The 57671-nt window shown below is 70.6% G+C and carries 48 protein-coding genes and 1 pseudogene (1 of these 49 cut by a window edge); 45 read left to right on the top strand and 4 right to left on the bottom strand.

Going from position 1 to position 57671, the window contains the following annotated elements:
• Window positions 1–284 precede the first annotated feature (284 nt).
• The 13 genes and pseudogenes from rplJ (at window position 285) to LCD35_RS02865 (ending at window position 13362) form a co-directional block, all read left to right on the top strand.
• Window positions 285–812, top strand: a complete 528-nt coding sequence (rplJ, locus tag LCD35_RS02805) for a 50S ribosomal protein L10 (RefSeq protein WP_224956899.1) — start codon at window positions 285–287, stop codon at window positions 810–812.
• A gap of 96 nt (window positions 813–908) precedes the next feature.
• Complete coding sequence (rplL, locus tag LCD35_RS02810; RefSeq protein WP_224956898.1) at window positions 909–1295, top strand: 50S ribosomal protein L7/L12; 387 nt, start codon at window positions 909–911, stop codon at window positions 1293–1295.
• Between the two features lie 488 nt (window positions 1296–1783).
• Window positions 1784–2962 (top strand): annotated as a pseudogene (locus tag LCD35_RS02815) (ABC transporter ATP-binding protein); the annotation flags it as partial.
• A gap of 176 nt (window positions 2963–3138) precedes the next feature.
• Window positions 3139–3951 carry an ABC transporter permease gene (locus LCD35_RS02820; protein WP_225043659.1) on the top strand — a complete coding sequence of 271 codons (813 nt, stop codon included), beginning with the start codon at window positions 3139–3141 and terminating at the stop codon, window positions 3949–3951.
• A 15-nt stretch (window positions 3952–3966) separates the two neighbouring features.
• A complete protein-coding gene (locus tag LCD35_RS02825) occupies window positions 3967–4797 on the top strand; it encodes an MlaE family ABC transporter permease (RefSeq protein WP_374108025.1) in 831 nt (276 codons plus the stop codon).
• Window positions 4794–6149, top strand: coding sequence for an MCE family protein (locus tag LCD35_RS02830; protein ID WP_224967149.1), 1356 nt, complete (start codon window positions 4794–4796; stop codon window positions 6147–6149). Before LCD35_RS02825 ends, LCD35_RS02830 begins: the two co-directional genes overlap by 4 nt.
• Window positions 6146–7171 carry an MCE family protein gene (locus tag LCD35_RS02835; protein WP_224956697.1) on the top strand — a complete coding sequence of 342 codons (1026 nt, stop codon included), beginning with the start codon at window positions 6146–6148 and terminating at the stop codon, window positions 7169–7171. The genes LCD35_RS02830 and LCD35_RS02835 overlap by 4 nt, the downstream gene beginning before the upstream one ends.
• The gene (locus LCD35_RS02840) at window positions 7168–8148 is read left to right on the top strand and encodes an MCE family protein (RefSeq protein ID WP_225043661.1); all 981 of its coding nucleotides are present in this window, start codon (window positions 7168–7170) and stop codon (window positions 8146–8148) included. Before LCD35_RS02835 ends, LCD35_RS02840 begins: the two co-directional genes overlap by 4 nt.
• Entirely contained in the window at window positions 8145–9368 is a 1224-nt protein-coding gene (locus tag LCD35_RS02845; RefSeq protein WP_224956693.1) for an MCE family protein, read from the top strand. Before LCD35_RS02840 ends, LCD35_RS02845 begins: the two co-directional genes overlap by 4 nt.
• Window positions 9368–10564, top strand: coding sequence for an MCE family protein (locus LCD35_RS02850; protein ID WP_374108026.1), 1197 nt, complete (start codon window positions 9368–9370; stop codon window positions 10562–10564). The genes LCD35_RS02845 and LCD35_RS02850 overlap by 1 nt, the downstream gene beginning before the upstream one ends.
• Window positions 10564–11670 (top strand): MlaD family protein, encoded by a 1107-nt coding sequence (locus LCD35_RS02855; protein WP_224956691.1) that lies wholly within the window; start codon window positions 10564–10566, stop codon window positions 11668–11670. The genes LCD35_RS02850 and LCD35_RS02855 overlap by 1 nt, the downstream gene beginning before the upstream one ends.
• A 35-nt stretch (window positions 11671–11705) precedes the next feature.
• Window positions 11706–12260, top strand: coding sequence for a hypothetical protein (locus tag LCD35_RS02860; RefSeq protein WP_224956690.1), 555 nt, complete (start codon window positions 11706–11708; stop codon window positions 12258–12260).
• A gap of 46 nt (window positions 12261–12306) precedes the next feature.
• Window positions 12307–13362 (top strand): hypothetical protein, encoded by a 1056-nt coding sequence (locus LCD35_RS02865; RefSeq protein WP_225043663.1) that lies wholly within the window; start codon window positions 12307–12309, stop codon window positions 13360–13362.
• 71 nt (window positions 13363–13433) lie between these two features.
• Here LCD35_RS02865 and LCD35_RS02870 read toward each other — a convergent pair whose 3' ends face one another.
• The gene (locus LCD35_RS02870) at window positions 13434–16601 is read right to left on the bottom strand and encodes a CHAT domain-containing protein (RefSeq protein WP_225043664.1); all 3168 of its coding nucleotides are present in this window, start codon (window positions 16599–16601) and stop codon (window positions 13434–13436) included.
• 748 nt (window positions 16602–17349) lie between these two features.
• Between LCD35_RS02870 and rpoB the strand changes: the two genes are divergently transcribed.
• Together rpoB and LCD35_RS02880 are read left to right on the top strand one after the other, a co-directional pair.
• A complete protein-coding gene (gene rpoB, locus LCD35_RS02875) occupies window positions 17350–20832 on the top strand; it encodes a DNA-directed RNA polymerase subunit beta (RefSeq protein ID WP_224956687.1) in 3483 nt (1160 codons plus the stop codon).
• 111 nt (window positions 20833–20943) lie between these two features.
• The gene (locus LCD35_RS02880) at window positions 20944–24855 is read left to right on the top strand and encodes a DNA-directed RNA polymerase subunit beta' (RefSeq protein ID WP_224956686.1); all 3912 of its coding nucleotides are present in this window, start codon (window positions 20944–20946) and stop codon (window positions 24853–24855) included.
• A gap of 179 nt (window positions 24856–25034) precedes the next feature.
• Here the strand turns inward: LCD35_RS02880 and LCD35_RS02885 are convergent, their stop codons facing one another.
• Window positions 25035–25370, bottom strand: coding sequence for a hypothetical protein (locus tag LCD35_RS02885; protein WP_224956685.1), 336 nt, complete (start codon window positions 25368–25370; stop codon window positions 25035–25037).
• 97 nt (window positions 25371–25467) lie between these two features.
• On the opposite strand from LCD35_RS02885, the gene LCD35_RS02890 reads away from it, so the two are divergent.
• Window positions 25468–26046 carry a zinc-binding dehydrogenase gene (locus tag LCD35_RS02890; RefSeq protein WP_224956683.1) on the top strand — a complete coding sequence of 193 codons (579 nt, stop codon included), beginning with the start codon at window positions 25468–25470 and terminating at the stop codon, window positions 26044–26046.
• 91 nt (window positions 26047–26137) lie between these two features.
• Here the strand turns inward: LCD35_RS02890 and LCD35_RS02895 are convergent, their stop codons facing one another.
• Window positions 26138–26641 (bottom strand): DUF6319 family protein, encoded by a 504-nt coding sequence (locus LCD35_RS02895; protein WP_224956681.1) that lies wholly within the window; start codon window positions 26639–26641, stop codon window positions 26138–26140.
• A 123-nt stretch (window positions 26642–26764) separates the two neighbouring features.
• Entirely contained in the window at window positions 26765–28168 is a 1404-nt protein-coding gene (locus LCD35_RS02900; protein WP_225043665.1) for a PLP-dependent aminotransferase family protein, read from the bottom strand.
• Window positions 28169–28262: 94 nt separating this feature from the next.
• Between LCD35_RS02900 and LCD35_RS02905 the strand changes: the two genes are divergently transcribed.
• The 29 genes from LCD35_RS02905 to rplR all read left to right on the top strand — a co-directional run.
• Window positions 28263–29363: an ADP-ribosylglycohydrolase family protein gene (locus tag LCD35_RS02905; protein ID WP_224956678.1), complete on the top strand. Its 1101-nt coding sequence runs from the start codon at window positions 28263–28265 to the stop codon at window positions 29361–29363.
• A 272-nt stretch (window positions 29364–29635) separates the two neighbouring features.
• A complete protein-coding gene (locus tag LCD35_RS02910) occupies window positions 29636–33463 on the top strand; it encodes an ADP-ribosylglycohydrolase family protein (protein ID WP_225043666.1) in 3828 nt (1275 codons plus the stop codon).
• A 148-nt stretch (window positions 33464–33611) separates the two neighbouring features.
• Window positions 33612–34145, top strand: coding sequence for a YbaB/EbfC family nucleoid-associated protein (locus LCD35_RS02915; RefSeq protein WP_224956676.1), 534 nt, complete (start codon window positions 33612–33614; stop codon window positions 34143–34145).
• Between the two features lie 15 nt (window positions 34146–34160).
• A complete protein-coding gene (locus LCD35_RS02920; RefSeq protein ID WP_224956675.1) occupies window positions 34161–34469 on the top strand; it encodes a type VII secretion target in 309 nt (102 codons plus the stop codon).
• Entirely contained in the window at window positions 34466–39286 is a 4821-nt protein-coding gene (locus LCD35_RS02925; RefSeq protein WP_225043667.1) for a hypothetical protein, read from the top strand. Before LCD35_RS02920 ends, LCD35_RS02925 begins: the two co-directional genes overlap by 4 nt.
• Window positions 39286–41868: a type VII secretion system-associated protein gene (locus LCD35_RS02930; RefSeq protein ID WP_225043668.1), complete on the top strand. Its 2583-nt coding sequence runs from the start codon at window positions 39286–39288 to the stop codon at window positions 41866–41868. The genes LCD35_RS02925 and LCD35_RS02930 overlap by 1 nt, the downstream gene beginning before the upstream one ends.
• Window positions 41869–41929: 61 nt before the next feature.
• A complete protein-coding gene (locus LCD35_RS30375) occupies window positions 41930–43558 on the top strand; it encodes a TNT domain-containing protein (protein ID WP_224967138.1) in 1629 nt (542 codons plus the stop codon).
• Between the two features lie 525 nt (window positions 43559–44083).
• Window positions 44084–44458: a 30S ribosomal protein S12 gene (rpsL, locus tag LCD35_RS02940; protein ID WP_009948619.1), complete on the top strand. Its 375-nt coding sequence runs from the start codon at window positions 44084–44086 to the stop codon at window positions 44456–44458.
• Window positions 44458–44928: a 30S ribosomal protein S7 gene (gene rpsG / locus LCD35_RS02945; RefSeq protein WP_224956671.1), complete on the top strand. Its 471-nt coding sequence runs from the start codon at window positions 44458–44460 to the stop codon at window positions 44926–44928. Before rpsL ends, rpsG begins: the two co-directional genes overlap by 1 nt.
• A gap of 76 nt (window positions 44929–45004) precedes the next feature.
• On the top strand, window positions 45005–47107 hold the full coding sequence (gene fusA, locus LCD35_RS02950; protein WP_224956670.1) for an elongation factor G: 2103 nt from the start codon (window positions 45005–45007) through the stop codon (window positions 47105–47107).
• Between the two features lie 161 nt (window positions 47108–47268).
• Window positions 47269–48462, top strand: coding sequence for an elongation factor Tu (gene tuf, locus LCD35_RS02955; RefSeq protein ID WP_224956669.1), 1194 nt, complete (start codon window positions 47269–47271; stop codon window positions 48460–48462).
• A 615-nt stretch (window positions 48463–49077) separates the two neighbouring features.
• Window positions 49078–49383: a 30S ribosomal protein S10 gene (gene rpsJ, locus LCD35_RS02960; RefSeq protein WP_009948626.1), complete on the top strand. Its 306-nt coding sequence runs from the start codon at window positions 49078–49080 to the stop codon at window positions 49381–49383.
• Window positions 49384–49446: 63 nt separating this feature from the next.
• The gene (gene rplC, locus LCD35_RS02965; protein ID WP_224956667.1) at window positions 49447–50097 is read left to right on the top strand and encodes a 50S ribosomal protein L3; all 651 of its coding nucleotides are present in this window, start codon (window positions 49447–49449) and stop codon (window positions 50095–50097) included.
• Window positions 50097–50768 carry a 50S ribosomal protein L4 gene (gene rplD, locus LCD35_RS02970; protein ID WP_224956665.1) on the top strand — a complete coding sequence of 224 codons (672 nt, stop codon included), beginning with the start codon at window positions 50097–50099 and terminating at the stop codon, window positions 50766–50768. The genes rplC and rplD overlap by 1 nt, the downstream gene beginning before the upstream one ends.
• On the top strand, window positions 50765–51064 hold the full coding sequence (gene rplW / locus LCD35_RS02975) for a 50S ribosomal protein L23 (RefSeq protein ID WP_224956664.1): 300 nt from the start codon (window positions 50765–50767) through the stop codon (window positions 51062–51064). The genes rplD and rplW overlap by 4 nt, the downstream gene beginning before the upstream one ends.
• Before the next feature lie 32 nt (window positions 51065–51096).
• Entirely contained in the window at window positions 51097–51930 is an 834-nt protein-coding gene (gene rplB, locus LCD35_RS02980) for a 50S ribosomal protein L2 (RefSeq protein WP_224956663.1), read from the top strand.
• An 18-nt stretch (window positions 51931–51948) separates the two neighbouring features.
• Window positions 51949–52230 carry a 30S ribosomal protein S19 gene (gene rpsS / locus LCD35_RS02985; protein ID WP_224956662.1) on the top strand — a complete coding sequence of 94 codons (282 nt, stop codon included), beginning with the start codon at window positions 51949–51951 and terminating at the stop codon, window positions 52228–52230.
• 32 nt (window positions 52231–52262) lie between these two features.
• Window positions 52263–52676 (top strand): 50S ribosomal protein L22, encoded by a 414-nt coding sequence (rplV, locus tag LCD35_RS02990; RefSeq protein WP_224956661.1) that lies wholly within the window; start codon window positions 52263–52265, stop codon window positions 52674–52676.
• The gene (rpsC, locus tag LCD35_RS02995) at window positions 52676–53575 is read left to right on the top strand and encodes a 30S ribosomal protein S3 (protein ID WP_224956660.1); all 900 of its coding nucleotides are present in this window, start codon (window positions 52676–52678) and stop codon (window positions 53573–53575) included. The genes rplV and rpsC overlap by 1 nt, the downstream gene beginning before the upstream one ends.
• A 3-nt stretch (window positions 53576–53578) precedes the next feature.
• Window positions 53579–53998, top strand: coding sequence for a 50S ribosomal protein L16 (gene rplP, locus LCD35_RS03000; protein ID WP_224956659.1), 420 nt, complete (start codon window positions 53579–53581; stop codon window positions 53996–53998).
• Window positions 53998–54240, top strand: coding sequence for a 50S ribosomal protein L29 (gene rpmC / locus LCD35_RS03005; protein WP_224956657.1), 243 nt, complete (start codon window positions 53998–54000; stop codon window positions 54238–54240). Before rplP ends, rpmC begins: the two co-directional genes overlap by 1 nt.
• Entirely contained in the window at window positions 54237–54518 is a 282-nt protein-coding gene (rpsQ, locus tag LCD35_RS03010; RefSeq protein WP_224956655.1) for a 30S ribosomal protein S17, read from the top strand. Before rpmC ends, rpsQ begins: the two co-directional genes overlap by 4 nt.
• A 140-nt stretch (window positions 54519–54658) precedes the next feature.
• Window positions 54659–55027 carry a 50S ribosomal protein L14 gene (gene rplN, locus LCD35_RS03015; RefSeq protein ID WP_224956653.1) on the top strand — a complete coding sequence of 123 codons (369 nt, stop codon included), beginning with the start codon at window positions 54659–54661 and terminating at the stop codon, window positions 55025–55027.
• Window positions 55027–55341: a 50S ribosomal protein L24 gene (rplX, locus tag LCD35_RS03020; RefSeq protein WP_224956651.1), complete on the top strand. Its 315-nt coding sequence runs from the start codon at window positions 55027–55029 to the stop codon at window positions 55339–55341. The genes rplN and rplX overlap by 1 nt, the downstream gene beginning before the upstream one ends.
• A 2-nt stretch (window positions 55342–55343) precedes the next feature.
• The gene (rplE, locus tag LCD35_RS03025) at window positions 55344–55907 is read left to right on the top strand and encodes a 50S ribosomal protein L5 (protein WP_224956649.1); all 564 of its coding nucleotides are present in this window, start codon (window positions 55344–55346) and stop codon (window positions 55905–55907) included.
• Between the two features lie 42 nt (window positions 55908–55949).
• The gene (locus LCD35_RS03030; protein WP_184476381.1) at window positions 55950–56135 is read left to right on the top strand and encodes a type Z 30S ribosomal protein S14; all 186 of its coding nucleotides are present in this window, start codon (window positions 55950–55952) and stop codon (window positions 56133–56135) included.
• Between the two features lie 221 nt (window positions 56136–56356).
• On the top strand, window positions 56357–56755 hold the full coding sequence (rpsH, locus tag LCD35_RS03035; protein WP_184476384.1) for a 30S ribosomal protein S8: 399 nt from the start codon (window positions 56357–56359) through the stop codon (window positions 56753–56755).
• A 12-nt stretch (window positions 56756–56767) separates the two neighbouring features.
• The gene (rplF, locus tag LCD35_RS03040; RefSeq protein WP_224956647.1) at window positions 56768–57307 is read left to right on the top strand and encodes a 50S ribosomal protein L6; all 540 of its coding nucleotides are present in this window, start codon (window positions 56768–56770) and stop codon (window positions 57305–57307) included.
• A 2-nt stretch (window positions 57308–57309) separates the two neighbouring features.
• Window positions 57310–57671, top strand: partial view of a 50S ribosomal protein L18 gene (gene rplR, locus LCD35_RS03045; RefSeq protein ID WP_255614166.1) — the 5' portion only. It continues 43 nt past the right edge of the window; the window shows 362 of its 405 coding nt (coding positions 1–362); its start codon is at window positions 57310–57312; the stop codon falls past the right edge of the window.

Raw genomic sequence — 57671 nt, forward strand, 5'->3', positions numbered from 1 at the left:
GGTGCCGTCCGAGCTGCCGCGGGGGTGCAGTACTCTGGTCGCAGTTCCACCCAAGACCGCTGGTCTTTCCACGCGTCGCTCGCGATGCGCGGAAACGAAGGTCCCGTTGCGATGCGGGCGGCCCGCGCAGGAGGACGTGGCCGCACCTGAGCGCGCATGCGCGCCGGTGCTGAGTTTCCGCCCCGTGCCTGCTGCGCCGGGGCGTTTTTCGTCTCCTCGGGATCGTCAACCGGCTACGAATCCGCTTTCGCGGGATTCCGAGTCGATCGAAGAGAGGAGGCGACATGGCAAAGCCGGAGAAGGTCGACGCGGTCGAAGAGATCGCTTCGCGGTTCAACACCGCGACCACCACCGTGGTGACCGAGTACCGCGGGCTGTCCATGGCGCAGCTGGGGCAGCTGCGCACCGCCCTGGGCGAGGGCACGACCTACCGGGTCGCGAAGAACACGCTCGTCAAGCGGGCCGCCGAGCAGTCCGGGGTCGAAGGCCTCGACGACCTGTTCGTCGGCCCCACCGCGATCGCCTTCATCGAGGGCGAGCCGGTGGACGCGGCGAAGGCGCTCCGCGATTTCGCCAAGGACAACCAGGCCCTGGTGATCAAGGGCGGCTACATGGACGGCCGCGCGATCTCGGTTTCCGAGGTCGAGCGGATCGCCGACCTGGACTCGCGCGAGGTCACGCTGTCCAAGCTGGCCGGCGCGCTGAAGGGCAAGCTGAACCAGACCGCAGGCCTGTTCGCCGCTCCGGCGTCCCAGGTCGCGCGCCTGGCCGCCGCGCTGCAGGAGAAGAAGGGCGCCGAGTCGGACTCCTGATCCGTCCCGGCCCGGAACGCTGCGCGCGCGCCGGGATTCCGCCCGCACATCGCACCCGTTCGCCGAGGCGGACGCAGATCTGAAAGGAACGCCGTCATGGCCAAGCTGAGCAACGACGAGCTGCTGGACGTCTTCAAGGAAATGACGCTGCTGGAGCTCTCCGAGTTCGTGAAGCAGTTCGAGGAGACCTTCGACGTCACCGCCGCCGCCCCGGTCGCGGCCGTGGCCGCCCCGGCCGCCGGTGGCGCTGCCGCCGAGGTCGAGGAGCAGGACGAGTTCGACGTCGTCCTCGAGGACGCCGGCGACAAGAAGATCCAGGTCATCAAGGTCGTCCGCGAGGTCGTCTCCGGCCTGGGCCTGAAGGAGGCCAAGGAGCTCGTCGAGGGCGCCCCGAAGGCCCTCCTGGAGAAGGTCGACAAGGACAAGGCCAACGAGGCCAAGGCCAAGCTGGAGGAGTCCGGCGCCAAGATCACCCTGAAGTGATCTCCCGCCGGCCGGGCACCGCTCACGCGGTGTCACGGTCGGCATGCACTTCCGCCGCGAACCGGAATGCTCAGCGGAGGGCGCCGGGCGGTCCGCGAATCGATCGGATAACGATCGTCGCGGGAGATCCGTGCACTGGATCTCCCCGTCCGCCCGGCCCGCGTTGAAAAGATCATTCCGCGAGTGGCATGAGAAGGGGGGGACCCACCCCGGGTGCCCGCCTTTTTGCGGTCCGTGCACATTTCATTGATTTTTTCGGTCTGCGAAACCACAGATCCGGACAGTTCGGAACGATTTGCGCCGCGCTCTGGGAATCTAACTGAACTCGTGAGTAACCTGTGCGCGTCTCGCTCGTTGCATAGGTGTGACGCTCCTGACGTCGGTTAGTCGAGTCACATATGCGAGGCTCCCCGTTCGGGTGCGCTACTGCACTTGGCGGAGTGATGCCAGCGAGTAACGCGGCCAACGAAGGAACGCGGAGGTGCCGGATGGGTGTCGAGGTCAGGGTCGAGGGCTTGTCCAAGTCCTTCGGCGCGCAGACCATCTGGCGGGACGTGACGCTGACCCTGCCGACCGGCGAGATCAGCGTGCTGCTGGGTCCGTCGGGCACCGGCAAGTCGGTCTTCCTGAAGTCCTTGGTGGGGCTGCTGAAGCCGGAGCAGGGCAAGGTTCTGATCGACGGCGTCGACGTCTGCGACTGCGCGGAGAAGGACCTCTACGAGATCCGGAAGCTTTTCGGCGTGCTGTTCCAGGACGGCGCCTTGTTCGGCTCGATGAACCTCTACGACAACATCGCCTTCCCGCTGCGCGAGCACACCCGGAAGAACGAGTCCGAGGTGCGCCAGGTCGTGATGGAGAAGATGGAGATGGTCGGCCTGCTCGGTGCCGAGACCAAGCTGCCGGGCGAGATCTCCGGCGGCATGCGCAAGCGCGCCGGGCTCGCCAGGGCGCTGGTGCTCGATCCCGAGATCCTGCTGTTCGACGAGCCGGACTCCGGCCTGGATCCGGTGCGCACGGCCTACCTGAACCAGCTGATCGTGGACCTGAACGCGCAGATCGACGCGACCTGCCTGATCGTCACGCACGACATCAACACGGCCCGCACGGTGCCGGACAACATCGGGATGCTGTTCCGCCGCAACCTGGTGATGTACGGGCCGCGGGAGGTGCTGCTGACCTCGACGGAACCGGTGGTGGAGCAGTTCCTCAACGGCCGCAGGCAGGGCCCGATCGGGATGAGCGAGGAGAAGGACGCCGGCCAGGCGGCCGCCGAGCTCGCCGAGCTGCGCGGGGAGCAGGGCGTCCCGCACATCATGCCCCAGCTGGAGGCGACGCCGGGCCTGCCGGAGCGCACCGCGGTGCGGCGCAGGCAGGACCGGGTGATGGCGAACCTGGGTTCGCTGACCCCGTCGGCGCAGCAGGAGATCTTCAAGAGCCTCACCCCGCAGGAGCGGGAGCGCTACGGGATCCGCGAAGGAGCCCCGGCGACCGCGGGCGTGCGCAGCGGCACCCTGTCGCAGGGCGAGGTCGCGCAGGTACCGCAGCAGCCCGCCGCGGCCGCGCAGCAGGCTCCGCAGGGACCGGCCGAGCAGACGACGCCGAACCCGACGACGCCGAACCCCGCGACCCGGCACCCCGCCCCGCAGCAACCGGCGGCCGCCCCGCAGGGCAGGCCCGCTCAGACCCCGGGTTCGCACGGACCCGCCCAACCCGGACACGGGGCGCGCCCCTCGCCGCGGCCCCGCCCGCGCGGGGAACCGCCGCTGCAGTCCGGTTTCCAGCCCGATGACGAACCGGTGAGCGCGCGCCGCCGCTGGTTCGGACGCCGCAAAGGTGGTGAGCAGTGAGCGCACCGCCCACGCGATCGCGGGCGAGCAGCGCACGATCCTTCCCGGGATCGGGAGCATTGCGCGAGACGGGCCGGTTGTTCGCACTGGGACTGGACGTGGTCCGGTCCATCCCGAGCCGGCCGTTCCAGTTCCGTGAGTTCATCCAGCAGTGCTGGTTCATCGCCAGCGTGACCATCCTGCCCACCGCGCTGGTGGCGATCCCGTTCGGCGCGGTCATCGCGCTGCAGCTGGGTTCGCTGACCCGCCAGATCGGCGCCCAGTCGTTCACCGGTGGCGCGAGCGTGCTGGCGATCATCCAGCAGGCCAGCCCGATCGTGACGGCGCTGCTGATCGCCGGTGCCGGTGGTTCGGCGATCTGCGCCGACCTCGGCTCGCGGAAGATCCGCGACGAGATCGACGCGATGGAGGTGCTCGGCGTCTCCGTGGTGCAGCGGCTGGTGGTGCCGCGGGTGCTGGCGGCGATCCTGGTGGCGGTGCTGCTCAACGGCATGGTCAGCGTCGTCGGCGTGCTCGGCGGCTACTTCTTCAACGTGATCATGCAGGGCGGTACGCCCGGCGCCTACATGGCGAGCTTCAACGCGCTGGCGCAGCTGCCGGACGTGTGGATCAGCGAGCTCAAGGCCTTGATCTTCGGTTTCCTGGCGGGCGTGGTCGCGGCCTACCGCGGGTTGAACCCGCCGCCCGGGCCGAAGGGCGTGGGCGACGCGGTGAACCAGGCCGTGGTGATCACCTTCCTGCTGCTGTTCGCGGTGAACTTCATTCTGACCACGATCTACCTGCAGGTCGTGCCGCCCAAGGGGATGTGAGCGGGCATGACGACGATGACGCAGCGCTTGAAGAGCGTGGCTCGACGGCCACTTCAGATGCTCGACGATCTGGGCGACCAGATGTCGTTCTACCTGCGGACGCTGGGCTGGATCCCGAAGTCCGTCACCCGCTACGCCAAGGAGACGCTGCGGCTGCTGACCGAGGTCAGCTTCGGTAGCGGGGCGCTCGCGGTGATCGGCGGCACGGTCGGCGTGATGATCGGCATGACGCTGTTCACCGGCACCGTGGTGGGCCTGCAGGGCTACGCGGCGCTGAACCAGCTGGGCACCTCGGCGTTCGCCGGGTTCGTCTCGGCCTACTTCAACACCCGCGAGATCGCGCCGCTGGTCGCCGGGCTGGCGCTGTCGGCGACGGTCGGGTCCGGGTTCACCGCGCAGCTCGGCGCGATGCGGATCTCCGACGAGATCGACGCGCTGGAGGTCATGGGCGTGCCGAGCCTGCCGTACCTGGTGACGACCCGGGTGATGGCCGGGTTCGTGGCGGTGGTGCCGCTGTACGTGCTGGGGCTGCTCACCTCGTACCTGGCGGCGCGGACGGTGACGGTGCAGCTGTACGGGCAGTCGGCGGGCACCTACGACCACTACTTCAACCTGTTCCTCCCACCGGAGGACGTGCTGTGGTCCTTCGGGAAGGTGCTGGTCTTCAGCGTCGTGGTGATCATGACGCACTGCTACTACGGCTACCGGGCCAGCGGCGGTCCGGCGGGCGTCGGCGTCGCGGTGGGGCGCGCGGTGCGCACCGCGATCGTGACGACGGCCCTGCTCGACTTCTTCCTCAGCCTCGCGATCTGGGGCACCACGACGACGGTTCGGATCACGGGATGAGTACTCGCACGGCACTGCTCACGGTGCGGCGCAGGCTGCTCGGCCTGGCGCTGCTGATGGTCATCGTGCTGTTCCTGGCGTTCTCGATCGCCACCTACCAGCGGGCCTTCGAGTCCACTGTGAACGTGGTGCTGAAGGCGGCGTCCACCGGGAACCAGCTGATGCCGGACTCGGACGTCAAAGCCCGCGGCATGATCATCGGCCGGGTCTCCGAGGTGCGGCCTGTCGACGGCGGTGCGGAGTTGCACTTGGCGTTGGAGCCGGAGAAGGCGCGGTTGTTGCCGTCGAACGTGTCGGCGCGGTTGTTGCCGCGGACGTTGTTCGGGGAGCGGTACGTGTCGTTGGACGTGCCGGAGCGGGCGTCGTCGGTGCGGTTGGCTTCGGGTGATGTGATCTCGCAGGATCGGACGCGGGCGTCGGTGGAGTTGGAGACGGTGCTGGCGGACACGATGCCGGTGCTGGAGGCGATCCACCCGGACGATCTGGCGGTGACGTTGAATTCGTTGAGCCAGGCGTTGGACGGTCGTGGTGAGTCGATCGGGGACACGATCTCGCGGTTGAACGAGTACGTGGCGGGGTTGAACCCGTCGGTGCCGCAGTTGCAGGAGAACCTGCGGCAGCTGGTCGGGGTGGCGGAGACCTACGAGCAGGCGGCGCCGGACGTGCTGGCGGCGCTGGGTGATCTGTCGCAGACCTCGCGGACGTTGGTGGACCAGCAGGAGAACCTGCGCAGACTCACCTCCCAGCTGACGACCACGTCGAACGACGCCACCGGGTTCCTCGAAGCCAACGGCGACGACCTGATCCGGCTCGGCGAGTCGGCGCGGCCCACCGCGGACGTGTTCGCGAAGTACTCCCCGGCGTTCCCCTGCTTCCTCAAGGGCATGGCCGACTACGTGCCGCTGATCGACCAGGCGTTCGGCGTGGGCACGGAGGAACCGGGCCTGCACATCACGCTGGAGATCGTGCCGAACCGCGGCAAGTACGTCCCGAACCAGGACGAGCCGGTGTACGGCGACAAGCGCGGCCCGCGCTGCTACGACTTCGTGAACGGCCCCAAGCCCTTCCCGCAGTACCCGCCGGACGGCCCGCTCAACGACGGTTCGGTGCCGCCGCCGGCGTCCCGCACCGGCAACGACGGCCTGCTGCCCAGCGGCGGTGCTCCCGCGAGCACCACGCCGCAGGCGGCGCCCGCCTCCGACGACCTCGGAGTGCAGAACTCGCCGGCCGAACGGGACATGGTCTCGACGGTGCTGGCACCCACGATCGGTGAGCCCGCCCAGAACGTGCCCGGCTGGGGTTCGCTGCTGGTGGGCCCGGTCCTGCGCGGAGCGGAGGTGAGCTACCGGTGAACGCGCGCGGCGTCTTCGGCCCCCTGGTCAAATTCGGCATCTTCGTGCTCGTCACGTTGCTGGCGACCGGGGTCCTGGTGATCACCATCGCGAACAACGACCTGCGGTCCGCGGAGAACTACAAGGCCCGGTTTACCGACGCGACCGCCCTCAACGTGGGCGACGAGGTCCGCATCTCCGGCGTCAAGGTCGGCCAGGTCGAGGACGTGCAGGTGGTGGACCGGCGGACCGCCGAGGTCGAGTTCAGCGTCTCGGAGCGCAAGCTGCCCAAGTCGGTCCGGGCGACGATCAAGTACCGGAACCTGGTGGGGCAGCGCTACGTGGCGCTGGAGCAGGGCGCGGGCGCGCCGAACGACTACCTGCCCGCGGGCGGCACCATCCCGCTCGCCCAGACCAAACCGGCGCTGGACCTCACGGTGCTGCTCGGCGGGTTCAAACCGCTGTTCCAGGCGCTGTCGCCGGACGACGTGAACAAGTTGTCCTACGAGATCATCCAGGTCCTGCAGGGCGAGGGCGGCACGGTGCAGAGCCTGCTGTCGCACACCGCGTCGCTGACCTCCACGCTCGCCGCGAAGGACCAGGTGATCGGCGAGGTCGTCACCAACCTGAACAACGTGCTCGGCACCGTCAACGCCCGCGACGACCAGCTGTCCGGCCTGATCGTGCAGCTCCAGCAGGTCGTGTCCGGGCTGTCCGAGGACCGCGAGTCCATCGGGGACGCGGTGGGCGCGCTGGACGGGCTCACCAACACCACCGCCGGCCTGCTGACCGAGGCGCGACCGCCGCTGCAGCAGGACATCGCCGGGCTCGGCGAGCTGTCCAAGAACCTCAACGACAACGAGGACATCACCGAGCGGACCCTCCAGAACATGCCCGACAAGCTGGAGACGATCACGCGCACCGGTACGCACGGCGCCTGGTTCAACTTCTTCCTGTGCGGGCTGTCCGGGAAGGTCGGCATCGGCGACGTCAACATCCCGCTGCCGCTGATGCCCGTGACCCAGCCGAGGTGCCAAGGATGACGTCTTTCCAGAAACGCGATCCGCTGAAGATCGGCATCGCCGGCCTGCTGGTGCTGCTGATCGGGTTCGTCATCGCGATGAACTTCGAGCGGCTGCCGCTGATCAGCGGCAGCCGCTACCAGGCGAACTTCAGCGAGGCCGCCGGGCTGATGCCGGACAACGAGGTCCGGGTGGCCGGGGTGAAGGTCGGCACCGTCAGCTCCGTCGAGCTCGAAGGCGACCACGTGGCCGTCTCGTTCCGGGTCAAGGACACCTGGATCGGGAACAACACCACCGCCGCCATCAAGATCAAGACCTTGCTGGGGCAGAAGTACCTGGCGCTGGATCCGCGCGGTGACCGCGAGCAGTCCGGTTCGGACCCGATCCCGCTGAACCGGACCATGGCTCCCTACGACGTGATCGAGGCGTTCAGCGGCCTGCAGCGCACCGTCGGCAGCATCGACACCGAGCAGCTCGCCGAGAGCTTCCAGACGCTGTCCGACACGTTCTCCGACACCCCCGACGACGTGCGCGGCGCGCTCAACGGGCTGTCCGCGCTGTCGCAGACCATCTCCTCCCGCGACCAGCAGCTCAAGGAGCTGCTGGCGAACACCGCGAACGTCTCCCGCACCGTCGCCGACCGCAACGCCGAGTTCGAGAAGCTGCTCGCCGACGGGAACCTGCTGCTGCAGGAGGTCCGCGAGCGGCGCGACCAGATCAGCTCGCTGCTCGACGGCACCCGGGCCCTCTCCGCCCAGCTGAGCGGACTCGTCGACGACAACCAGGCGCAGCTCGGACCGACCCTGGCCCAGCTGGACAAGGTCACCAAGATGCTGCAGCGCAACCAGGACAACCTCGACCGCAGCATCGAGGCGTTCGGCCCGTTCACCCGGGTGTTCTCGAACGTGCTCGGCACCGGCCGCTGGTTCGACACCTACATCTGCGGTCTGCTGCCGCCCAGCGTCGGCCCGATCAACCCGGAGGGCTGCAAGCCATGAGCACCCGGAAACCACCCCTCACCAGCATGATCGCGATCGCCTGCGCGGTGGCGCTGCTGGCCACCGGTGCCGTGTGGTGGCTGTTCTACGGGGCGAACGAGAAGCGCGTCACCGCCTACTTCTCCGCCGCGGTCGGCGTCTACCCCGGTGGGGACGTGCGGATGCTCGGCGTCCCGATGGGCACCGTCGACCAGGTCGAACCGCACGGGCAGACCGTGAAGGTCACCATGTCGCTGGACCGCGACGTGGACGTGCCCGCCGAGGTGAACGCGGTGCTCGTCTCGCCGAGCGTCGTCAGCGACCGGTACGTGCAGCTCGCCCCGGTCTACAAGGGAGGGCCGAAGCTAGCCGACGGCGCCGTCATCCCGAAGGAGCGCACCGCCACCCCCGTCGAGCTCGACGAGGTGTACCGCAGCCTCAACGACATCACCGCGGCGCTCGGGCCGGACGGCGCGAACAAGGACGGGGCGCTGACCCGGCTGCTCGACACCGGTGCCGCCAACCTCGACGGCAACGGCCAGGCGCTCGCCGACACGCTGCAGCACCTCGGCCAGGCGGGCAGCACGCTCTCCGGCAGCAGCAAGGACCTGTTCGCCACCGTCGACAACCTGCAGCGGTTCACCACCATGCTCAACGACAACGACGAGCAGGTGCGCCGGTTCAACACCCAGATGCAGGACGTCAGCTCGTTGCTGGCGGGGGAGCGGGAGGACCTCGGCGCGTCCTTCGCCGAACTCGCCGTCGCGCTCGGCAAGGTCGAGCAGTTCGTGCGGGAGAACCGCGGGCAGCTCAAGTCCAACGTGGACCAGCTCAACGGCGTCGCCCAAGTGCTGGTGAACCAGAAGGCGGCCCTGTCCGAATCGCTGCGGGACGCGCCGCTGGCGCTGGGCAACCTGCAGAACTCCTACAACGCCGCCTCCGGGACCCTCGACACCCGCGCGGTCATCAACGAGCTGAACGAGCCGCCGCTGGTGGGGGTGTGCAAGCTCGTCCGCCAGCCCACCGCCGGAACCCCGCTGCAACTGCCGGACAACGTGCTCGACGCGTGCAACGCGATCCAGCCGGTGCTGGACGGGATCCTGCCGTTCACCAGCATCGCCGACCTGCTCTCGCAGGCGCAGGGCAACCCGCCCGCGCAGCAGAACGGCGCGGCCACCGGCGACCCGGCGCTGCCGCTCGGCGGCGTCGGCACCCCGCTCGTCACCGGAGGTGGCCAGTGATCGGCCGTGCAACCCCGGCCGGCCGTGCCGGGAAGGTCCTCGCCCTCGCCACCAGCGCGCTCGTGCTGGTGAGCGGCTGCGGGTTCACCGGCGTCTCCGGCTTACCCCTGCCCGGTGGCGCCGACCTCGGCGACAAGCCCTACCGGGTGAAGGTGCGCTTCGACGACGTGCTCGACCTGGTGCCCAACGCCGGGGTGCGGGTCAACGACGTGCCCGTCGGGCGGGTCAGCACGATCGGGCTCGCCGACGGCTCCTGGGACGCCGAAGCCGTTCTGGAGGTCAACCGGGACGTGAAGCTGCCCGGCAACGCCATCGCCCGGCTCCGCCAGTCCAGCCTGCTCGGCGAGAAGTACGTCGAACTCGCCGCGCCGCCCGCACCGGAAGCACCGCAGGGCCGGCTCATCAACGGCGACGTGATCAGTCTGGACCGCAGCGGCCGCAACCCCGAGGTCGAAGAAGTCCTCGGTGCGCTGTCCCTGCTGCTCAACGGCGGCGGCGTCGCCCAGCTGCAGAACATCACCCGCGAGCTCAACACCGCCCTCGACGGGCGGGAGGCCGACGCCCGCAGCCTGCTCGGAAACCTCGACGAACTCGTCGCCGGGCTCGACGCGCAGCGCGACGACATCACCCGCGCGCTGGACAGCGTCAACCGGCTCTCCGCCAGCCTCGACGCGCAGCGCGGCAACATCGACACCGCGCGGCGCGACCTCGAACCCGGGCTGAAGGTGCTCAACGACCAGCGGACCCAGCTGGTCACCATGCTGCAGTCGCTGGACGAGCTCTCCGGGGTCGCCACCGACGTGGTCAACCGCAGCCAGGACGACCTGGTGCACAACCTGCAGGCGCTGCAGCCGACGCTCGCGCAGCTCGAAGCCGCGGGCGACGACCTGCCGAAGTCCTTCGAGATCCTGCTGACCTACCCGTTCACCGACGGCGCCGTGCAGGGCATCAAGGGCGACTACACCAACCTGTACATCGACGCGGACCTCAACCTCACCAACATCCTCGGCAACATCGGCCGCTCCCGGCAGCCGCTGGTCCAGCTGCCCGGCGCCCCGCCGCTGCCGCTGCAACCGCAGCCCCAGCCCGGCACCACGGCCCCGCAGCCGCCCCCGGAGACGTCCACCGAGCCGAGCACCGAACCGGACGAGAAGGACGGCGGGCTGCTCGACTTCCTGTTCGGAGGCGATGACTGATGCTCACGCGCAAAACCCGCCTGCAGGTCATCGCGTTCGTGGTGATCGCGTTCGTCGGCATCGGTTACGCGGGCGCCCGCTACGCCGGGCTGGACCGGCTGCTCGGCCCCCGCGGCTACGTGGTGACCATGAACCTCGCCGATTCCGGCGGCATCTTCGACAACGCCGAGGTCACCTACCGGGGCGTGCCCATCGGACGCGTCGGGGAGATGAAGCTGACCTCCGACGGCATCGAAGTGCCCTTGGACATCGACGCGGGCCACGACCGCATCCCGCGGGACGTGGACGCCGTCGTCACCAACCGGTCCGCCGTCGGCGAGCAGTACGTCGACCTGCGGCCCCGGACCGGCTCCGGGCCGTACCTGAAGGACGGGTCGGTCATCGAGCGGCAGGCCACCAGCACGCCGCTGCCGGTCGAAGAGCTCATGACCAACCTGGACGACTTCTCCAAGTCGGTGCCCCCGGACTCGCTGCGGACCGTCGTCGACGAGCTCGGCACCGCGTTCCGCAACAACGGCGGCAACCTGCAGCGGGTGCTCGACACCACGCGCGAGTTCACCACCGAAGCCCAGCAGCACCTGCCGCAGACCCGGAAGCTGCTGGAGGACGGCACCACCGTGCTCGCCACCCAGAACGAGCAGGGCTCCGCGATCCGCTCCTACAGCTCCGACCTGCGGTTGCTGGCCGAGCAGCTGCGCAGCTCCGACCCGGACATCCGCAACCTGATCAAGCAGGCGCCGCCCGCCGCGCGCCAGGTCAGCGGGCTGCTCAACGAGACCGGGCCGCAGCTCGGCACCCTGGTGCGGAACCTCACCAGCACCACCGACCTGCTCGCCGCGAACACCGATGGGATCGAGCAGCTGCTGGTCACCTACCCGATGGTCTCCGCTGGCGGCTACAGCGTGGTGCCCGGCGACGGCACCGCCCACTTCGGGCTGGCGCTGAACATCTTCGACCCGCTGCCGTGCACGGCCGGTTACGAAGCGACCCAGAAGCGTGCGGGCAACGACCTGGCGCCGACACCGCTGAACACTGATGCACACTGTGCGGAGCCGCCGGGCAGCCCGATCAACGTGCGCGGCGCTCAGAACGCCCCCGGACAGTGAGCCAGCCCGACGGCACCGCGAAACGAGGTGAGCCGATGACCGAGAACGCGGCCGAACCCGGCCCGGAGACCGAGAACCGCCCGACCGCGAGACGACCGTGGCCCGTGCTGGTCTCGGGAATCGCGCTGGCCGTCGCCGTGGTGGCCGCCCTGGTCACCGGCATCACCTGGGCCGTCGCCGCCAGCAACGGCAACGCCGCCTACGCGGCCGAACGGGACGACGCGCTGCAGGCGGGCACCCAGGCGATCATCAACTTCAACACGCTGGACTTCCGCGACGTGCAGCCCGGGCTCGACCTGTGGGAGCGGTCCTCCACCGGCCCGCTGCACGAGGACGTGGTGCGCGGGCGGCAGCAGTACGCCGACAGCATCACGCAGGCCAAGACGGTCACCAAGGCGGAAGTCCTCTCCGCCGGGCTCACCGAGCTCAACGACCGCGCGGGCAAGGCCCGCATGATCGCGGTGGTGAAGGTCACCGTCACCCCGGAAGGCCAGCAGCCCGCCGAGAAGCGCAGCCGGTACCAGGCCGAACTGACCCGCGAGGGCCAGGACTGGAAGCTCAGCGTCCTCGGCCCCGTCGCGGTCGGCTGATCCCCCGAGCAAGCCGCCGAACCCGTACGCACTAGGAGTGGTTCCCGTGCCCCATCCCCGTCGTCCCGGATCGACGTCGCGGCGGCGCGTCGCCGGTCAGCGCAACCGCACCGGTTCGCAGAACTCCGGTTCGCGGATCGGGTTGAACCGGCCGGAGGAGGAGGCGACGCCGGCGGGTGCCGAATCGTCCGATGTGGACGGTTCGACGTCCGGTGTGCGGGAGTCCGCCGCGGAGGCCGGGCGGGAGGCCGCCGGTGACCGGGCTGCTGCGGTCGAGCAGGACGGTGCCGACGACCAGGATTCCGTTGCTGCTGACCAGGAATCCGGTGCCGCCGACGAGGAATCCGGTGCCGCCGACGAGGAGACCGCTCGGTCCGCGTCCTCCACGGTCGCCTCGGAGGGCGAGCCCGCAGGCACCGGCGACGCCCTCGAACCGGACGATTCCGGGGAAGCGGACTCCGACGGGACCGAGCAGCGCTTCCACGCCGTCGCCGACCTGCCCGCCGACGACCGGACCGGCACCGAACCCGCCGACCCGTCCGGCGCGGCCGAGCCCGGAGCGGACCAGCCCACCGATGAGCACGGCGGCGCCGACGCCGAGCGGAGCCGGAACACCGGGCTCGTCGCCGCCCTGCTCGCGGTGACCGTCGTGCTCGCCGGACTCGCGACCTGGTTCGGCGTCGAGGCCTACGGCGCGTTCTACGGCAATCGGGCGCTCGCCGACCAGGCAGGCACCAGCGAGGTGAACGGGCAGATCACCGACGGCGTCGAGAAGATCTTCTCCTACGACTTCGCCGACACCGGCAAGACCGAGCGCGCGGCGAAGGACCTGCTCGTCGGCCGCGCCGTCGGTGAGTACGAGCAGCTGTTCACCACCGTCAAGCAGCAGGCGCCCATCCAGAAGCTGGTCGTCACCACCACGGTCAAGGCCAGCAGCGTCACCCGGTTGGAAGGCGACCGCGCCGAGGTGCTGCTGTTCGTGGACCAGAACGCCACCCGCACCGACATCGGCGGCGAACCGTCGGTCGGGCCCGCGCAGGTCGTCATCAGCGCGGAGCGGCACGGCGACCAGTGGAAGATCGCGAACATCAGCCAGCACTGACCGCCCGCGGCGAGCGCCCCGCACCGGTGCGCTCGCCGATCTGGGCTGGCCGCCGGTCTGGGCTAGCGCGATCAGGGCCCGACGTGCAGGTGCGCCGACCAGCGCGACGGCATGTCCGGGAACTCGGCGCGCAGCCGCCGGGCCACGTCGTGCAGGGCGTGCGAGGAACGGCCGGTGTCGAACTCCTCCGCGCCGAACACCGCCTCGTAGACCTCCGAGTGCACCTCCAGCGCGCACTCCTCGTCGACCTCCCACAACGAGCCGATGACGTGCGCGAAGCCCGCGAAGCCCAGGGCCGTCGCCAGCGGCACCGCCGCCGCCGACGGGGCGTCCACGAAGGTCGAGCAGCGGCCCAGGTAGCCGAACTCCGTCTGGTGCAGGCCCAGCTGGCCCATCTCGACCAGCCCCAGCCCCCGCTGCGGCGGTTCCCGGTCCAGCACCAGTCCGGCCGCGGGCTGCGCCGGGTACTGGGCGCTCGGTTCGCACACGTGCACCCACGCCGCGCCGGGCAGCAGCTGCTGCAGCTCCGTGGCCGACGTCGTCGCCGGGGACAGCACCTCCGCGTCCGGCCAGTAACGGGCGAGGATCTGGTTCTCCCTGGGCAGCTCCCGCGCGCCCGGCTCCAGCGAGTCCGCCGCCACCAGCGCCCGGCCCTGGTCCGGGACCGGCCGGTGCCGGGTCTCGTTCAACGCGCCCAGCGTCGGGGCGTACGAGGACACCACCCGGTCCAGGGTGCTCGCCCCGTCCCGCGCCGCGGCCGCGTGCAGCGGCAGGAAGCCCAGCGGCCCCAGCACGCACCACCACAGCCGCGGCCAGCGCTGGCCCTCCGCCGGCGGCTGCACGTATCCCATCCGGTCCAGCACCGGGCGGGTGACGTTGTGCCACGCCCAGTCCAGCGCCTCCAGCAGCGCGCGCTGATCGCGCTGGTCGGTCACGCCTAACCCGGCCCTGGCCTGCTCGGCGGCCGCCTCCGGGCCCGCGCCCGGCAGCGGGACGGTCAGCACCCGGCCCGCGACCAGCACCAGCGCGTCCGAGCGGTACCGGCTCAGGTTGACCAGCACCACCGAGCCCTCCTCGCCCTCCCCGGCGAGGTCGGCGAACGGGCGCAACCGCAGGTGGTTCGCGTGCGCCGGATCGGAGCGCACCTCGCGCAGCAGGTCTTCCCATGCGTCGACCAGCCGGGCGCGCAGCGCGCCGCCCTCCGCCGGGTCGGTGAGCGCGGGCTCGCCCGGTGGCCGGTCCAGCAGCCGGCGAAGCCGGACGGCTTCGTCGGCGAGCTCCGGGTGGTCGCGGTGCAGCGCACCGAGCTCGCCGCCCGCGGGCAGGAAGTCCGACAGCAGCGCGGCGTGGCCGTGTTCCAGCAGCTCCACGGCGCGCTCCGGTTCGCCGTTCTCCACCGCGCACGCGGCCGCGTCCGCGGCGATCCGCGCCCACCGCTGCTGCATCGCGGGGGCGGCCACCGCCCGCTTCGCCCGGGTGACCAGCGGCAGCAGTTCCACCGCCGTGGTGAATGACTCCACCGCCTCCGACCAGCGCTGGGCACCCGCGGCGAGCCTGCCGTTCAGGCTCGCGGCCCGCAGCCGCTGATCGGCGGGTGCGGACGGCTGCGCGGCGGCCTCGGCGAGCACCCGCCGCGCCCAGCGGTAGAACCGGCGCCTGCCGGTGCGCTGGTGCAGCGACTGCAGGGCCCGGCCCAGGTGGGTGGCCACGGCGGCCCGCTCCGGCGCGTCGGCGGACATCGCCTCCAGCGCGCGGTCGAACCACTCCACGGCGGCTTCCAACTCGCCGGTGCGGGTGGTGCGGCGGAACCGGTGCGCGGCGATCACGCCGAGCTGCGCCCACGCCAGGTGCTGCGGGGTCTCGGGCGCGGTGGCCGCTTGGTCGCACACCTGCTTGGCGCGGTCCAGGTCGTCCTCGTCCGCGGTGTTCTCGTAGCGGGTCAGCAGGGTCAGCGCCAGCGAGTGCAGCACCTTGCCGTCCAGCGATCCCTCGGCCGACGCCTCCCCGGCGGCGACCGCGGTGTCGAGCGCGTCGGCCTCCGCGCCGTGCAGGAAGTGCCTGCGCAGCAAGGCCCCGTAGCCGGCGAGCGCGAACGACCGCTCGGGGTCCTCGGCCGCCATGCCGCGGGCGCTCACCGCGTAGGCGCGCAACGTGCGGCGCAGCGGGCCCGGCTCGCCGGTGCTGTCCACGTGCTCGGCGGTCGATTCGGCCAGCAGCACCAGAGCGCGCCCGAGCAGCGGGTGCCCGGGGCTGAGCACGCCCAGCACGCCGATCAGCTCGCCGATGCCCGCCTCCAGGTCGGCGAGGTCCCCGGCCTGCTCGAAGCGCAGCCGCAACGCGCTGGCCAGGTGGCACAGCGCTCCCCGGCGCGCCTCCCCGTCGGCCAGCCCGTCGGCCCCGCGCCGCAGGTGCGTGATGCCTTCGTCCAGGTCCTGCGCCGAGCCGTTGCGCTGGTAGCGGCGCAGCAGCGCGGCACCCAGGTTGATCCGCAGCTCCGCGGCCTCGGTGCCCCCGCCGCGGGAGGCCGCCCGCGCCGCCTCCCGGAACACGTCGATCGACTCGTCGTCCGAGCGGGGGTCGCCCGCGAGGCGCGCGTGCGTCTTCAATGCGTTCGCCAGCCGGACCAGGGTCATGATCCGCCGCGGATCGCGCCGCGGCGTCTGCTCGGTGGCCAGCCGGGCCGCGCGCACCGATTCCGCGGCGTGCGCGGGGTCCTCCCCGGTGACGGCGAGCTCGGTCAGCGCCAGCGCCAGGTTGCACTGGTAGAGCACCAGGTCGGGGTCGTCCTGGTGCGCGCCGGTCGAGGCGTCCCGGTAGTAGCCGACCGCGTCCTCCAGGTCCTCGACCTGCTTGCTCTGCAAGTACCGCAGCTGGGCGGCGCTGCCGAGGTTGTTCAGCACGCCCGCGCGCGCCGGATCGCGGTCGTCGAGCACGCCCGCGGTCGCGCGGAACACCTCGGTCACCCAGGGCAGCTGCTCGAAGTCGAGGGTGGAGATGACGGCGTTCATCGCGGTGATGGCGTCGGCGTACCGCTGCTGCGGGCTTGGGCGGTCCTGGGCGGTCGCTCGGGTGGTGTCCGCGGGGGCGCTGGGCCGGGCCTGGCCGCCGGAGCGGTCCGCCGCGGCCTGGCCCTCCGCGGAGCTGAACCACGACGCTCCGGCATCGGCGCGCTGCTGATCCCCGGTCGAACGCGCTCGCCCGTCGGCGAGTTCGTCCGGCCGACCCGCATCGTCATTCATCCCGATTCTCCTGTGGCATGCTCACACGACTACCAGCGTCGCGGCGTCGCGGGGCGTTTCACCGTACCGATGTTCACCGGTACCGAATAGCCCGTGCGTTCGCTGCGGGGAGTCGAGGACCGGTGCACCCGCTCCGTGCACGAACCGCGACCCCCTGCGAGGTCAGCCGGGCGGCGTTTCCCGGCCGCACTCCCCGCTGGAACACCTGGGCGGAGGCCTGCGGCGTGAGATGGCCGACAACGCCGGCGGCTTTCTGGATCATAGGCGAACCGGGGTGCTCCCCGGTGGCGGAAACCGGTGAATCCGAGTGCTGTGCGCGATCGGAGCGGTCGGTTCCGGCGGGCGCCGACCCTGGCGGAAAGTCGCCTGAACTACCACTCGGTGAAGCCTTGACCAGGCGGAACGGGCCTGTTGGCGATCACGTGTAGTGATCGTGTCTTGCGCCACGAGGGTGATCGGAGCGTGATCTCTTGACTGTCGGCGGCGGCGGGTTCACTCTGGTTCCCAACACGGGCAGGGCCTCGCGAGGTGCGGCTCCGCAGACGACTTCCGGGACGGTTCGTCGGCGGGCCCCTCGACAGGTGGCGTCGTAGCGTCTAGACTGCTACTTTGCGCTGCCCTCTTTCCGCCCTCCCCATGACGGGATCTAGGATCGTGGGCGCCATTGCACCCTTGACAGTCGTGTTAGCTGGTTGCCAACGCCTCCTGACGCGGCTGTAGCCAGTTCAGAGTCCCGGAAGGACGCATCTTGGCAGTCTCCCGCGCGACCAAGGTCTCTGCAGCTTCCAACTACACGTCGGGGATCGCTGGGGCACCCAGGCGGGTCTCGTTCGCGAACATCCGCGAACCGTTGGAAGTACCTGATCTGCTCGATCTGCAGGTCCAGTCCTTCGAATGGCTTGTCGGCGACGAGGCCTGGTTCCAGCGCCGGGTCGACGCCGGCGACGAAAGCCCTGTCGGTGGCCTGGAAGAAGTCCTCAGCGAGATCTCCCCGATCGAGGACTTCTCCGGATCGATGTCCCTGTCCTTCACGGATCCGCGCTTCGACGAGGTCAAGGCCTCGGTTGACGAGTGCAAGGACAAGGACATGACCTACGCGGCCCCGCTGTTCGTCACGGCGGAGTTCACCAACCACACCACTGGCGAGATCAAGAGCCAGACGGTGTTCATGGGTGACTTCCCGGTCATGACCGACAAGGGCACCTTCATCATCAACGGCACCGAGCGCGTCGTGGTGTCCCAGCTCGTGCGCTCGCCCGGCGTCTACTTCGACAGCTCGGTCGACAAGACGACGGACAAGGACGTCTACAGCGTCAAGATCATTCCCAGCCGCGGTGCGTGGCTGGAGTTCGACGTCGACAAGCGCGACACCGTCGGTGTCCGCATCGACCGCAAGCGCCGCCAGCCGGTGACGGTGCTGCTGAAGGCCCTGGGCTGGAGCGCGGAGGCGATCCGCGAGCGGTTCGGCTTCTCCGAGACGCTGATGGCGACGCTGGAGAAGGACCACACCGCCGGTCAGGACGAGGCGCTGCTCGACATCTACCGCAAGCTGCGCCCGGGCGAACCGCCGACCAAGGAGAGCGCGCAGACCCTCCTGGAGAACCTGTTCTTCAAGGAGAAGCGCTACGACCTGGCCCGCGTCGGCCGCTACAAGGTCAACAAGAAGCTGGGCCTGGAGCTGCCGTTCGACTCCGGCGTCCTCACCGAGGACGACATCGTCACCACCATCGAGTACCTGGTCCGCCTGCACGCGGGCGAGACCTCGATGGGCGAGGGCGACCTGGAGGTGCCGGTCGAGGTCGACGACATCGACCACTTCGGCAACCGCCGCCTGCGCACCGTCGGCGAGCTGATCCAGAACCAGGTCCGCGTCGGCCTGTCCCGCATGGAGCGCGTCGTCCGCGAGCGGATGACCACCCAGGACGTCGAGGCGATCACGCCGCAGACGCTGATCAACATCCGTCCCGTGGTGGCGGCGATCCGCGAGTTCTTCGGCACCTCGCAGCTGTCGCAGTTCATGGACCAGACCAACCCGATCGCGGGCCTGACGCACAAGCGTCGGCTCTCCGCGCTCGGTCCGGGCGGTCTGTCCCGGGAGCGCGCGGGCATGGAGGTCCGCGACGTCCACCCCTCGCACTACGGCCGCATGTGCCCGATCGAGACGCCGGAAGGCCCGAACATCGGCCTGATCGGCTCGCTGGCCACGTTCGCGCGGGTCAACCCGTTCGGCTTCATCGAGACGCCGTACCGCAAGGTCGTCGACGGCCGGGTCACCGACCAGATCGACTACCTGACCGCCGACGAAGAGGACCGCTACGTCAAGGCGCAGGCCAACGCGCCGATCGACGACGACGGCGTGTTCCTCGACGACCGCGTGCTGGGTCGCCGGAAGGGCGGCGAGGTCGAGCTCCTCGCCCCGACCGAGATCGACTACATGGACGTCTCGCCGCGGCAGATGGTCTCCGCCGCGACCGCGATGATCCCGTTCCTCGAGCACGACGACGCGAACCGCGCGCTGATGGGCGCGAACATGCAGCGCCAGGCGGTGCCGCTGCTGCGCAGCGAGTCCCCGCTGGTCGGCACCGGCATGGAGCTCCGCGCCGCCGTCGACGCCGGTGACGTGGTGACCGCCGACAAGGCCGGTGTGATCGAGGAGATCTGCGCCGACTACGTGACGGTGATGGCCGACGACGGCACCCGGCACACCTACCGGCTGCAGAAGTTCAACCGCTCGAACCACGGCACCTGCACCAACCAGAAGCCGATCGTGAACGAAGGCGATCGCGTCGAGGTCGGTCAGGTCATCGCGGACGGGCCGTGCACCCAGAACGGCGAGATGGCGCTGGGCAAGAACCTGCGCGTGGCCATCATGCCGTGGGAGGGGCACAACTACGAAGACGCGATCATCCTGTCCCAGCGCCTGGTGCAGGACGACGTGCTCACCTCGATCCACATCGAGGAGCACGAGGTCGACGCCCGCGACACCAAGCTCGGTGCCGAGGAGATCACCCGGGACATCCCGAACGTCTCCGAGGACGTGCTGGCCGACCTCGACGAGCGCGGCATCATCCGCATCGGTGCCGAGGTGCAGGGCGGCGACATCCTGGTCGGCAAGGTCACGCCGAAGGGCGAGACCGAGCTGACCCCGGAGGAGCGGCTGCTGCGCGCGATCTTCGGCGAGAAGGCCCGCGAAGTCCGCGACACCTCGCTGAAGGTGCCGCACGGCGAGACCGGCAAGGTCATCGGCGTCCGCGTCTTCAACCGCGACGAGGACGACGAGCTGCCCCCGGGCGTCAACGAGCTGGTCCGCGTCTACGTGGCGCAGAAGCGCAAGATCCAGGACGGCGACAAGCTCGCCGGCCGGCACGGCAACAAGGGCGTCATCGGCAAGATCCTGCCGATCGAGGACATGCCGTTCACCGAGGACGGCACCCCGGTCGACATCATCCTGAACACCCACGGTGTGCCGCGACGGATGAACATCGGTCAGGTGCTGGAGACCCACCTCGGGTGGATCGCCTCGCAGGGCTGGTCCATCGACGGCGACCCGGACTGGGCCAAGCGCCTGCCCGCGGACCTCTACGAGGTGGAGGCCGGCACCAACACCGCCAGCCCCGTCTTCGACGGTGCCCGCGAGGAGGAGATCACCGGCCTGCTCGGCTCCACCCTGCCGAACCGCGACGGTGAGCGGATGGTCAAGGCCAACGGCAAGGCGCAGCTGTTCGACGGCCGCAGCGGGGAGCCGTACCCGTACCCGGTGGCCCTCGGCTACATGTACATCCTGAAGCTGTCGCACCTGGTGGACGACAAGATCCACGCCCGGTCGACCGGCCCGTACTCGATGATCACCCAGCAGCCGCTGGGCGGTAAGGCGCAGTTCGGTGGTCAGCGCTTCGGTGAGATGGAGTGCTGGGCCATGCAGGCCTACGGTGCCGCGTACACCCTGCAGGAGCTGCTGACGATCAAGTCCGACGACGTCATCGGCCGCGTGAAGGTGTACGAGGCGATCGTCAAGGGCGAGAACATCCCGGACCCGGGTATCCCGGAGTCGTTCAAGGTGCTCCTCAAGGAGCTGCAGTCGCTGTGCTTGAACGTGGAGGTGCTCTCCACGGACGGTGCTGCCATCGAGATGCGCGACGGAGACGACGAGGACCTGGAGCGTGCCGCGGCGAACCTCGGCATCAACCTGTCCCGGAACGAGTCCCCCTCGGTGGACGACGTCGTTCAGTGACCTCGCCGCCGGTCCGCGGGCATGTGCCTGCCCGCGGACCGGCCATCGACCCAACCTGGCATTCCCGGCCGGTAGCCGGCCGGACCTTTCGACTAAGGGAGAAGACCCGACGTGCTGGACGTCAACTTCTTCGATGAACTCCGCATCGGCCTCGCCACGGCCGACGACATCCGCCAGTGGTCGTTCGGCGAGGTCAAGAAGCCCGAGACGATCAACTACCGAACCCTGAAGCCGGAGAAGGACGGGCTCTTCTGCGAGAAGATCTTCGGTCCGACCCGCGACTGGGAATGCTACTGCGGCAAGTACAAGCGGGTCCGCTTCAAGGGCATCATCTGCGAGCGCTGCGGCGTCGAGGTGACCCGGGCCAAGGTGCGCCGCGAGCGGATGGGGCACATCGAGCTCGCCGCTTCGGTGACCCACATCTGGTACTTCAAGGGCGTTCCGAGTCGGCTGGGCTACCTGCTCGACCTGGCTCCCAAGGATCTCGAAAAGATCATTTACTTCGCCGCGTACGTGATCACTTCGGTGAACACCGAGATGCGGCACAACGACCTGTCCACGCTCGAGAACGAGATGGCGGTCGAGCGCAAGCGGGTCTCCGACCAGCGTGACGCGGACCTCGAAGCCCGTGCCCAGAAGCTCGAAGCCGACCTGGCCGAGCTCGAGGCCGAGGGTGCGAAGAGCGACGTGCGCCGCAAGGTCAAGGAGGGCGGCGAGCGCGAGATGCGCCAGCTGCGCGACCGCTCGCAGCGCGACATCGACAAGCTCGACGAGATCTGGGAGACCTTCACCAAGCTGGAGCCCCGTCAGCTGATCTCGGACGAGATGCTCTACCGCGAGCTCTACGACCGGTACGGCGAGTACTTCACCGGCGGCATGGGTGCCGAGTCCATCCAGGCGCTGCTGCAGGACTTCGACATCGGTGCCGAGGCCGAGCTGCTGCGCGAGACGATCCGCTCCGGCAAGGGGCAGAAGAAGCTGCGCGCGCTCAAGCGGCTCAAGGTCGTCGCCGCGTTCCAGGCCACCGGGAACAACCCCGGCGGCATGGTGCTCAACTGCGTGCCGGTGATCCCGCCGGACCTGCGTCCGATGGTCCAGCTCGACGGTGGCCGCTTCGCCACCTCGGACCTGAACGACCTGTACCGCCGGGTCATCAACCGCAACAACCGCCTCAAGCGACTGATCGACCTCGGCGCGCCCGAGATCATCGTCAACAACGAGAAGCGGATGCTGCAGGAGTCCGTGGACGCGCTGTTCGACAACGGTCGTCGCGGGCGCCCGGTCACCGGGCCCGGCAACCGGCCGCTGAAGTCGCTGTCCGACCTGCTCAAGGGCAAGCAGGGCCGCTTCCGCCAGAACCTGCTCGGCAAGCGCGTCGACTACTCCGGCCGTTCGGTCATCGTCGTCGGCCCGCAGCTGAAGCTGCACCAGTGCGGCCTGCCGAAGGAGATGGCGGTCGAGCTGTTCAAGCCGTTCGTCATGAAGCGGCTGGTGGACCTCAACCACGCGCAGAACATCAAGTCCGCGAAGCGGATGGTGGAGCGCCAGCGCCCGCAGGTGTGGGACGTGCTGGAAGAGGTCATCGCCGAGCACCCGGTGCTGCTCAACCGTGCTCCCACGCTGCACCGCCTGGGCATCCAGGCCTTCGAGCCGCAGCTGGTCGAAGGCAAGGCCATCCAGCTGCACCCGCTGGTGTGCGAGGCGTTCAACGCCGACTTCGACGGTGACCAGATGGCGGTGCACCTGCCGCTGTCGGCCGAGGCGCAGGCCGAGGCCCGGATCTTGATGCTGTCCAGCAACAACATCCTCTCGCCCGCGTCGGGTCGCCCGCTGGCGATGCCGCGTCTGGACATGGTCACCGGCCTGTACCACCTGACCAGGCTGGTCGAGGGTGCACCGGGTGAAGGCCAGGCGTTCTCCTCCGTGGGCGAGGCCATCATGGCCTTCGACCGCGGCGGGCTCTCGCTGCAGGCGAAGATCCGGATCCGGCTCCGCGACGTGGTCCCCGCCAAGGAGGCCACGCCGGAGGACTGGGAGCCGGGCAAGCCGTGGCTCGCCGACACCACGCTCGGCCGGGTGTTCTTCAACGAGCTCCTGCCCGAGGACTACCCGTTCGTCAACGACCTGCTGCCGAAGAAGCGGCAGGCGGCGATCGTCAACGACCTCGCCGAGCGGTACCCGATGGTCACCGTCGCCCAGACGCTGGACAAGCTGAAGGACGCCGGTTTCCACTGGGCCACCCGTTCCGGCGTGACCGTGTCGATCTCCGACGTGGTCGTCCCGCCGCAGAAGAGCGAGATCCTCGACTCCTACGAGCAGCGCGCCGAGCAGGTGGAGAAGCGCTACCGCCGTGGTGCGCTGTCCTACCAGGAGCGCAACGCGGAGCTCGTCAAGGTCTGGACGGCGGCCAAGGACGAGGTCGCCGAGGCCATGGAGAAGAACTTCCCCGAGGACAACTCGATCAGCATGATCGTGAAGTCCGGGGCGGCGGGCAACATGACCCAGGTCGTGCAGCTGGCCGGCATGCGTGGCCTGGTGTCGAACCCGAAGGGCGAGTACATCCCGCGCCCGATCAAGGCGAACTACCGCGAAGGCCTGTCCGTGCTGGAGTACTTCATCTCCAACCACGGTGCCCGCAAGGGTCTGGCCGACACGGCGCTGCGCACCGCCGACTCGGGTTACCTGACCCGTCGTCTGGTGGACGTCTCGCAGGACGTCATCGTGCGGGAGACCGACTGCGGCACCGAGCGCGGCATCAAGATGCCGATCGCCGAGGTGCTGCCGGACGGCACGGTGCTGCGCGACGCGCACGTCGAGACCAGCATCTACGCCCGCACGACCGCCGAGGACGTCACGGACTCGGACGGCAACATCGTGCTCGCCCGCGGTTCCGACCTGGGCGACCCGGCGATCGAGAAGCTGCTCGCGGCCAAGATCTCCAAGGTCAAGGTCCGCAGCGTGCTGACCTGCGAGTCCGGCGTCGGCGTCTGCGCGGTCTGCTACGGCCGCTCGATGGCCACCGGCAAGCTGGTGGACGTCGGCGAGGCCGTCGGCATCGTCGCCGCCCAGTCGATCGGTGAGCCCGGCACGCAGCTGACGATGCGCACCTTCCACCAGGGCGGTGTCGCCGGTGACGACATCACCACCGGTCTGCCGCGTGTCACGGAGCTGTTCGAAGCCCGGGTCCCGAAGGGCAAGGCGCCGATCGCCGACGCCCCCGGACGGATCCGGATGGAGGACAACGACCGGTACTGGAAGATCACGGTCATCCCGGACGACGGCAGCGAGGAGATCGTCTACGACAAGCTGTCCAAGCGGCAGCGGCTCGCGACGATCTCGGTGGACGGCAGCGAGCGGCAGATCGCGGACGGCGACCATGTCGACGTCGGCCAGCAGCTGCTGGAAGGCGCCGTCGACCCGCACGAGGTGCTGCGCGTGATGGGGCCCCGCGAGGCCCAGCTGCACCTGGTCCGCGAGGTCCAGGAGGTCTACCGCTCGCAGGGCGTCGGCATCCACGACAAGCACGTGGAGGTCATCGTCCGGCAGATGCTGCGGCGCGTCATCATCATCGACTCGGGTGCGACGGAGTTCCTGCCCGGCTCGCCGGTGGAGCGCTCGCAGTTCGAGGGCGAGAACCGCCGCGTGGTGGCCGAGGGCGGCGACCCGGCTTCGGGCCGTCCGGTGCTGATGGGCATCACCAAGGCCTCGCTGGCCACGGAGTCCTGGCTGTCGGCGGCCTCCTTCCAGGAGACGACCCGCATCCTCACGAACGCCGCGATCGAGGGCGCGAGTGACAAGCTGGTCGGCCTGAAGGAGAACGTGATCATCGGTAAGTTGATCCCGGCCGGTACCGGCATCAACCGCTACCGCAACATCCAGGTGCAGCCGACCGAGGAGGCGCGGGCCGCGGCGTACGCGATCCCGTCCTACGACGACGGCTACTACACGCCGGACGTGTTCGGCGCAGGCACCGGTGCCGCGGTGCCGCTGGACGACTACGACTTCGGTCGCGACTACCGGTGATCCGGTAGGCGGCCGCAGGTCGCGGAGCAGTGCACGGGAGGTCCCCGCTCGGGTTCGAGCGGGGACCTCCCGCTGTTCGGGGCGCGTGGCCGCGAACCCGCGGCCGAGCGTTCGGAGACCGGTGGTGCAGGAGCGGACGGCGCGATGCACCGCGGCCGCGATCGTGGTGGTTCCGGCGATCATGTCGGGGCTCCTCCGGACCGGGCGGGCGACGGGCCGGCGGGCAGTCGGAGCCCCCGGCGGCGTGCTTCGGTGAGCAGGGTCAGCTGGTCGTGCAGCAGGCGGTGCCGCAACGCCTCGCACGCGCGGATCTCGGCGACGAGCCCGGCATCGGTGCACTCGGCGACGCGGTCGTCGGTGAGCGGCTCGGGAGCGGACGGCCACCGCTCGCCGCCACCGCTCCCGGGATCGGGCGCGGCGCCGGTGGACGTCGGCGGACCGGTTCCCCCTGCGGCCGGGCCGGCCGCCGCCGGGACGAGGTGCAGCCTGCGGTGGGTGCGGTGTCTGGGGTCCATGACTCCGATCATCCGGAGTCGAACACGCGTTCGCCACTACACGAGCGGGTGGTCCTCCGGCGGAACAGCGGCGGCCCGGCGGCAGGTTGCACCGGGCATGCGAGTGATCGGCGCGACCCTGCCGATGAACGCGCTCACCGCCCGCCAGGCGCTGGACCTCCTGGACTCGGCGCCGGGCGAGGCGATCGCGGTCACCGGCGCCGCGGGGGCGTTCGGGGGTTGCGTGGTGCAGCTGGCGAAGGCCGACGGGCTGCGGGTCGTCGCGGACGCGGCCGACCGGGACCGGGAACTGGTCCGGTCGCTCGGGGCGGACGTCGTCGTGGCGCGCGGGGACGACGTGGCGGAACGCATCCGCGAGGCGGCACCGGCCGGGGTGGCGGGGATCGCGGACGGCGCGCTGCTCAACGACCGGCTGGTGCCCGCGGTGCGCGACGGCGGCCGGATCTCGACCGCGCGGTTCTTCACCGCCGGAGCGGAGCGCGGCATCACCTACCGGCCGGTGGCGGGGCGCGAGTACGCGCAGGAGTGGGAAGAGCTGGACCGGCCGCGGTCCCAGGTGGACGAAGGGGTGCTGACCCTGCGGCTGGCGCGGACCTACCCGGCGGGCGAGGCGGCGCAGGCGCACCGCGCGCTGGAAGCCGGCGGGGTGCGGGGCCGGTTGGTGCTGGAGTTCTGATCGGGACGGCGCCGCGAACCGGGTGCCCCCGCCGCGTCCGCCCCGGAACGGGGGTGGCGGCGTCCGGGGACTCGGCCGACCGGTGCGGTCGTCAGCCCTCGAGCTCCAGCAGGGCCTTGCGGACCCGCTCGACCTCGGCTTCGAGCTCGGCGAGCTTCGCCTCGTGCTGCTCGCGCGCGGCGCTCAGGACCTCTTCGATGGCTTCGGAGATGTCCTGGTGGAGTTCCGCCGCCGCCTTGGAGACCGCGGCCGCCGGGACCGGCAGGCCCTGCACGACGCGCTTGCCCGCGTGCATCAGCTCGGCCTGCCACTCGCCTTCCGCGGTGCCGGTCACGGTCAGCGTGAGCTCGACGGTGCGGGTCTTCTTGGCGGTGCTCTTCTTGGGCGCGCGGGTCTTCTTCGGCGCGGGCTCCGGCGTCGCGTCGGCCGGAGCGGCGTCGGCCGGGGCCGGGGCCGCCGCGGCGGGCTCGGACGGCGTCGCCGCGGCCTGCGCGGTGTCCGCCTCGGCCTGGGCGGTGCCGTTCTCCGGCTGCGCCGATGCCTGCTCGCCTTGGGTCTCTTCGCTGGTCACCTGGTCTGCTTCCTGCTCGCCCACGGATTCTCCTTGCTGTGCGCCGGTCGGTGACCCAGGATAGAACACCAGTTCCCCTGCGCCGTGTCGGCGGGCGGGGACCGGCGCGCGTGGGCACTGTAGCGGGAGCCTCCGCGCCGGTGGTGGTCATGGGTCGAGCGTGTCGAGCAGCGCCGCCAAGGCGGGGCGGAACGCGTGCTCGGCGGGCGCGGCGTAGCCGATCACCACTCCGGCGGGGTGGTCGCCGGGCCGCACCCACCACGGGCCGAGCACGTCGAGTTCGACGCCGCGGGCGCGGGCTCGGGCGAGGACCTGCTGCTCGTCGGGACCGTCGGGGTCGAGGCGCAACGTCAGGTGCAGGCCGGCGGAGATGCCCGCCGGGTAGCGCCGGTGCCCGGCGCGCAACCCGTCCAGGCCGTGCAGCAGCTGCTCGCGCCGCGCCCGGTACACGGCCCGGGACCGGCGCACGTGCTGGTCGTAGGCGCCGGATCGCAGCAGCTCGCCGAGCGCGAGCTGGTCGAACAGCGGCCCGAACCGCCCGTGGGTGCGCATCGCCCGCACCGGTTCGACCAGCCGGGCGGGCAGCGCCAGCCAGGCGATGCGCAGCGCGGGGGCGAGGGTCTTGCTCGCGGTGCCCGCGTAGATCACCGCGTCCGGGGCCATGCCCTGCAGCGATCCGACGGGTTTGCGGTCGAAGCGGAACTCCCCGTCGTAGTCGTCCTCGACGACGAGCACGCCGTCGGCCTTGGCGCGGCGGATCAGCTCGGCGCGGCGCTGCGCCCGCATGGTGACGCCGAGCGGGAACTGGTGCGCGGGGGTGACGACGACGGCAGGGCTGCGCAGCGCGGACACGTCGATGCCGCCGTCGTCGACGGGGACGCCGCGCACGGTCATCCCGTCCTCGGCGGCGATGTCGCGGAAGTGCGGCAGCGACGGGTCCTCGAAGTCGATCGAGGAGTCGCCCCGGGCGCGCAGGACCCTGCTGATCAGCGAGAGCGCCTCGCTGTAGCCGTTGCAGACGACCAGCCGATCGGGGGTGGTGTGCACGGCCCGGGCGCGTCGCAGGTATTCGGTGAGCGCTTCGCGCAGCGCGAGCGGGCCCTGCGGATCGCCGTAGTCGAGCTCGTCGGCGGGCATGGCGCGCAGCACGCGGCGGCTCGCGGCCAGCCAGTCCTTGCGCGGGAAGGCGCTCAGGTTCGGCCTGCCCGGGCGGAAGTCCCAGCGCGGCGCGCGGCCCGTCGGGCGGGGCGCCGGCGGGTCGGGGCGTTCGCCGCTGCGGAGCCGCTCGGCGACGGTGGTGGGCGCGCCTTGCCGGGACAGCAGGAACCCTTCGGTGCCGAGCTGGGCGTACGCCCTGGTCACGGTGCCGCGCGCGATGCCGAGGTCGTGGGCGAGGGTGCGGGTGGAGGGCACGCGGCTTCCCGCGGCGAGGCGGCCGTCGCGGATCGCCGCGCGCAGGGCCTCCGCGAGGGTGCTGCTGTCGGGCCGCCCCGACCAGTCCAGGTGCAGGTCCAGCCCGGATTCGAGCGAACCGGACCGTTCGCGGTTCACGGCTGCCGAGCTTATCGAACGCCGGCGGCGGAACCGGCCCGGCCGGGCGCGTTCCGTTGATAACCTTCGCCGGATCACGGTGAGGGGCGGACGAGTGCAACAGGGGCCGGATTCCCACGAGCGCTTCCTCGGCAGCATGCTCGGCGGTGCGCTGGGCGATGCGCTGGGGTTCGCGGTCGAGTTCCGCGGGATCGACGCGATCCGGGAGCGGTACGGACCGGACGGCGTGACCGGCCCGGTGCTCGCGCAGGGCCGCGCGGAGATCTCCGACGACACGCAGCTGATGCTGTTCACCCTGGAAGGCCTGGTCCGCGCGCACGTGGCGCGGCGGATGCAGCCGGTGGACAACGATCCGGTGCCGGAGGTGCAGCACGCCTACCAGCGGTGGCTGCACACCCAGGGCCGCACCTGGGCGGAGGCGGCCGGGCCGTACGGGGTGCACCTGGCGGAACCGGACGGCTGGCTGATCGCCCAGCGCGAGCTGTTCGCGGTCCGCGCCCCGGGCAACACCTGCATGCTGGCGCTGATCGAGTTCGGGCGCACCCACCGGCAGGCGACGCCGGAGAACGCGGCGAACGATTCGAAGGGCTGCGGCGGGGTGATGCGGGCGGCGCCGGTGGCGGTGTGGTCGCACGATCCCGCCGAGGTGTTCCACGCGGCGGTGGGAACGGCGGCGCTGACGCACGGCCACCCGTCCGGCTACCTGTCGGCGGGGGTGTTGGCGGTGGTGGTGCACCAGCTGATCCGGGAGGTACCGCTGCCGGACGCGGTGCGGCTGGCGCGGGACCTGCTGCTGCGCTGGCGCGGTCACGAGGAGCAGTTGCGGCTGCTGGACGCGGCGGTGGAGCTCGCCGAGCGGGGCCCGGTGCCGCCGGAACAGCTCGCGGAACGGCTCGGCGGCGGCTGGGTGGGCGAGGAGGCGCTGGCGATCGGCCTGTACGCGGCGCTGGCGGTGCCGGACGCGCGGCGGGCGCTGCTGCTGTCGGTGAACCACTCGGGTGATTCGGATTCGACGGGGATGGTGTGCGGGAACGTCGTCGGCGCGCTGCACGGGGTCCGCGCCCTCCCGCCGGAGTGGCTGGACGTGCTGGAGCTGCGCGAGGTGGTGACGGCGCTGTCCCGCGACGCGCTCGCCGAGTTCAGCCCGGCCCCACCCGCGGACGCCGCGTGGAGCAGGCGCTATCCCGCGTGGTGAGCAAGCTCTCGATCACCGCGGTACCCGCCGTGGCCACCGCTGATCCACCCGCAGCACGCCACCCGGTCGTTCGATCACCCGGGGGAGTCGGCCGTGGCGTCGGTCAAGTGCGGCAACATTGGCGGGGTGCGGTCCAAGGGATCGGCGGTGCCCCGCCGGAGCCGGGAAAGCTCCCGGGCCTCCGCCGCAGCGGTGCGGCGGCCTTGCGACCGACGTCCGCGGCCGGAGGTCGTGGGCGCTGCCCCGCACGGTGACCCGACAGGAGACTGGGGATGACCGGTGACACCTCGTGGTTCGCGAACACGCACGGTTCGGCCGTGTCGCGGCGGGAGCCGCGCGCGCTGAGCTGGTCGGACCGGTTCCGCGGCGCGCTGCTCGGCGGCGCCGTGGGCGATGCGCTGGGCGCGGGGGTGCGCACCAGGTCGGCGTGGGACATCCAGCACTGGTTCGGCAAGCAGGGCGTGACCGACTACCTGCCCGTGTTCGGGCGGCGCGGTGGCGCCACGGAGCTGACGCAGCTGGCCGTGTTCACCTTGGAGGCGCTGCTGCGGGCGCGGGCGGTGAACGGCGATTCGGTGGAGTGGCTGCCCACTCCGGTGATCCGCACGAACCACCTGCGCTGGCTGTACACGCAGGGGGTGCCGTGGGAGTTCGCGATGTCCGGCTACCTGCAGACGCATCCGGAGCCGAGCGGCTGGCTGCTGGAGACGCCGCAGCTGTTCTCCACCCGCAACCCGGCGGGCGGGGCGCTGTCCGGGCTGGGCAAGCTCGCCGCGCAGCCGCCGACGCAGCAGCACGCCGCCGACGCGCGGTCCGGGCCGGTGGTGCGGCCGGGCTTCGCCGACTGCGCGGTGTGGGCGGCGCCGACGATGGTGTGGAGCACCTCGCAGGAGCGGGTGTTCGCGGCGGGCGCCGACGTGGCCCGGCTGCTCACCGACGACGTGAACGTGCAGGGCGCGGCCGGGTTCCACGCGGACGTGCTGACCCAGCTGATCCAGGGCGACATCGGGTTGTGGGAGGCGGTGGGCCTCACCGACGCCCGGTTGAGCTCGCTGCACAGCGGGGCCGACGGGCCGGCCGCGGTGCGCCGGGCGGTGCACGCGGCGATGTTCGCGACCCGCGACGGCCGCCGCCCGCAGCCCGCCGAGCTGGACGCCGAGTTCGACACCGAGCACAAGCCGGGTGAGCTGGGCACCGCGCTGGCTGCGGTGGCGGCGACCGGGAGCTTCGCCGAGGCCGTGCTGATGGCGGTGAACGTGTCGGCGGACAGCAGCGTCACGGGTGCGATGGCGGGTCAGCTCGCCGGTGCCCTGCACGGGCCGGACGCGATTCCGCCGCGGTGGCGCGACGAGCTGGAACTGGGCGACATCATCGAGACGTTGTGCGCCGACGCGGCCGAGGCGTTCGCCCCGCCGCCGCCCCCGCCGCCGTTGCCGAAGTGGGCGCAGCGCTACGTGGGCGATCCGCGCGGTTCGTCCGGGCCGCGGGAGCTGGACGCCCCGCTGATGACCACGGTGGACAGCGGCCGCGGGCCGGAGCCGGTGCGGCCGGTGGACGGCAGCAACGAAGAAACGATGATCATCGACCTGAGCCGGTTGAACTCGCACCCGGACGCACCGGAGTTCGGCGACCCGGCCGCCGAACCCGCGCCGGAACCGGTCGTCGAGGCGAGCGCGGAGCACCACGTCCGGCACGAAGCCGAGCCGCGGGAACCGCAGCTCTGGCAGGAGCCCCCGGCCCGGCAGGAATCCCGGTCTCGCCCGGAATCCCCGGCCCATCAGGATTCGCAGCCGCGTCAGGAAGCCCAGTCCCGCCAGGAAGCCCAGTCCCGTCAGGAAACCCAGTCCCGTCAGGAAACCCAGCCGCGCGGGGAATCCCAGTCCTGGCCGGAATCCCAGCTCCGGCAGGAATCCCCATCCCGGCCCGACCTCCGCGCGGAGCCGCCGCAGGCCCCGCCCGTCCCCCGGCCGGAACCCGAACCGGAACCGGTCAACGCGTTCACCCAGGCAACCGACCGCACCGACCTGTCGATGCTGGCCGCGCACCGGCCGCCCGCCGAGGACGCCGACGAAGCGCGGCCGATGCCGGACTTCGGCGCGGGCGGTTTCCAGCTCTCGACGGATCGCACCGACCGCGAGGAGCTCGCCCGGCTGGCGAAGCTGGTGTCGATCCGGCCGGAGGCGGCCGGGCGGATCCCGCGGGAGGAGCTGGTGCCCCCGCGCCCCGAACCCGCCGCGGAACCGGAACCGCCGCAGCACGACCGGCCCGACGACTCGCGGCGCTACGACCACGGCGGCGAACCTCCGCGCCACGACCACGATGCGGAGCCGCCGCAGCACGAGCCCTACGCGGAACCGCCGCAGCACGAGCACGGCGCGCTGCCGCACCACGGCGACCCGCCGCACCATCACGGCGAACCGCCGCACCACCACGGCGACCCGCCGCACGAGGAACCGCTCACCGCTCCGGAACCGGACGACCGCGAGCAGGCCGGTCCCGAAACGGCCGAGTTCCCCGCGGGTCGAGTGGACGCGTCTCCCGAGCAGTGGGCCGAGCGCCCGGACCCCGAACCGCACGACCGCCACGAGCAGGCCGAACCGGAGGAGCCGGACTTCGCCGCCGACCGCGAGGAACCGGCGCACCACGCCGCCGACGCGGAGGCGCCCGTCGAGGCGCGGATCGCGAAATCGCCGGGCGCGGGCGGACACGCCAAGTCGGAGGCCGTCGACGAGGTCGCGCCCGCGCTGACCGAGCGGGTGCTGGGCTGCTTCCTCGGCGGTGCGCTCGGCGACGCGATGGGTTCCGACCTGGAGTTCGTCACCGCCGAGCAGATCACCGAGCGGTTCGGCCCGGACGGCCCGCAAGGTCTCCGGGAGGCCTACGGCGTGCAGGGCGCGATCACCGACGACACCCAGATGACGCTGTTCAGCGCGGAAGGCCTCATCCGCGGTGGCATCGCGCGGCGCACCCTCGGCAGCACCGACCCGCTTCCGGAGATCCAGCTGGCCTACCAGCGCTGGCTGCACACCCAGGGCGTGGAATGGGAGGCCGCGGCGGGCGCGTTCCGCTCGGTGTACCCGGAGCCGGACGGCTGGCTGGTGGAGGTGCCGGGGCTGTTCTCGAACCGCGCTCCCGGCAAGACGATCTTCCGCGCGCTGGCCCGGTTCGGCGACGGGCAGTCGGCCGGGTCGATCACCGAGCCGATCAACGACTCGAAGGGCTGCGGCGGGGTGATGCGGTCGGCGCCGATGGCGCTGTACTCGCCGGACCCGCCGGTGGCGTTCGAGCTGGCCGCGCGCGCCGCCGCGCTCACCCACAGCCATCCGTCCGGCTACCTGTCGGCGGGCGCGCTGGCGGTGATCGTGCAGCAGGCGCTGCTGGGCCAGACCCTCGACGACGGGGTGTGGCTGGCGCTGCAGGTCTTGGAGACCTGGGAGGGGCACGAGGAGACGAGCGCGCTGCTCAAGCAGGCCGTCGAGCTGGCGGAGCGGGGCGATCCGACGCCCGAGGACATCGCCGGAACCCTCGGCGGCGGCTGGGTCGGCGAGCAGGCGCTGGCGATCGCGGTGTGCGGTGCGCTGGCCGGTGGCGACGACGTGGCGAAGGCGCTGCGCATCGCGGTGCACCACGACGGCGACAGCGACTCGACCGGGGCGATCTGCGGCAACATCGTCGGCGCGCTGATCGGGGTGAGCGGGCTGCCGGTCGGCTGGCTGGCCGACTTGGAGCTGCGCGACGTCGTGGAGCAGATCGCGCTGGACTGCGTGGCCGAGTTCGGCGACTCGCTGTCCCGCGACCCGGACGCGCCGGAACCGCCGGCGAGCGAGCGCCCCGCCGACGAGGAGTGGGACGAGCGCTACCCGGTGCGGAGGCTGCCGATCGCGGCCGAAGCGGCGCCGCCCGTCCAGCCGGAACCGCGTGCCGACGACCCCGGTGATCCGCCTACCGCGCTGCTGCCCGCAGTCGGGGTCGAGCCGCCGGAGCAGGAACCACCGGCGCCGCCCGAACCGGAACCGGAGCCGCTGGCGGCGTTCCCGGCGCCGAAGCCGTCGCCGCGCCGCATCCAGGGCCCGCAGCCCGCCTACGACGGCGAGGGCTGACCACCGGGCCAGGTGAGCAGGGATACACCGGGATCGGCGTGATCCGGCCCGGGCCGCCGAGGCGTGTTGGTAGCGTTCCCGCCGCACGAGGAGAAGATCGGATCGGTCGGGCCGCGGCGCCCGACCTCCGCACACGTTCGGGGGCGGAGTGCCTGAGGACATCAGCGCGGCTGAGCGGATGGTCCGCGAGTGGCAGGAACGCGCGACCGAGAAGGCCGAGAAGTTCGGCCGCATGCAGGCCCAGATCGAGCAGATCTCGGTCACCGAGTCCTCCCGCGACGGCGCGGTGCGGGTGACGGTCGGCTCCAGCGGCATGCTCGACGACCTGGTGCTCGCCGAGAACGCCGGGAACCGCCCGATGGCGAAGCTCGCGGGCGAGATCATGCGCACGGTGCGGCTGGCCCAGTCGAAGCTGCCGGAACGCATGCAGGAAGCCGCGGCGAGCACCGTCGGTGAGGGCGACGAAGCCGTGCGCCACATGTTGGGCCAGGCCAAGCGATTCTTCCCGGAGCCGCCGGAGGAACCGGAGGAGCCGCCGCGCCGCCCCGGGGTGCAGGAGATGCGCATCGGCCCCGAGGACGACGGTCCGCGGCCGCCGCGCCGGCCGAACCGCGCACCGCGGCGGCCCGGCCCGGACGACTTCGACGACGAGGACTTCAGCCGCGGCTCGTTCCTGCGCTGACGACGGGGAGAACCGATGTCCGAAGACATGAACGTCGTCATCGAGGACCTCCGCGCCCATGCGTCCAAAGTGGACGGAGTGGCGGAGGCGCTGGACGCCGCCGTCGACGCCTCGCGGGCCGTGACGATGGACAACGACGCCTACGGGATCCTGTGCCGCCCCTTCGCATGGATGGTCGACCAGGCCGAGCAGCACGGCATCGACACCCTCCAGCACGCTGCCGAAGCCATCCGGGGCACCGCCTCGGACGTGCGCGCCGCGGCTGAGGAGTACCAGGCCACCGACGACGGGAACAGCCGGAACTTCGACGGGATGCAGGCGTGAGCAATCCGCTCGTCAACGCGCAGAACGCCGTCGATCCCTCGGAACCGCCGGACGGCATCACGGGCATCGGCATCGTGGAGTCCTGGCACGACGTCACCAGCCTCAACGACGAGTCCACCTGGCTGGAGAGCAGCCTCGGCTACGGCGGGCTCGCGATGGAAGCGGTCAGCGTCGTCGTCGACCCGGTCGGCACCCTGCTCTCCTACGGGGTGGCGTGGCTGATCGAGCACATCCAGCCGCTGCAGGAAGCCCTCGACTGGTTCGCCGGTGACCCCGACGGGGTGCAGGCCTATTCCGAGCAGTGGCAGCAGGTCGCGACCTCGGTCGGTGCGGCCGCGACGCAGTACCGCGACTCCGTGCGGGCCGACACCGCGCACTGGACCGGCGCTGCCGGCGACGCGTACCGGCGGCACGCCGCGGAGCGGGCGACGGCGCTGACCGGGGCGGGCGAGCTCGCGGGCACCATCTCCAGCGTCGTGGGCACGATGGGCATGGTCGTGTCCTTCGTGCGCGACTTCGTCCGGGACCTCGTCGCCGACTGCATCTCCCGGCTCATCACCTACGCGCTGGAAGCGCTCGCGCCACCCGTGGTCTCCCTCGCCTGGGTCGTGCCGCAGGCGGTGGCGTTCATCGCCCGGACCGTCACGAAGATCGCCGACATCGTCGGGAAGCTGATCAAGACCATCGGCAACGTCGGGCCGAAGATGGCGCGGATGGTCGAGGTCTTCGGCGACCTCATGAAGATGCTCGGCAAGGGCGCGAAGTTCTCCGCGGAGAAGGTCGCGGCGGCCGGGAAGATCGCCTCGAAGGTCGCCGACAAGCTCGACGTCTCCGGGAAGATCGCGGACAAGGCCGCGGACAAGGCCTGGCGCAAGCTCGACGACGTCTTCGACACCGACGTGGCGGGCAGGCACCACGCCAGGGCCGGTGGCGGCGACTCCGGAGGCTCGGACTCGGACGGTGGCGGAACCGATTCCCCCGCGGACGCGCGCAGGTCGAGTGCGGACGGGTCGGAGGTGCGGACCGCCGCGGGCAGGTCCAGCGGCGACGGGCCGGAGGCGCCGACCGGCAGGTCCACCGGCGACGGGCCCGAGACGCCGACCGGCGCTGGCACGTCGATGCGATCCGCGGGGGATGCGGCGCCGGGTCGAGCGGACGCGGAGAGCGCGTCCGGCGGCGGTTCCACGTCCGGCGGACAGGCGAGTGGCGGTTCCTCGTTCCGCTCGGACGCGGGCGGCGCACCGGTCGGGCACGCGCCCGAGAGCGGGACCTCGGCCGAGGTGCGGAGCGCCCCGGTCGACGCGGGCGGGCGCGCAGGTGGCGGGCCGGACACCGCGAGCTCGGGCGGCACCGCACCGGGCGAGCAGGCCGGTTCGGCTGCGGGCCGGTTCACCGCGCAGAGCGGCGAGGCGCCCGCCGGCGGCCCCGCGACGTCCACATCGGACGGTGGTGGTGCCGGTGGGTACCTGCCGGGCTCGTCCGCCGGGCACGCCGACGTGCCGAGCAGGCCCGCGGCGACGACGTCCGCCGCGGTCGATGCCCCGGTGCGCCCGCCGAACGCGGACGCGCCCGCCGCGGCGCCGACTCCGCCACGCCAGCCGGACCAGCCGGGTGCCGCGCCCTCCAGCGGATCGTCGGCAGGCGGCGGCCCCGCCGGAGGAGCTCCGCAGGCGGGTGCGCCGGGCGCGCCCGGCGCTCGCGGCGCCCGACCGGCCGGCTGGACCGGCACCCCGGGCAGCCCCGGCGCCGCCCACCTGCCGAGCGGGCCTCGCGCGCCGCATGCGCCGGACGGCCCCCGCACGGCGCCGGAACGAGCCGCGCACGCGCACCGGGATGCGCCCGACCAAGGGAATTCGCCGCAGCAGCCCGGGAATCCGCGCGCCGCGGTATCACGAGCGGATGCGCCACAAACACCGAGCGCTCCGCCACGGGCCGATGCGCCGACTCCGCCGCGGGCGGACGGGCCGGTGTCCCCTCGGACGGATGCGCCGATGCCTTCGCGGGCGGATGCGCCGGTGCCGCCTCGGGCGGATGGGTCGACTCCGCCTCGGGCGGATGGGCCGGTGCCGCCTCGAGCCGACGCGCCGGTACCTCCTCGGACGGATACCCCGGTGCCGCCCCGGGCGGATGGGTCGACTCCGCCTCGCGCGGATGCCCCGGTGTCGCCGCGGGCCGACGCGCCGGTGTCCCCGCGGGCGGATGGGCCGGTGCCTTCGCGGGCGGATGCGCCGACTCCGCCTCGTGCCGCCGCGCCGGTACCGCCTCGGACGGATCCACCGGTACCGCCGCGAGGAGACGCCCCCGCGGCACCCTCGCCCCGGCCGGACGGCCCCGGCACGCCGCACGCTCCCGGCCCGGACTCGCCGGGAGCGCGCCACCAGACATCCGCCCCGCGTCCCGCCGCGCCGCAGCCGAGGTTCCCGGACGAGCGGCCGTGGTCGCGGCTCGACGGGTCGGATTTCGCCCACGTCGCCCCGAACTCGGCCGTGCCGTGGGGCACGGGCCACCGGAGCCATCCCGACGCGCAGCCGCAGCGCGCACCGGAGCGGTCGACCGCCGAATCGATGGCCGCCGAACGTCCGGTGCCGCGGCACGAGCAGGTCCAGCACGCCTGGAACCGCCCCGGTGACGGGCCTGCCGAGCTCGACCTGTCCCCGGAGCTGCGCGCGAAGCTCGGCGACGACGCCCACGACATCGGGGCGACGGAGTCCGGTATCTCGATGGTGCGCAGCGGTTCCGGTGTCGAACCGCCGCCCGGTGCGGCCGTCGACCCGAAGCGCTTCACCATCGAAGTCCACGGTGGACCGGACGGTGTGCGGCTCGGCGACCGCGACCTCGACGCGAAGGAACTCGCCGAGGTCATCAAGGCCGCACCCGGCTACCGCCCCGGCGAACCGGTCCGCCTGATCTCCTGCCGCACCGGCGCCGACACCGGCGACGGCACCCCGAACTTCGCGCAGCAGCTGGCGAAGGAACTGGACGCCGAGGTCGTGGCGCCGTCCACGGACGCCTGGGTCGACAACTTCGGCAACGTCTACGCCAGCAAGGACCGCGCCTCCTTCGAACCCGACGCCTCCGGCGCCCCGCAGCCCCGCTTCGACGAACCCGGCCAGTGGACCGCCTTCCGCCCCGACGGCACCACCGCCGTCCACGACAGCCCCTACCCGCCCGGCCACGAACCTGAATGGGTCCGCAACGGCCGGCTCGCCGACGACGCCGAGCAGCGGGGCCTGCTGCGCAAGCTGGCCGAGTTCTTCGGCTTCCGGCCCCGAGATCCGAGCCCGCCACCCGGGCACCAGCAGATGTGGCCGGACCCCAGGACGCCGTGGCAGCACCAAGGGCACCTGCTGCCGCAGGAACACCCGCAGGGCTACCCGGCGGCCCAGGGGCACCCGCAGCACCCCGGATATCCGCAGCAGCCCGGTCACCCGGAGCAGCCCGGTCACCCGCAGTCGACCGGATACGCGCAGCAGCCCGGGAGCCCGCAAGCACCAGGACCGGCACAGCCGCCGGGACGCGTGCAGCAGGGCCCGCCGCAGTTCCAGCAGCAGCCCGGCGGCCACGACCTCGCCCGCGGACAACAGGCCCAGCCTCCGGCTGCGGGCCCCTACCCGCACCCTGCGGCCCACCCGAACTCGGTGCCCCGCCCGCAGGGCGGTGGGCATCTCCCGCAGGAACGGCAGTCCCACCTGCACCCCGGCGCGCAGCCGGAAGCGCAGCGCCCGAGACCGGTGCAGGCGTCGCCGAGCAACCCGGGGGATCCGCGCGTCGGGTCGCCGCGCAACCCTGCGCCGCAGCAGCCTTTCCAGGGCCGGAGCGGACTCGGCCCGGCTGGACGATCTTCCGAGCAGAACCTCGGCCGCCACGATGCCCCGGGCCAGCAGCCCCCTCAGCAGTCGCAGTCGAACGCGGACCTCGCCGCGCAGCGGCGGTCCTTGGACGGTGCTACCGACCCGGCTCTGCCGCGCATGCGAGCGCGAGACGGACAGGGGGCAGATCCACGGTACCCGCAGCGTGATGCGGGAGGCCTCGGTGAGACGACCGCACGATCGCGGGACTCCGCCCATGCCGATACGACTCGGAGCGGGCCTGGCGGACCACGAAGCACCACCCGAGGGCAGCAGGGCGAGCCGAACCCGCGGACGTGGGAGAGCGATCTCGGCGGACGAGGCGCGCCGCACCTGGCTCAATCGCCTGCGAGGCATGAGCAGGCGAATTCCGCATCCGAGCCGTCGGTTGCGAGAACCGACAGGGCTGATCCGGATTCGCCCCGAGAGGGTGGCGTTCCAGGAACCCCGATTCGAGAGCCTGATTTCAGTGAGCCGCTCGGCCACCTATCTGATGGTGCTGAACTCGACCAGGCTAGCGTTGAGAGGTCCTTGACGCGGCAGTACTCGGGTGAGCGCGACGTTGTGTGGCGCGCCGATCGAGACACGCTCTACCGCCATGATGACCGACCTCCGGAACAGATCTTCGCTGACGGAGGAGGGTTCCGTGCACGGGGGGAGCGCGTTGATCTCTGGCAACACTTGGAAAATTCGAGAGGCGGGTTGGTCGCGACCACGCGTAGCGAGTCCCATGCTTTCGACCGCGCTGTTGGCAGCGGAAAGGGGGGCGTGTCGTACGTGTACGTGATCGAAGCTCCCGGCGGTGTCGACGTCGACGAGATGAATCTCGGGGACTCACGAGAGTCGGAAGTGGCGTTCGTGAAGAACATCGATGTCAGATTCATCCGAAAGTGCATGGAGGTGGACAAGAGGACAGGTGAGGTGATCAACCACCACCACAACCCGCATTTTTGGAAGGAATCAGGTTGATGAGCTCGTCGAACGAGACTCCCGGGACTCCGGTGATCACGGCGTCGATGCGGGAAGCGGCGAGGGCGCGTGCGGGCGGCTACCTCTACGTCACGGATCCCGCTTACGACCCCGATGGCGACGTGCCCCCGCACGGGATCAAGGGCGCCTTCGGCGTCGACGAGAACGGAGATATCGGGAACTTCCATCCCAATCCGAACTATCGACCGTCGCGGGTGGAGGAGGCGGAGCCGCCGGCGGGCTTGGTCGATCACGGCTTGCGCGAGACGCTGGCGGGCCGCTTCGACCAGGAGCAGTTCCTGCGCTACGTGGCCGGCGCGGTGCTGCCGGTCCTTGTGTCGGAGCAGGGGAACCCGCTCCTGCTCGACGCCGACGACGGCGTTTGCCTGATGACGTACAGCACGCCGAAGGCCGTGCCGGAGGACGTGCGGATCGAGCGAATGTACCTCCCCCGGGTCGTGCCGAAGCTGCCGACCGAGGCGTCCGTGGTGCTGACGGGAACTGCCGGAGTGCAGGCGAGGTATCCGGTCCCGGATCTGGTGGCGGCGATGCGCGCTGCGCAGATGCTGTTGGACGACCCCGAGGGCGGTACCCGCGTCGGGCCTCCGATCTGGGTGGAGTACGGCCCGCGGTTGGTCGAAGCGGTGGGCGAGGAGACCTTCGCCGCGGCGGAACGTGCTTTGGCGCGTTGGGGCACGCTCGGAAGTGCGCTCAACCGAGAGGGCGCTCGATCCGCTGTGCTGGGGATCGTCGCGGTCGAGGTGCTGGTGGCCAGTGGTGTCACCGATCCGGACGTGCTCGCGGCGGCAGCGGCGTTCCGCGGTGTGGAACCCCGGTACGCCGGCCTGCGCGAGCGGGTGACCAAGGTCCCGGACGAAGGGCTGCCGGTGGCGATGTTGTTGCGGGCGGCGGTGAGCCCGGAAGTGCCAGGGGATGTGAACCCGGAGCTGGTTTTCCAGGACTACTCGGGCCATCTCAACGAGCTGCCGTGGCAGGTGCGCGCAATCGTGCTCGCCCACCGGGTCGCAGACCTCACCTCCCCGTTCCTGCCGCCTGAACGGCGCGAGGTCTCGCGAGCCGACTTGGCAGGGCCGTTGTTGTCCTGCGCGCAGGATCTGCCCGAAGCGCTGCGGAACCAGGTCGCCGAGCTGGCCGGGGCCGATCCTTCGGATCTGATCTCGTTCCGCGCGGCTCCGCGTCCGGTTCCGGCGGTCGCCTCCGACGACCACGCCATCGAGCGGGTCCGCGCGGCAACGGGGTTGACCGGTCCTGCCGATGTCGCCGATGTCGGCCCGGCCTACGTCGTGCGGGAGTCGGGTGGCTCGGCGCAGCTGCACTTCGTCCACAAGCGCTGGGGAACCGTGACCAGCGTGCTGGACGAAGGCGGAGCGATCAGCGACTACTGCGGCAGGTACGAGCTGTTCTCCTTCGACGCGGCGGTGTTGACCTCGCGAGCCGTCGCGCAGGCTGGGGCGGGTTCCGCACGGACGGCCCCGGAACCGCACGAGCGCTTCACCGGATCTCTGCTCGGCGGCGCTGCCGGTGATGCGCTCGGTTACGCGCTCGAGTTCCACGACGTCGCGGTCATCCGGCAGCAGCACGGTCCGGCCGGCCTCACCGGACCGGTGCTGCACGGCGGTGTCGCGCCGGTCTCCGATGGCACGCAGCTGATGCTGTTCACGGTGGAGGGGCTGATCCGGGCGCACGTGGCACGGCGGGCTCAGCCCGCGGACGACGATCCGATTCCCGAGGTGCAGCACGCTTATCAGCGTTGGCTGCACGCTCAGGGCCGCCCGTGGGCGCAAGCGGGCGGGCCGTACGCGCACCACCTGCAGCGGCCGGACGGATGGTTGATCACGAACCCCGGATTGTTCGCGCAGCGGTCGCCGGGCGGCACCTGCCTGCAGGCGGTGGAGAACTTCGCGCGAACGCACCGCTTCGCGACTCCGCAGCACCGGCTCAACGATTCGAAGGGTTGCGGCGGTGTGGTGCGAGCGGCGCCGGTGGCGGTGTGGTCGCACGATCCCGCCGAGGTGTTCCGCGTCGCAGTGGGCACCGCGGCGCTCACCCACGGCCATCCGAGCGGTTTCCTGTCCGCCGGGGTGTTGGCGGTGGTGGTGCACCAGCTGATCCGGGAGGTGCCGCTGCCGGACGCGGTGCGCACGGCGCGCGAGCTGCTGGTGCGCTGGCCGCTGCACGAGGAGCAGTTGTGGCGCCTGGACGCCGCGGTGCAGCTGGGGGGCAAGGGGCCGGTGAGCCCGGAGGAGATCAACGCGGTCCTCGGCCACGGCGTGCTGGCCGAGGAGGTGTTGGCGATCGGTCTGTACGCGGCGCTGGCGACCGGCGATCTCCGCTCGGCGCTGCTGCTGTCGGTGAACCACTCCGGCGACTCGGCGTCGACCGGGATGGTGTGCGGGAACATCGCGGGCGCGCTGCACGGGGTCGAGGCGCTGCCACCGGAGTGGCTGGGCCCGTTGGAGCTGCGGGACGTCGTGGAGGTCTCGGCACGGGACGCCCAGGCGGAGTTCGGCCCGCACCCCCCCACCGACCCCACCTGGTTCCAGCGCTACCCGGGTTGGTGAGGGGTGGGTCGGTGCGGGGCGGGATGATCGGAGTCGGGTCGGTGACGAGGGGGAGTGCAGGGTGATCGTCGGGACGCCGGTGGCGGGGACCTTGGCCTTGGTGGACGGCCGGTGGCACGGGTGGTCGGAGTCGCGGGACGGGTCCGCGGTGCTGACGGGATTCGAGGCGCCGGTGCCGGTGGAGCGGATCGGGTCCGTCGTCGTGGTGCAGGGCGAGCCGCCCGAGCCGGGGCGGGCGTTCCCGGCTCCGGCCGCGCACGGCGCGCCGACCGAGCCCGCGCTGCGCCCGGACGTGCGCGCGGAGCTGGGTGCGGTGCTGCGGGGCGCGGTGCCCGCGGGGGCGTGGGGCGTCGGCGTCGAGTGCACGGCGCTCGGCACCCGCTTCGAGGTCTCCGGGACCGCCACGACCGACACCGGTGAGCACACCTGGATCCCGCCGCAGGAGGTGCTGGACGCGCTGCGCCGCGCCCGGGACGTCGAGTACCGCCCGGAGTCCGGGGCGTGGACGACGGCCCGCTGCTCGGTGGCGCCGGATGGTGCGCCGGTCGTCGAGTTCGGACAGGACCGGCCCGCGGAGGTGGCTCCGCAGGACGCGTTCGACGAGCTCCGCCACTTCCCGCGCAGGCAGGCGCCGGAGTGGTTGCTGGGGCCCGCGTGGCACCACTACGAGCAGCACCGCGCGGACGCCGGGGCGGGCCCGGTGCGGATGGCGCGGCTGTTCGACGGCGCGGACGCGGAGGGCCGGCCGTTGGCGTACCGGCCGGTGCTGCCGTGGGTGGAGAAGCGGCTGCTGGTCGAGTACCTGTCGGGTGGCGCGGTGGTGCTGGCCGCCCGCAGCACGTCGGCGGACGAGGTCGACCCGAGCCGTCCGCCGGAGGTGCCGAAGCGCTTCCACACCGACGGCACCTGGGTGTGGCCGCTGTCGATGGCCTACTACCTGGACGTGCACGACATCTCCCCGGCGCGCGACTTCCTGGACCACGTCCGGGCGCGGGCGCACCGGCTGCCGGAGGTCGTCGCCGATCACGCGGTGGAGCAGGCCAAGGCGCTGGTGCTGGGGTCCGAACCGGACGCGTTCGACGCGGAGCGGACCGCGGGCGCGATCGATCTGGCGCGCCGCTTCATCGCGGCGCTGGGCGTGAGCCGCCGCTTCTACAGCTTCGCGGAACCGGTCGAGGGCGGCTGGAGCATGCTGCGCGAGGCGGACGGCTGGTGGTCGGTGTTCTGCGTGGACGGTGGCGAGGTGCGCAACAGCTCCCGCTTCCCGGAGGCGCACGCCGCGGCGGCGCACCTGATCGGCGCGGTCGCGCTCACCCGGGACTCGATGCAGCGCGAGCCGGACGAGCCGCTGGCCGAGTACGAGTGCCGGATCGTGCCGCTCGGACCGGACCGGCCGCTGTCCGCCTACGAGGACCGGCGGCACGCGATGCTCCCCGACGGGGCCGAAGTGGACCGCTTCGGCGCGCCCGACGGCAACGCGGTCTTCGTCGCGGGCACGACGCTGCCGCAGCGTTCGCTGCCGCCGGGGCGGGAGCCGGGGGAGTACCGGCGGTACCGGGTGGTGCGGGGTTTCGAGGTGCTCACCGCGGTGGCGAGGCCGGACCACGGGCAGGTCGGCGGCGGCACGGCGCACCTGCTGCCGCAGCCGGTCGGGGAGCTCGTCGCCGGCGGCTGGCTCGCGGAGGTGTGATCGGCACCTCGTGCCTGGTCGGACGCCGGCCCGCCCGAGTCGTGGGACGCCCGCCGCGCCCGCTGGCGGCTCTTGCCAGCGGCGGTAAGGTCGCGGGCAACACCACACCACTAGCTCGGTCCGCGGCGCTTCGGGGAAGATCGAGCAGGTCTTGGGGACCCCGTTTTGACCCCCTCAGAACGGGGCGGGTATCTTTGCTTATCGGACCCGAAAGCTATCGGGTCGGTCCGTATGCCCGTGCGTGAGCAGTGACCACTCCGGTGGTCGTGATCGCGGACATGGGCCGTGCGGAACTCTCCTGACAACCATCGGGTTCGTTCCTGTCGGTGCGCTCCCGCGGGCACCACCAGCGCCGCAAGGCCGGGGAGTGGGCGACACGCCCGACCTCGTGGTGCGGGGGAGTCCCAAGTAAACAGTGCCTGCCAGGTGCTCGGCGCCAGGGCACGTGCCCGGACGCCGACGTGTGCGAGCGCCGCCGGGCGAGAGCAACCACGAAGACGCGAACGCTCAAGAGAAAGCCGGTCCATGCCCACCATCCAGCAGCTGGTCCGTAAGGGCCGCCAGGACAAGGTCGCCAAGACCAAGACCGCGGCGCTCAAGGGGAGCCCGCAGCGGCGTGGCGTGTGCACCCGCGTGTACACCACCACCCCGAAGAAGCCCAACTCGGCACTGCGCAAGGTCGCTCGTGTCAAGCTCACCAGCGGCATCGAGGTCACGGCCTACATCCCGGGTGAGGGGCACAACCTCCAGGAGCACTCGATCGTGCTGGTTCGCGGCGGCCGTGTGAAGGACCTCCCCGGCGTGCGGTACAAGATCATCCGCGGGTCGGCCGACACGCAGGGTGTGAAGAACCGCAAGCAGGCTCGCAGCCGGTACGGCGCGAAGAAGGAGAAGAGCTGATGCCCCGCAAGGGTCCGGCCCCGAAGCGGCCGCTCAACGCCGATCCCGTGTACGCCTCGCCGCTGGTCACCCAGCTGGTGAACAAGGTCCTCGTCGACGGCAAGCGCTCGCTGGCCGAGAAGATCGTGTACGCGGCGCTCGAGGGCGCTCGGGAGAAGAACGGCACCGACCCGGTGGTCACGCTCAAGCGTGCGCTGGACAACGTGAAGCCGACCCTGGAGGTCCGCAGCCGCCGCGTGGGTGGCGCGACCTACCAGGTGCCGATCGAGGTCCGCGCCGGCCGCTCGACCACGCTGGCCCTGCGCTGGCTGGTCACCTACTCGCGGGCGCGCCGCGAGAAGACCATGGTCGAGCGCCTCATGAACGAACTGCTCGACGCCAGCAACGGCCTCGGCGCGAGCGTCAAGAAGCGCGAAGACACGCACAAGATGGCGGAGTCCAACAAGGCCTTCGCGCACTACCGCTGGTGACGTCGGGTCGGCTCCTGCCCGCCTCGGCACACCGATTCGACGGCTTGCATCTGCTGTAGGAACGGGGAAGAAACTCGTGGCACGCGACGTGCTGACGGACCTCACGAAGGTTCGCAACATCGGCATCATGGCCCACATCGACGCGGGCAAGACCACCACGACCGAGCGGATCCTGTACTACACCGGGATCAACCACAAGCTCGGCGAGACGCACGACGGCGCCTCGACGATGGACTGGATGGAAGAGGAGCAGAAGCGGGGTATCACGATCACCTCGGCTGCCACCACGACCTTCTGGGGCGACTACCAGATCAACATCATCGACACCCCCGGGCACGTCGACTTCACGGTCGAGGTGGAGCGCTCGCTGCGCGTCCTGGACGGCGCCGTCGCGGTCTTCGACGGCAAGGAAGGTGTCGAGCCGCAGTCCGAGCAGGTCTGGCGGCAGGCGGACAAGTACGACGTCCCGCGCATCTGCTTCGTCAACAAGATGGACAAGCTGGGCGCGGACTTCTACTTCACCGTGAAGACCATCCGCGAGCGGCTGAACGCCACTCCGCTGGTCATCCAGCTCCCGATCGGCAGCGAGTCCGACTTCGAGGGCATCGTCGACCTGGTCAGCATGAAGGCGCTGACCTGGCGCGGTGACGTCAAGAAGGGCGAGCAGTACGAGGTCGAGGAGATCCCCGCCGACCTGGCCGAGGCCGCCGCTTCCTACCGCGAGCAGCTGATCGAGGCCGTCGCCGAGACCGACGAGGCCCTCATGGAGGCCTACTTCGGCGGCGAGGAGCTGACCACCGACCAGATCAAGGCCGGCATCCGCAAGCTGACCGTCGAGCGCACCGCGTTCCCGGTCCTGTGCGGTACCGCGTTCAAGAACAAGGGCGTGCAGCCCATGCTCGACGCGGTCGTCGACTACCTGCCCGCGCCGCTGGACGTGCCGCCGGTGCAGGGCCTGCTGCTGGACGGCGAGACCGCCGCCGAGCGCAAGCCCAGCACCCAGGAGCCGTTCTCCGCGCTGGTCTCCAAGATCGCGGTGCACCCGTTCTACGGGAAGCTGACCTACATCCGGGTCTACTCCGGCAAGCTCTCCTCCGGTTCGCAGGTCATGAACTCGACCCGCGAGCGCAAGGAGCGCATCGGGAAGCTCTTCCAGATGCACTCCAACAAGGAGAACCCGGTCGACGAGGCCCAGGCCGGTCACATCTACGCGGTCGTCGGGCTCAAGGACACCACCACCGGTGACACCTTGTCCGACCCGCAGAACCCGATCGTCCTGGAGTCGATGACCTTCCCGGAGCCGGTCATCGACGTCGCGGTCGAGCCGAAGACGAAGGCCGACCAGGAGAAGCTGTCCACGGCGATCCAGAAGCTCGCCGAGGAGGACCCGACCTTCCGCGTCCACCACGACGAGGAGACCGGTCAGACGGTCCTGTCCGGCATGGGCGAGCTGCACCTGGAAGTCCTGGTCAACCGGATGAAGTCGGACTTCAAGGTCGAGGCGAACATCGGTAAGCCGCAGGTGGCCTACCGGGAGACGATTCGCAAGCCGGTCGAGAAGTACGAGTACACGCACAAGAAGCAGACCGGTGGCTCCGGGCAGTTCGCCCGCGTCATCATCGGCCTCGAGCCGATCGAGCAGACTGCGGACAGTGCGACGTACGAGTTCCAGAACAAGGTCACCGGTGGTCGCGTCCCGCGCGAGTACATCCCGTCGGTGGACCAGGGCGCGCAGGACGCCATGCAGTACGGCGTGCTGGCCGGCTACCCGCTGGTGGGCGTCAAGGTGATCTTGTTGGACGGCCAGTACCACGAGGTCGACTCCTCGGAGATGGCGTTCAAGGTCGCCGGTTCCATCGCCCTGAAGGAGGCCGCGCAGAAGGCCTCCCCGGCGATCCTCGAACCGGTGATGGCGGTCGAGGTGATCACGCCCGAGGACTACATGGGCGATGTCATCGGCGACCTCAACTCCCGCCGTGGCCAGATCCAGGCCATGGAGGAGCGCAGCGGTGCGCGCGTCGTCAAGGCGCAGGTGCCGCTGTCCGAGATGTTCGGGTATGTCGGCGACCTGCGTTCCAAGACGCAGGGCCGCGCGAACTACTCGATGGTGTTCGACTCCTACGCCGAGGTTCCCGCGAACGTGGCGAAGGAGATCATCGCGAAGGCTACGGGCGAGTAATTCCCTGTAGTTCGGCGGCGGGTGGCTCCGGCCTCCGCGGGAGGACCGGAGCCCTCCGCTGCCAAACCCGACAGGACTCCGCCTGGCACTGAATCTTCGCGCAACGCGGGGACTGGCTAGTCGTACGGCGGAAAGAGAACCAAGTCCAGGAGGACAATCCAGTGGCTAAGGCGAAGTTCGAGAGGGACAAGCCGCACGTCAACATCGGGACCATCGGTCACGTTGACCACGGCAAGACCACGCTCACCGCGGCCATCACCAAGGTGCTGCACGAGAAGTACCCGGAGCTGAACCCCTTCACGCCGTTCGACGAGATCGACAAGGCTCCCGAGGAAAAGCAGCGCGGCATCACGATCCAGATCGCGCACGTCGAGTACCAGACCGAGAAGCGTCACTACGCGCACGTCGACGCCCCCGGTCACGCCGACTACGTGAAGAACATGATCACGGGTGCCGCTCAGATGGACGGGGCGATCCTGGTCGTCGCCGCCACCGACGGTCCGATGCCGCAGACGCGTGAGCACGTGCTGCTGGCTCGCCAGGTCGGCGTGCCCTACATCCTCGTCGCGCTGAACAAGGCCGACATGGTCGACGACGAGGAGATCATGGAGCTCGTGGAGATGGAGGTGCGCGAGCTGCTCTCCGGCGAGGAGTACGACGGCGACGACGCTCCGGTCATCCGCGTCTCCGCGCTGAAGGCGCTCGAGGGCGACCCCGAGTGGTCCAACAAGATCGTCGAGCTGCTCGACGCGGTCGACGAGAACGTTCCGGACCCGGAGCGCGAGACCGACAAGCCCTTCCTGATGCCGGTCGAGGACGTCTTCTCGATCACCGGCCGCGGCACCGTGGTGACCGGTCGCATCGAGCGCGGCATCATCAAGGTCAACGAAGAGGTCGAGCTCGTCGGCATCAAGGACACCGCGCTGAAGACCACGGTCACCGGCGTCGAGATGTTCCGGAAGCTGCTGGACGAGGGCCAGGCCGGTGACAACGTCGGTCTGCTCGTGCGCGGCATCAAGCGCGAGGACGTCGAGCGCGGCATGGTGGTCGTCAAGCCGAAGACCACGACCCCGCACACCGAGTTCGAGTGCCAGGTCTACATCCGGTCGAAGGAGGACGGTGGCCGTCACACCCCGTTCTTCAACAACTACCGGCCGCAGTTCTACTTCCGCACCACCGACGTGACCGGCGTCGTGACCCTCCCCGAGGGCACCGAGATGGTCATGCCGGGTGACAACGTCGAGATGACGGTGCAGCTGATCCAGCCGATCGCGATGGACGACGGCCTCCGCTTCGCGATTCGCGAGGGTGGTCGTACGGTCGGCGCGGGTCGCGTCACCAAGATCATCAAGTGATCCACCGCGAGGGCCTGCTTCCTTCCCAGGGAGCAGGCCCTCGCTGGTTTTCGGGGTCGTGCCGCGGCGCGGACCCGGAAACCACCCCCCGATTCGGGCTGGCATCCGGCGTGTGTCATCCTGTATGGGTTGCTCGTTCGGAGCGGCCGGTTTCCCGGGTGTTCATCACCTGTCAGTGGAAGTCCCGGCCGCTCCGCCACGAGAAGCCCCGCGCCCTGGAGTTTCGGAGCAGGACCGGTTTCGGCCGGGCCTGGGCGCTGCGACGGGAGTCTTCCCGCGTCGCCGTCCGGCAGGGTGCAAAGAACTAGGTGTACGGGTCTTAGAGGGTGTCTTTCGAGAAGCTCTCGGATCCATCCCAACGGCGAAGTTCGGTGGGACCGGTCTGTGCGCAGTGGGCGACACGCCCGACCGCGTGTACCGGGCACCAGCAACCTGAACAGGGGCGGACCGAGGGCTGGGCCCTCCGTGCGGGAGTCATCCCGCCGGGAGCTCACCGGCCCAGGCCGCGACGGGCACCCGAAGCCCATGGGCGCAGGCGCCGTCGTCAGCATCGAGCTGAGGACCGCCACAGCGCCGACCACTGGCGGCACGAGACTAGAGGAACGGCAAGCCACTATGGCGGGACAGAAGATCCGCATCCGGCTCAAGGCCTACGACCACGAGGCGATCGACGCGTCCGCGCGCAAGATCGTCGAGACCGTGACGCGCACCGGCGCTCGGGTCGTCGGGCCGGTGCCGCTGCCGACGGAGAAGAACGTCTACTGCGTCATCCGCTCTCCGCACAAGTACAAGGACTCGCGGGAGCACTTCGAGATGCGGACGCACAAGCGGCTCATCGACATCCTCGAACCGACGCCGAAGACGGTGGACGCGTTGATGCGCATCGACCTGCCGGCCAGCGTCGACGTGAACATCCAGTAAGGGTCGGCCCATCTTGAGACGGCTCGTCCGCGGGCCGGCCGTAGTGCGGAGAGAACAAGACTGATGTCTGACAGGCAGATCAAGGGGATTCTGGGCACCAAGCTCGGCATGACCCAGGTCTTCGACGAGAACAACCGGGTCGTCCCGGTGACCGTCGTGCAGGCCGGGCCGAACGTGGTCACCCAGATCCGTACCCCCGACAAGGACGGCTATTCGGCCGTGCAGCTGGCGTTCGGCGCCATCGACCCCCGCAAGGTGAACAAGCCGCGCACCGGCCACTTCACCAAGGCCGGGGTCACGCCGCGCCGCCACCTCGTGGAGCTGCGCACGAACGACGCCGGTGAGTACGAAGTCGGCCAGGAGATCACCGCTGAGGTGTTCGAGTCCGGTGCGGTCGTCGACGTCGTCGGCACCAGCAAGGGCAAGGGCTTCGCCGGCACGATCAAGCGGCACGGCTTCCACCGCCAGCCGATGAGCCACGGTGCGCAGGCCGTGCACCGCAAGCCCGGCTCGATCGGTGGCTGCGCCACCCCGGGTCGTGTCTTCAAGGGCATGCGGATGGCGGGCCGGATGGGCTCCAACCGCGTGACCACCCAGAACCTCAAGGTTCACCGGGTGGAAGGCGAGTCCGGCCTGTTGCTGATCAAGGGTGCCGTTCCCGGCCCCAAGGGCGGCCTGGTTCTGGTCAAGAGCCCCGCGAAGGGTGGTGCGTGATGAGCGCGACGCTGGACGTCCGTACCCCGGACGGCGCGACCGACGGCAGCGTGACGCTGCCCGCCGAGATCTTCGACGTGCAGGCCAACGTGGCCCTGATGCACCAGGTGGTGACGGCCCAGCTGGCCGCCGCTCGCCAGGGCACGCACGCCACGAAGACTCGCGGCCAGGTCTCCGGTGGCGGCAAGAAGCCGTACCGGCAGAAGGGCACCGGTAACGCCCGCCAGGGCTCGATCCGGGCTCCCCAGTTCACCGGTGGTGGCACGGTGCACGGCCCGCAGCCGCGGGACTACACCCAGCGCACCCCCAAGAAGATGAAGGCCGCCGCGCTGCGCGGTGCGCTGTCCGACCGCGTTCGCGCCGGCCAGCTGCACGTCGTGACGCACGTGGTCGGTGGCGAGACGCCGTCGACCAAGGCCGCCAAGGCCGCGGTCCGCACCTGGACCCAGGCGAAGCGCGTGCTGGTCGTGCTGAACAACGCGGAGGAGGCCAATTCCTGGCTGAGCCTGCGGAACCTGACGAACGTGCACCTGATCACGCCGGGTCAGCTCAACACCTACGACGTGCTGGTCAACGACGACGTGGTGTTCACCAAGGCCGCGTTCGAGCGGTTCGTCGCCGGGCCTGCGCAGGTCGCCACGGCCGCGAGCGCTGAGGAGGCACAGCAGTGATCCCCGACCCGCGAGACATCATCCTGGCGCCGGTCGTCTCCGAGAAGAGCTACGGGCTCTTGGAGGAGGGCCAGTACACCTTCCTGGTTCGCCCCGGCTCGAACAAGACCGAGATCAAGATCGCCGTTGAGAAGATCTTCGATGTCAAGGTCACCAACGTGAACACGATCAACCGCAACGGCAAGCGCAAGCGCACCCGCACCGGGTACGGCAAGCGCAAGGACACGAAGCGGGCGATCGTGACGCTGTCCCCGGAGAGCAAGCCGATCGAGATCTTCGGCGGACCGGCCGCCTGACCGGCGCTGATTAGGACGAGGTTTCTACAGAGATGGGCATTCGCAAGCACAAGCCGACGACGCCGGGCCGTCGCGGCTCCAGCGTGTCCGACTTCGCCGAGATCACCCGGTCGGAGCCGGAGAAGTCGCTGGTGCGTCCGCTGCACGGTCGCGGCGGCCGCAACGCGCACGGCAAGATCACCACGCGGCACCAGGGCGGGGGCCACAAGCGGGCCTACCGCATCATCGACTTCCGCCGCAACGACAAGGACGGTGTGCCGGCCAAGGTCGCGCACATCGAGTACGACCCGAACCGCAGCGCACGCATCGCGCTGCTGCACTACCTGGATGGCGAGAAGCGCTACATCATCGCGCCGAACGGCATCGGGCAGGGCGACCGGGTCGAGAGCGGGCCGCGGGCTGACATCAAGCCCGGGAACAACCTCCCGCTGCGCAACATCCCGACCGGTACCGTGATCCACGCGATCGAGCTCCGCCCCGGTGGCGGCGCCAAGATCGCGCGTTCCGCCGGTGCCCGGGTCCAGCTGGTGGCCAAGGACGGCCCGTACGCCCAGCTGCGGATGCCTTCGGGCGAGATCCGCAACGTGGACGCGCGCTGCCGGGCCACCGTCGGCGAGGTCGGCAACTCCGAGCACTCGAACATCAACTGGGGCAAGGCAGGCCGCATGCGGTGGAAGGGCAAGCGCCCGACCGTCCGCGGTGTCGTCATGAACCCGGTCGACCACCCGCACGGTGGTGGTGAGGGCAAGACCTCCGGTGGTCGCCACCCGGTCAACCCCAAGGGCCGCCCCGAGGGTCGCACCCGCCGCAACAAGCCCAGTGACAAGCTCATCGTCCGGCGCCGTCGCACCGGCAAGAAGCGCTGAGCAGGGAGGTAGAAGCACATGCCACGCAGCCTCAAGAAGGGCCCGTTCGTGGACGACCACCTGCTCAAGAAGGTGGACGCGCTGAACGAGTCGGGCAAGAAGACCGTGATCAAGACCTGGTCCCGCCGGTCCACGATCATCCCGGACATGCTCGGCCACACCTTCGCGGTGCACGACGGTCGCAAGCACATCCCGGTGTTCATCACCGAGTCGATGGTCGGACACAAGCTGGGCGAGTTCGCGCCGACGAGGACCTTCAAGGGCCACGTCAAGGATGACCGGAAGTCGCGCCGCCGCTGAGCGGGGGCGAACCAAGAGCAAGGGGTAGCAGGATGACAGCCCGTTCCGACGACACCGCTGCGGCTGACACCCGCGCGGTGGCGCGGGCCCGCTTCGTCCGCGTGACGCCGATGAAGGCCCGTCGCGTGGTCGAGCTCATCAAGGGCCGTAGCGCCAGCGAAGCCCTGGCAGTGCTCCAGTTCGCGCCGCAGGCCGCCAGCGGTCCGGTGTCGAAGGTGCTCGCCAGTGCCGTCGCCAACGCGGAGAACAACCAGTCGCTCGACCCCGACACCCTGTGGGTGCACCGGGCGTACGTGGACGAGGGACCGACGCTGAAGCGGTTCCAGCCCCGTGCCCAGGGCCGTGCGTACCGGATTCGCAAGCGGACCGCGCACATCACCATCGAGGTGGAGTCGCGGCCGAAGGCGGCCGGTAAGACGAAGAGCCAGAAGGGGAGTGCCCGGTAGTGGGTCAGAAGATCAACCCGCACGGCTTCCGACTCGGCATCACCACGGACTGGAAGTCCCGGTGGTACGCCGACAAGCAGTATGCGGAATACGTTGCGGAGGACGTCAAGATCCGCCGTCGGCTCTCTCGCGGTATGGAGCGCGCAGGGATCTCCAAGGTGGAGATCGAGCGCACCCGCGAGCGGGTCCGGGTGGACATTCACACCGCCCGGCCGGGCATCGTCATCGGCCGTCGCGGTGCCGAGGCGGACCGCATCCGCGGTTCGCTGGAGAAGCTGACCGGCAAGCAGGTCCAGCTCAACATCCTCGAGGTCAAGAACTCCGAGGCCGACGCGCAGCTCGTCGCGCAGGGCGTGGCCGAGCAGCTGTCCAACCGCGTGTCCTTCCGGCGCGCGATGCGCAAGGCCATCCAGTCGGCCATGCGCTCGCCGCAGGTCAAGGGCATCCGGGTGCAGTGCGGTGGGCGGCTGGGCGGGGCCGAGATGTCCCGTTCCGAGTTCTACCGCGAGGGTCGCGTCCCGCTGCACACGCTGCGCGCGGACATCGACTACGGCTTCTTCGAGGCCCGCACCACGTTCGGTCGCATCGGCGTCAAGGTGTGGATCTACAAGGGCGAGCTGGTCGGCGGCCTGAAGCAGAAGCAGGAGCAGTCCGAGGTGCGCGCGCCTCGCGGCGAGGGTGGCGGCCGCGGTGAGCGCGGCGGCCGTTCCGAGCGCGGTGGCCGCCGTCGCTCCGGCGCTTCCGGCACCACCGGTGCCGGCGGCACCGAGGCCGGCCGCGCCGCAGCCAAGGGCGGTACGGCGGAGAGCCCGGAGCAGGCGCAGACCGCGGGCGACGCGGCGACCGCCAACGCCCCGGCCGTGGCCGAGCCGCAGGCCGATCAGAAGACGGAGGGCTGAGCAGTGCTGGTCCCACGCAGGGTGAAGTGGCGCAAGAGCCACGCACCGAAGCGCAAGGGCTTCGCCAAGGGCGGCACCCGCATCAACTTCGGCGAATACGGCATCCAGGCGATCGAGCACGGCTACGTGACCAACCGGCAGATCGAGTCGGCTCGTATCGCCATCACCCGGCACGTCAAGCGTGGCGGCAAGGTCTGGATCAACATCTTCCCGGACCGCCCGCTGACGAAGAAGCCGGCCGAGACCCGGCAGGGTTCCGGTAAGGGTTCGCCCGAGTCCTGGGTCGCGAACGTCAAGCCCGGCCGCGTCATGTTCGAGCTGAACTTCCCGAACAAGAAGACGGCTGTGGAGGCGTTGACCCGTGCGGCGCACAAGCTGCCGATGAAGTGCAAGATCGTGTCCCGCGAGGGTGGTGACTTCTGATGGCGGCTGGTGTCACCGCTGGTGAGCTCCGGGAGCTGGGCGACGAGGAATTGCTGGCCCGCGTCCGGGAGTCGAAGGAAGAGCTGTTCAACCTTCGGTTCCAGATGGCGACCGGGCAGTTGGAGAACAACCGCCGGTTGCGCGTGGTCCGCAGGGACATCGCCCGGATCTACACCATCATGCGCGAGCGCGAGCTCGGCCTGACGGTGTCCCCTGACGCGACCGAGGAGGGCGCGGCATGAGCAGCCAGGCAGAAGGACAGAGCGTGGCGCGGAACTACCGCAAAACCCGCGAGGGCTACGTCGTCTCGGACAAGATGGACAAGACGATCGTGGTCTCCCTCGAGGACCGCAAGAAGCACGCTCTCTACGGCAAGGTCATGCGCCAGACCACCAAGGTCAAGGCGCACGACGAGGCCAACACGGCCGGGATCGGCGACCGCGTTCTCCTGATGGAGACCCGGCCGCTGTCCGCGACGAAGCGCTGGCGCCTCGTCGAGGTCGTGGAACGGGCCAAGTAAGGACATCGGAAGCGGGCCGGTCGCCGGTATGTCGGCGCCCGGCCCTCTTCGGGTGATGACCGCGCGCGTCAGGTCGGAAATTTGGCGCGCCAGAGTGTGTCCGCGCGCAGGGTGCGGGCACTTAGGGTCAGGAGTCAGACGTGATCCAGCAGGAGTCGCGACTTCGCGTCGCTGACAACACTGGGGCCAAGGAGATCCTCACGATCCGCGTCCTCGGTGGTTCCGGCCGGCGCTACGCGGGTATCGGTGACGTCATCGTCGCCACCGTGAAGGAAGCCATTCCGGGTGCCGGTGTGAAGAAGGGCGATGTGGTCAAGGCCGTCATCGTCCGCCAGAAGAAGGAGAAGCGCCGCGCGGATGGCTCGTACATCCGGTTCGACGAGAACGCCGCGGTGCTGATCAAGCCGGACGGTGGTCCGCGCGGGACCCGCATCTTCGGCCCCGTCGGCCGCGAGCTGCGCGACAAGAAGTACATGAAGATCATTTCGCTCGCGCCGGAGGTGCTGTGATGAAGATCAAGAAGGGCGACACGGTCGTCGTGATCTCCGGCAAGGACAAGGGTGCCCGGGGCAAGGTCATCGCGGCCTACCCGCAGCGCGAGCGCGTCCTCGTCGAGGGCGTCAACCGGATCAAGAAGCACACCAAGGTCTCCCGGACCGAACGCGGTGCGCAGTCCGGCGGCATCGTCACCCAGGAAGCGGCCATCCACGTGAGCAACGTGATGGTGGTCGACTCCGACGGCAACCCCACTCGCGTGGGCTACCGGATCGGCGAGGACGGCAAGAAGGTCCGCGTCTCTCGCCGCAACGGGAAGGACATCTGATCATGACTACCGCAGAGAAGATCGTCCCCCGGCTCAAGACCCGGTACCGCGACGAGATCCGCCCGGCCCTGCAGCAGGAGTTCGAGTACGCGAACCCCATGCTGGTGCCCGGCGTCGTCAAGGTCGTCGTCAACATGGGTGTCGGCGACGCCGCCCGGGACAGCAAGCTCATCGAAGGCGCGGTCCGCGACCTGACCATCATCACCGGTCAGCGCCCCGAGATCCGCCGGGCCCGCAAGTCCATCGCTCAGTTCAAGCTGCGCGAAGGCATGCCGATCGGTGCGCGCGTCACGCTGCGCGGCGACCGCATGTGGGAGTTCGTCGACCGCCTGGTCACCATCGCGCTGCCGCGCATCCGTGACTTCCGCGGCCTGTCGCCGAAGCAGTTCGACGGCAACGGCAACTACACCTTCGGGCTCAACGAGCAGTCGATGTTCCACGAGATCGACCCCGACTCGATCGACCGTCCTCGCGGTATGGACATCACCGTGGTGACCACGGCCACCACCAATGAGGAAGGCCGGCGGCTGCTGCGCCACCTGGGCTTCCCGTTCAAGGAGCAGTGATGTCGGGTATCGCTGGGCGTCGAAACAAGGAGAACTGAGCCGATGGCCAAGAAGGCGCTGATCAACAAGGCCGCCCGCAAGCCCAAGTTCAAGGTGCGCGGCTACACCCGCTGCCAGCGTTGCGGGCGTCCGCGGTCGGTCTTCCGCAAGTTCGGCCTGTGCCGCGTGTGCTTCCGCGAGATGGCGCACGCCGGCGAGCTGCCGGGCGTGAGCAAGTCTTCCTGGTGAGTGCCCGCCCGCTGAGCGCCACCCGGTGACGGGTACGCTCGGCGGGCACCACCAGGTCTTTTGCCCGCTTCGGCGGGCTGGCGCGCGTGCGCGCCGCTGACATGAGCCTGCCGATCGAGCAGGCGTGATCCGACTTCGCCTAGGCCAGGATCCAGACCTCCCGCAGCGCGGGGCGCGTCCGGGTCCGTCGGAACCGGGTGAGAAAGGTGGACCAGGTCACCATGACGATGACCGATCCCATCGCAGACATGCTGACGCGTCTGCGGAATGGAAGCTCGGCTTATCACGACGAGGTCGTGATGCCGCATTCGAAGCTCAAGGCGAACATCGCCGAGATCCTCAAGCGCGAGGGTTACGTGACGGGTTCCCGTGCCGAGCAGGGCGAGAAGGGCCAGAACCTGGTCGTCGAGCTCAAGTACGGCCCGAACCGGGAGCGCAGCATCGCCGGCCTGCGACGGGTCTCGAAGCCCGGCCTGCGGGTCTACGCGAAGTCCACCAACCTGCCGAAGGTTCTCGGCGGACTGGGCATCGCGATCATTTCCACGTCGGGTGGTCTGGTGACCGACCGGCAGGCCATCAAGCAAGGCGTGGGCGGGGAAGTCCTCGCCTACGTTTGGTAAGGGAGGAGGAGCATGTCGCGCATCGGGAAGCTTCCGATCACCGTGCCCTCCGGCGTCGAGGTCACCATCGACGGGCAGGCGGTGACGGTCAAGGGGCCGAAGGGCACCCTGGAACAGAACATCGCCGAGCCCATCATCGTCGAGAAGGATGACGACGGGTCGGTCCTGGTCAAGCGGCCGGACGATGAGCGGGAGAGCCGCTCGCTGCACGGTCTTTCGCGCAGCCTGGTCAACAACATGGTGCTCGGCGTCAGCCAGGGCTACCAGAAGAACCTCGAGATCCACGGCGTGGGTTACCGCGTGCTGCTCAAGGGATCGAACCTCGAGTTCTCCCTGGGCTACAGCCACCCCATCGTGATCGAGCCGCCGCAGGGCATCGAGTTCGCGGTCGACGGCGCGACCAAGCTGTCGGTCAAGGGCATCGACAAGCAGCTGGTCGGCGAGGTCGCAGCCAGGATCCGCAAGCTGCGCCGCCCCGACCCGTACAAGGGCAAGGGCGTCCGGTACGCCGGCGAGACCATCCGCCGCAAGGTCGGAAAGACGGGTAAGTGACCATGAGCGAGACAACCACTGCTACGAAGCGCAAGCCCGTGGGCAAGGACATCTCGACCGTGCGTCGGATCGCCCGCGCCAACCGCCACTTCCGGCTCCGCAAGAAGATCAGCGGCACGCCTGCGCGTCCGCGCCTGGTCGTGACCCGGTCCACGCGGCACATCGTCGCGCAGGTCATCGACGACGTCGCGGGTCACACGCTGGCGTCGGCCTCCAGCATGGAAGCCGACCTGCGCACCCTCGAGGGCGACAAGAAGGCCAAGGCGACCAAGGTCGGCGAGCTGGTTGCGGCTCGCGCCAAGGACGCCGGGGTCGAGAAGGTCGTGTTCGACCGGGGCGGCAACGCCTACCACGGCCGCGTCGC

Source organism: Saccharopolyspora sp. 6V, assembly GCF_020176785.1.
In the GTDB taxonomy this organism is placed as follows: domain Bacteria; phylum Actinomycetota; class Actinomycetes; order Mycobacteriales; family Pseudonocardiaceae; genus Saccharopolyspora_C; species Saccharopolyspora_C gregorii.

Coding starts and splice junctions, on each gene's coding strand:
- rplJ (WP_224956899.1), top strand. CDS start 285: ATGGCAAAGCCGGAGAAGGTCGACGCGGTCGAAGAGATCGCTTCGCGG.
- rplL (WP_224956898.1), top strand. CDS start 909: ATGGCCAAGCTGAGCAACGACGAGCTGCTGGACGTCTTCAAGGAAATG.
- LCD35_RS02825 (WP_374108025.1), top strand. CDS start 3,967: ATGACGCAGCGCTTGAAGAGCGTGGCTCGACGGCCACTTCAGATGCTC.
- LCD35_RS02830 (WP_224967149.1), top strand. CDS start 4,794: ATGAGTACTCGCACGGCACTGCTCACGGTGCGGCGCAGGCTGCTCGGC.
- LCD35_RS02840 (WP_225043661.1), top strand. CDS start 7,168: ATGACGTCTTTCCAGAAACGCGATCCGCTGAAGATCGGCATCGCCGGC.
- LCD35_RS02845 (WP_224956693.1), top strand. CDS start 8,145: ATGAGCACCCGGAAACCACCCCTCACCAGCATGATCGCGATCGCCTGC.
- LCD35_RS02855 (WP_224956691.1), top strand. CDS start 10,564: ATGCTCACGCGCAAAACCCGCCTGCAGGTCATCGCGTTCGTGGTGATC.
- LCD35_RS02860 (WP_224956690.1), top strand. CDS start 11,706: ATGACCGAGAACGCGGCCGAACCCGGCCCGGAGACCGAGAACCGCCCG.
- LCD35_RS02870 (WP_225043664.1), bottom strand. CDS start 16,601: ATGAATGACGATGCGGGTCGGCCGGACGAACTCGCCGACGGGCGAGCG.
- LCD35_RS02885 (WP_224956685.1), bottom strand. CDS start 25,370: ATGGACCCCAGACACCGCACCCACCGCAGGCTGCACCTCGTCCCGGCG.
- LCD35_RS02890 (WP_224956683.1), top strand. CDS start 25,468: ATGCGAGTGATCGGCGCGACCCTGCCGATGAACGCGCTCACCGCCCGC.
- LCD35_RS02910 (WP_225043666.1), top strand. CDS start 29,636: ATGACCGGTGACACCTCGTGGTTCGCGAACACGCACGGTTCGGCCGTG.
- LCD35_RS02920 (WP_224956675.1), top strand. CDS start 34,161: ATGTCCGAAGACATGAACGTCGTCATCGAGGACCTCCGCGCCCATGCG.
- LCD35_RS02930 (WP_225043668.1), top strand. CDS start 39,286: ATGAGCTCGTCGAACGAGACTCCCGGGACTCCGGTGATCACGGCGTCG.
- rpsL (WP_009948619.1), top strand. CDS start 44,084: ATGCCCACCATCCAGCAGCTGGTCCGTAAGGGCCGCCAGGACAAGGTC.
- rpsG (WP_224956671.1), top strand. CDS start 44,458: ATGCCCCGCAAGGGTCCGGCCCCGAAGCGGCCGCTCAACGCCGATCCC.
- rpsJ (WP_009948626.1), top strand. CDS start 49,078: ATGGCGGGACAGAAGATCCGCATCCGGCTCAAGGCCTACGACCACGAG.
- rplC (WP_224956667.1), top strand. CDS start 49,447: ATGTCTGACAGGCAGATCAAGGGGATTCTGGGCACCAAGCTCGGCATG.
- rplD (WP_224956665.1), top strand. CDS start 50,097: ATGAGCGCGACGCTGGACGTCCGTACCCCGGACGGCGCGACCGACGGC.
- rplB (WP_224956663.1), top strand. CDS start 51,097: ATGGGCATTCGCAAGCACAAGCCGACGACGCCGGGCCGTCGCGGCTCC.
- rpsS (WP_224956662.1), top strand. CDS start 51,949: ATGCCACGCAGCCTCAAGAAGGGCCCGTTCGTGGACGACCACCTGCTC.
- rplV (WP_224956661.1), top strand. CDS start 52,263: ATGACAGCCCGTTCCGACGACACCGCTGCGGCTGACACCCGCGCGGTG.
- rpmC (WP_224956657.1), top strand. CDS start 53,998: ATGGCGGCTGGTGTCACCGCTGGTGAGCTCCGGGAGCTGGGCGACGAG.
- rpsQ (WP_224956655.1), top strand. CDS start 54,237: ATGAGCAGCCAGGCAGAAGGACAGAGCGTGGCGCGGAACTACCGCAAA.
- rplX (WP_224956651.1), top strand. CDS start 55,027: ATGAAGATCAAGAAGGGCGACACGGTCGTCGTGATCTCCGGCAAGGAC.
- rplE (WP_224956649.1), top strand. CDS start 55,344: ATGACTACCGCAGAGAAGATCGTCCCCCGGCTCAAGACCCGGTACCGC.
- LCD35_RS03030 (WP_184476381.1), top strand. CDS start 55,950: ATGGCCAAGAAGGCGCTGATCAACAAGGCCGCCCGCAAGCCCAAGTTC.
- rpsH (WP_184476384.1), top strand. CDS start 56,357: ATGACGATGACCGATCCCATCGCAGACATGCTGACGCGTCTGCGGAAT.
- rplF (WP_224956647.1), top strand. CDS start 56,768: ATGTCGCGCATCGGGAAGCTTCCGATCACCGTGCCCTCCGGCGTCGAG.